48 protein-coding genes (1 of these 48 running past the window's edge) are annotated in these 57,671 nt (G+C 64.7%); 30 read left to right on the top strand and 18 right to left on the bottom strand.

Annotated features, from left to right (window positions below; translation table 11 throughout):
* Window positions 1-1,053: the 5' portion of a hypothetical protein gene (locus tag JW958_13730; GenBank protein ID MBN1827314.1), read on the bottom strand. The gene continues 51 nt to the left of window position 1, outside the view; the window shows 1,053 of its 1,104 coding nt (coding positions 1-1,053); it begins with the start codon at window positions 1,051-1,053; its stop codon lies beyond the left edge, outside the window.
* A 222-nt stretch (window positions 1,054-1,275) separates the two neighbouring features.
* On the opposite strand from JW958_13730, the gene JW958_13725 reads away from it, so the two are divergent.
* From JW958_13725 to JW958_13660, 14 genes are all read left to right on the top strand, one after another.
* Entirely contained in the window at window positions 1,276-2,742 is a 1,467-nt protein-coding gene (locus JW958_13725; protein MBN1827313.1) for a beta-lactamase family protein, read from the top strand.
* A gap of 222 nt (window positions 2,743-2,964) precedes the next feature.
* The gene (locus JW958_13720) at window positions 2,965-4,176 is read left to right on the top strand and encodes an SUMF1/EgtB/PvdO family nonheme iron enzyme (GenBank protein MBN1827312.1); all 1,212 of its coding nucleotides are present in this window, start codon (window positions 2,965-2,967) and stop codon (window positions 4,174-4,176) included.
* A complete protein-coding gene (rarD, locus tag JW958_13715) occupies window positions 4,166-5,107 on the top strand; it encodes an EamA family transporter RarD (GenBank protein MBN1827311.1) in 942 nt (313 codons plus the stop codon). The genes JW958_13720 and rarD overlap by 11 nt, the downstream gene beginning before the upstream one ends.
* 80 nt (window positions 5,108-5,187) lie before the next feature.
* Complete coding sequence (locus tag JW958_13710; GenBank protein ID MBN1827310.1) at window positions 5,188-5,364, top strand: hypothetical protein; 177 nt, start codon at window positions 5,188-5,190, stop codon at window positions 5,362-5,364.
* 30 nt (window positions 5,365-5,394) lie between these two features.
* Window positions 5,395-5,988 (top strand): peptide-methionine (S)-S-oxide reductase, encoded by a 594-nt coding sequence (locus JW958_13705; protein ID MBN1827309.1) that lies wholly within the window; start codon window positions 5,395-5,397, stop codon window positions 5,986-5,988.
* Window positions 5,989-6,078: 90 nt separating this feature from the next.
* The gene (locus JW958_13700; GenBank protein MBN1827308.1) at window positions 6,079-6,834 is read left to right on the top strand and encodes a DUF169 domain-containing protein; all 756 of its coding nucleotides are present in this window, start codon (window positions 6,079-6,081) and stop codon (window positions 6,832-6,834) included.
* Between the two features lie 68 nt (window positions 6,835-6,902).
* On the top strand, window positions 6,903-7,280 hold the full coding sequence (locus JW958_13695; GenBank protein MBN1827307.1) for a hypothetical protein: 378 nt from the start codon (window positions 6,903-6,905) through the stop codon (window positions 7,278-7,280).
* 342 nt (window positions 7,281-7,622) lie between these two features.
* On the top strand, window positions 7,623-8,546 hold the full coding sequence (locus JW958_13690) for a hypothetical protein (GenBank protein ID MBN1827306.1): 924 nt from the start codon (window positions 7,623-7,625) through the stop codon (window positions 8,544-8,546).
* Window positions 8,547-8,693: 147 nt separating this feature from the next.
* On the top strand, window positions 8,694-9,929 hold the full coding sequence (gene pepT, locus JW958_13685; protein ID MBN1827305.1) for a peptidase T: 1,236 nt from the start codon (window positions 8,694-8,696) through the stop codon (window positions 9,927-9,929).
* A gap of 81 nt (window positions 9,930-10,010) precedes the next feature.
* Window positions 10,011-10,904, top strand: a complete 894-nt coding sequence (locus JW958_13680) for a DMT family transporter (GenBank protein ID MBN1827304.1) — start codon at window positions 10,011-10,013, stop codon at window positions 10,902-10,904.
* 86 nt (window positions 10,905-10,990) lie between these two features.
* Window positions 10,991-12,283, top strand: coding sequence for a UDP-N-acetylglucosamine 1-carboxyvinyltransferase (murA, locus tag JW958_13675; protein MBN1827303.1), 1,293 nt, complete (start codon window positions 10,991-10,993; stop codon window positions 12,281-12,283).
* Window positions 12,284-12,343: 60 nt separating this feature from the next.
* Entirely contained in the window at window positions 12,344-12,931 is a 588-nt protein-coding gene (locus JW958_13670) for a class I SAM-dependent methyltransferase (protein ID MBN1827302.1), read from the top strand.
* A gap of 98 nt (window positions 12,932-13,029) precedes the next feature.
* On the top strand, window positions 13,030-13,332 hold the full coding sequence (locus tag JW958_13665; protein MBN1827301.1) for a helix-hairpin-helix domain-containing protein: 303 nt from the start codon (window positions 13,030-13,032) through the stop codon (window positions 13,330-13,332).
* 274 nt (window positions 13,333-13,606) lie between these two features.
* On the top strand, window positions 13,607-14,491 hold the full coding sequence (locus tag JW958_13660; protein MBN1827300.1) for an SUMF1/EgtB/PvdO family nonheme iron enzyme: 885 nt from the start codon (window positions 13,607-13,609) through the stop codon (window positions 14,489-14,491).
* A 124-nt stretch (window positions 14,492-14,615) separates the two neighbouring features.
* Here the strand turns inward: JW958_13660 and JW958_13655 are convergent, their stop codons facing one another.
* The 3 genes from JW958_13655 to JW958_13645 form a co-directional block, all read right to left on the bottom strand.
* Window positions 14,616-16,013 carry a hypothetical protein gene (locus tag JW958_13655; GenBank protein MBN1827299.1) on the bottom strand — a complete coding sequence of 466 codons (1,398 nt, stop codon included), beginning with the start codon at window positions 16,011-16,013 and terminating at the stop codon, window positions 14,616-14,618.
* An 11-nt stretch (window positions 16,014-16,024) separates the two neighbouring features.
* Window positions 16,025-16,600: a hypothetical protein gene (locus JW958_13650; protein ID MBN1827298.1), complete on the bottom strand. Its 576-nt coding sequence runs from the start codon at window positions 16,598-16,600 to the stop codon at window positions 16,025-16,027.
* Between the two features lie 298 nt (window positions 16,601-16,898).
* Complete coding sequence (locus JW958_13645; protein ID MBN1827297.1) at window positions 16,899-18,428, bottom strand: aromatic amino acid lyase; 1,530 nt, start codon at window positions 18,426-18,428, stop codon at window positions 16,899-16,901.
* Window positions 18,429-19,217: 789 nt separating this feature from the next.
* On the opposite strand from JW958_13645, the gene JW958_13640 reads away from it, so the two are divergent.
* From JW958_13640 to JW958_13600, 9 genes are all read left to right on the top strand, one after another.
* Window positions 19,218-19,913: an SDR family oxidoreductase gene (locus tag JW958_13640; protein ID MBN1827296.1), complete on the top strand. Its 696-nt coding sequence runs from the start codon at window positions 19,218-19,220 to the stop codon at window positions 19,911-19,913.
* A gap of 105 nt (window positions 19,914-20,018) precedes the next feature.
* Entirely contained in the window at window positions 20,019-20,195 is a 177-nt protein-coding gene (locus tag JW958_13635) for a hypothetical protein (protein ID MBN1827295.1), read from the top strand.
* Window positions 20,196-20,208: 13 nt separating this feature from the next.
* Window positions 20,209-20,634 (top strand): DUF3788 family protein, encoded by a 426-nt coding sequence (locus JW958_13630; GenBank protein ID MBN1827294.1) that lies wholly within the window; start codon window positions 20,209-20,211, stop codon window positions 20,632-20,634.
* 149 nt (window positions 20,635-20,783) lie between these two features.
* Window positions 20,784-21,656 carry a pentapeptide repeat-containing protein gene (locus JW958_13625; protein ID MBN1827293.1) on the top strand — a complete coding sequence of 291 codons (873 nt, stop codon included), beginning with the start codon at window positions 20,784-20,786 and terminating at the stop codon, window positions 21,654-21,656.
* Window positions 21,657-21,762: 106 nt separating this feature from the next.
* Window positions 21,763-22,365 carry a hypothetical protein gene (locus tag JW958_13620; GenBank protein ID MBN1827292.1) on the top strand — a complete coding sequence of 201 codons (603 nt, stop codon included), beginning with the start codon at window positions 21,763-21,765 and terminating at the stop codon, window positions 22,363-22,365.
* Between the two features lie 138 nt (window positions 22,366-22,503).
* Window positions 22,504-23,766: an ankyrin repeat domain-containing protein gene (locus JW958_13615; GenBank protein MBN1827291.1), complete on the top strand. Its 1,263-nt coding sequence runs from the start codon at window positions 22,504-22,506 to the stop codon at window positions 23,764-23,766.
* 166 nt (window positions 23,767-23,932) lie between these two features.
* Complete coding sequence (locus JW958_13610) at window positions 23,933-24,958, top strand: saccharopine dehydrogenase NADP-binding domain-containing protein (protein ID MBN1827290.1); 1,026 nt, start codon at window positions 23,933-23,935, stop codon at window positions 24,956-24,958.
* Window positions 24,955-26,085 (top strand): alanine racemase, encoded by a 1,131-nt coding sequence (locus tag JW958_13605; protein MBN1827289.1) that lies wholly within the window; start codon window positions 24,955-24,957, stop codon window positions 26,083-26,085. The genes JW958_13610 and JW958_13605 overlap by 4 nt, the downstream gene beginning before the upstream one ends.
* Window positions 26,086-26,273: 188 nt before the next feature.
* Window positions 26,274-27,158: a hypothetical protein gene (locus JW958_13600; protein ID MBN1827288.1), complete on the top strand. Its 885-nt coding sequence runs from the start codon at window positions 26,274-26,276 to the stop codon at window positions 27,156-27,158.
* Between the two features lie 128 nt (window positions 27,159-27,286).
* On the opposite strand, the gene amrS is transcribed toward JW958_13600, so the two are convergent.
* Window positions 27,287-28,318 carry an AmmeMemoRadiSam system radical SAM enzyme gene (gene amrS / locus JW958_13595; GenBank protein MBN1827287.1) on the bottom strand — a complete coding sequence of 344 codons (1,032 nt, stop codon included), beginning with the start codon at window positions 28,316-28,318 and terminating at the stop codon, window positions 27,287-27,289.
* 199 nt (window positions 28,319-28,517) lie between these two features.
* Between amrS and JW958_13590 the strand changes: the two genes are divergently transcribed.
* The 4 genes from JW958_13590 (at window position 28,518) to JW958_13575 (ending at window position 33,828) form a co-directional block, all read left to right on the top strand.
* Window positions 28,518-32,435: a PAS domain S-box protein gene (locus tag JW958_13590; protein ID MBN1827286.1), complete on the top strand. Its 3,918-nt coding sequence runs from the start codon at window positions 28,518-28,520 to the stop codon at window positions 32,433-32,435.
* Entirely contained in the window at window positions 32,413-32,799 is a 387-nt protein-coding gene (locus JW958_13585; protein ID MBN1827285.1) for a response regulator, read from the top strand. Before JW958_13590 ends, JW958_13585 begins: the two co-directional genes overlap by 23 nt.
* A 151-nt stretch (window positions 32,800-32,950) precedes the next feature.
* Window positions 32,951-33,526: a hypothetical protein gene (locus tag JW958_13580; GenBank protein ID MBN1827284.1), complete on the top strand. Its 576-nt coding sequence runs from the start codon at window positions 32,951-32,953 to the stop codon at window positions 33,524-33,526.
* A gap of 68 nt (window positions 33,527-33,594) precedes the next feature.
* Window positions 33,595-33,828, top strand: coding sequence for an Lrp/AsnC ligand binding domain-containing protein (locus JW958_13575; protein MBN1827283.1), 234 nt, complete (start codon window positions 33,595-33,597; stop codon window positions 33,826-33,828).
* Window positions 33,829-33,886: 58 nt separating this feature from the next.
* Here the strand turns inward: JW958_13575 and JW958_13570 are convergent, their stop codons facing one another.
* The 5 genes from JW958_13570 to JW958_13550 form a co-directional block, all read right to left on the bottom strand.
* The gene (locus JW958_13570) at window positions 33,887-34,414 is read right to left on the bottom strand and encodes a hypothetical protein (protein ID MBN1827282.1); all 528 of its coding nucleotides are present in this window, start codon (window positions 34,412-34,414) and stop codon (window positions 33,887-33,889) included.
* A 143-nt stretch (window positions 34,415-34,557) separates the two neighbouring features.
* Entirely contained in the window at window positions 34,558-35,625 is a 1,068-nt protein-coding gene (locus JW958_13565) for a dipeptide epimerase (GenBank protein ID MBN1827281.1), read from the bottom strand.
* 2 nt (window positions 35,626-35,627) lie between these two features.
* Window positions 35,628-37,997: a creatininase family protein gene (locus JW958_13560; GenBank protein MBN1827280.1), complete on the bottom strand. Its 2,370-nt coding sequence runs from the start codon at window positions 37,995-37,997 to the stop codon at window positions 35,628-35,630.
* Window positions 37,994-39,097: a DUF1611 domain-containing protein gene (locus JW958_13555; GenBank protein ID MBN1827279.1), complete on the bottom strand. Its 1,104-nt coding sequence runs from the start codon at window positions 39,095-39,097 to the stop codon at window positions 37,994-37,996. The genes JW958_13560 and JW958_13555 overlap by 4 nt, the downstream gene beginning before the upstream one ends.
* The gene (locus JW958_13550; protein MBN1827278.1) at window positions 39,094-40,161 is read right to left on the bottom strand and encodes a pyridoxal-phosphate dependent enzyme; all 1,068 of its coding nucleotides are present in this window, start codon (window positions 40,159-40,161) and stop codon (window positions 39,094-39,096) included. The genes JW958_13555 and JW958_13550 overlap by 4 nt, the downstream gene beginning before the upstream one ends.
* Window positions 40,162-40,597: 436 nt before the next feature.
* Between JW958_13550 and JW958_13545 the strand changes: the two genes are divergently transcribed.
* On the top strand, window positions 40,598-41,491 hold the full coding sequence (locus JW958_13545) for a DMT family transporter (GenBank protein ID MBN1827277.1): 894 nt from the start codon (window positions 40,598-40,600) through the stop codon (window positions 41,489-41,491).
* A 192-nt stretch (window positions 41,492-41,683) separates the two neighbouring features.
* Complete coding sequence (locus tag JW958_13540) at window positions 41,684-43,579, top strand: hypothetical protein (protein MBN1827276.1); 1,896 nt, start codon at window positions 41,684-41,686, stop codon at window positions 43,577-43,579.
* Here the strand turns inward: JW958_13540 and JW958_13535 are convergent.
* The 5 genes from JW958_13535 to JW958_13515 form a co-directional block, all read right to left on the bottom strand.
* Window positions 43,576-45,183, bottom strand: a complete 1,608-nt coding sequence (locus JW958_13535; protein ID MBN1827275.1) for a glycosyltransferase family 39 protein — start codon at window positions 45,181-45,183, stop codon at window positions 43,576-43,578. The two genes, JW958_13540 and JW958_13535, sit on opposite strands and share 4 nt — an antisense overlap.
* Window positions 45,184-46,404: 1,221 nt before the next feature.
* On the bottom strand, window positions 46,405-48,033 hold the full coding sequence (locus JW958_13530) for a recombinase family protein (GenBank protein MBN1827274.1): 1,629 nt from the start codon (window positions 48,031-48,033) through the stop codon (window positions 46,405-46,407).
* 21 nt (window positions 48,034-48,054) lie between these two features.
* Window positions 48,055-48,975: a hypothetical protein gene (locus tag JW958_13525; protein ID MBN1827273.1), complete on the bottom strand. Its 921-nt coding sequence runs from the start codon at window positions 48,973-48,975 to the stop codon at window positions 48,055-48,057.
* Window positions 48,976-49,005: 30 nt separating this feature from the next.
* The gene (locus JW958_13520) at window positions 49,006-52,098 is read right to left on the bottom strand and encodes an ATP-binding protein (protein ID MBN1827272.1); all 3,093 of its coding nucleotides are present in this window, start codon (window positions 52,096-52,098) and stop codon (window positions 49,006-49,008) included.
* Between the two features lie 9 nt (window positions 52,099-52,107).
* Entirely contained in the window at window positions 52,108-52,830 is a 723-nt protein-coding gene (locus JW958_13515; protein MBN1827271.1) for a hypothetical protein, read from the bottom strand.
* A gap of 236 nt (window positions 52,831-53,066) precedes the next feature.
* Between JW958_13515 and JW958_13510 the strand changes: the two genes are divergently transcribed.
* Window positions 53,067-54,104, top strand: coding sequence for a WG repeat-containing protein (locus tag JW958_13510; GenBank protein ID MBN1827270.1), 1,038 nt, complete (start codon window positions 53,067-53,069; stop codon window positions 54,102-54,104).
* Window positions 54,105-54,152: 48 nt separating this feature from the next.
* Here the strand turns inward: JW958_13510 and JW958_13505 are convergent, their stop codons facing one another.
* The 3 genes from JW958_13505 to JW958_13495 form a co-directional block, all read right to left on the bottom strand.
* The gene (locus JW958_13505) at window positions 54,153-55,742 is read right to left on the bottom strand and encodes an SAM-dependent DNA methyltransferase (GenBank protein ID MBN1827269.1); all 1,590 of its coding nucleotides are present in this window, start codon (window positions 55,740-55,742) and stop codon (window positions 54,153-54,155) included.
* Window positions 55,743-55,746: 4 nt separating this feature from the next.
* Window positions 55,747-56,703, bottom strand: coding sequence for a XamI family restriction endonuclease (locus tag JW958_13500; GenBank protein ID MBN1827268.1), 957 nt, complete (start codon window positions 56,701-56,703; stop codon window positions 55,747-55,749).
* A 503-nt stretch (window positions 56,704-57,206) separates the two neighbouring features.
* On the bottom strand, window positions 57,207-57,671 hold a 465-nt coding region (locus JW958_13495), incomplete at its 5' end, for a hypothetical protein (GenBank protein ID MBN1827267.1).

Here is a 57,671-nt window from a genome sequence, read left to right as displayed (position 1 = left end):
GAGGCCGAGTTTATCGGCGGTGGTTTGGTTCAAAATCGGCGTCCCCACGTTCGCCTCGATCACCGGAAGGCGCTCGATGGGCGTGCCGCGCAGAATCTCCAGGGCGTACTGAGCCGCCTTCTCGCCGTGCTCGAATCCGGAGACCGCCACGCCGACAAGGAGGCCGTCCTCGATGCCGAATTCCGAGAAACCGAAGGTGGGCACCGAGGCGTTTCTGCGGGTCCACTCCATCACCGTTTGCGGATCGAGGCTTGTGGAGTCTCCCTCTTCGTGGATCGTGTGATAGGAGTACACACCGAAAGCGTCCACGGTCCGGTTGAAACGCCGGACCGCCTCCTTCCACTCCGTGAAGGTATCCGCCAAAATCCATTCCACGACATCCACGTCGACCGGAACCGTTCGCATGTACGCGATCGCCCCCGCCGAGGTCGGGTCGTCGCTGCTCAGGATGGCGATCCGGCGGTAGGGCCGGAGGCGGGCGAGAAGATCGAGGGTCCTGCGGAAATGGAGTCGCTCGACAACGCCGGTCACGTTCGGCGCCGGATAGCCGTAGTCGGCGGGTTCCCCGTTGACGCCGCAGAAGACCACGGGGCGGGATCCTCCCACGAGCCGCTCGCCCAAGTAACGCTGCGCGTTGTCATCCACGGTGAGAACCAGATCGGCGCCGTAAGCCTCCGCCTCGGCGAAGGCACGCTCCCCCGCCCGCCGCTTCCACTCCTCGCCGGTGTTTCGCTTGGTGTCCATGTAGAAGACGCGGAGGTCGATGCCGGTTCCTTTCAGAGTCCAGCGAACCCCGCGGGTGATGGCGTCCACCCAGGGGTAGTCGGCGTGGTAGCTGTGCACCAGAAGGATGCGCTTCCCCGAGAGGAGGGCCGCCTCCGCCGCGGCGGCTTCCATCCCCGGAGCGACGTTCCCCTCCTCCTTCGGGGCGTCTCTTCCGCATCCGGCGAGGGAGACCGCCGTGGAAATGAAGAACACCGCGAGAAGGCGCGCGCGGAAATCGGCGCGTTCCCGGTGGTGGGCCGATGAATCTCTCGGATCGATTCGAGCCATGATGTCCTCTCGCCCGGATTGTGCCGCCGAGCCCCCGGCGGGGTTCGACGGCGGAATACCGATTCTCTCCCTCAAAGGATCGGTCAAAAACGTCCGGACCTGAGCGGGGAAGGGGGGGGCGCCGTCGAGACCGTGGATGCGGCGGCCGGTTCCGTGCTATTTTGGGCGGGAATGGGCGGCGCCCGCGCCGCGGGCCCGACCCTTCGCGGAGAGGATCGGGATATGTGTCACCACCGCAAGCTCTTTCCCTTGATCGCCGCGCTCCTTCTCGTCTCCTGCGGCGGCGGGAGGGAGGACCGGATCCGCGCCGTCGAGGAGGGCCTTCTGCCGCCCGTTCTCCGGGAGGGGGACGAGGCGCCTCGATGGACCGTCCGGGATCGGATGAGGCGGTATCGGGTCCCCGGCGTCGCCGTCGTCGTGATCGACGACGGCCGACTCGACTGGGGGAAGGGATACGGCGTGCTCGAGGCGGGGAGCCGGGACTCCGTCGGCGCGGAGACTCTCTTCCCGGTTTCATCGGTCACCATGCCGGTGGTCGCCTCCGCCGCGCTCCGTCTCGCCTACGAGGGGCGGCTCGATCTCGACCGGGACGTGAACGAAACGCTCCGGGCGTGGCGGGTGCCGGAGGTCGCCCATCTCCGCGGGGCGCCGGTCACGGTCCGGCGGATTCTGAGCCACGACGCGAGTTTTACGGTGCGCGGCTTCGAGGGGTTCCGGCCGGACGAGAGGATGCCCACGCTCCTCCAGATCCTGGAGGGGCGAAAGCCGGCGCGTAACGCGCCGGTGGTGGTGGACCGCCCGCCCGGAAGCGGTTTCCGCTGGTCCGCCGGCGGCTACGCGGCCCTCCGGATGATCCTGGAGGAGACGACGGGCGAGCCGCTGGACGCATGGATGGAGAGGATCCTCTTCAAACCTCTCGGCATGAAACATACGATGTTGAACAGTAAGGACGGCGCGGGGCGGGATCTCCCCCTGGCGACCCAACACCTGATCGACGGATTCGCGACGCTCGGCGGAGTCCGCATCTACCCCGAACTCGCCGCCCAAGGGCTCTGGACCACCGCCGAGGATATGGCCCGCTGGATCATCGCCCTCCAGGACGCCTACGCCGGTCGTTCGGACCGCCTCCTCCCCCGGGATGCCGCCGGGGAGATGCTCACTCGGACCGCCGGCGAGTGGGGGCTCGGTCTTCGTCTCGGCGGCGAGGGGGAATCGAGCTGGTTCGCGCACGGCGACGGCGGCTTCGGCTGCGGCGCGAGGATCGCCGGTTTCCTCGAGGGAGGACGGGGGGCGGTGGTGCTCACCAACGGCGAAGGGGGAGGGCGTCTCGCCGACGAGATCGTCAGGAGCGTCGCCGAGGCGTATCGCTGGCCCGCGTTTCGCGCGGAGTGGAAGCGGGAGACGGAACCCGACTCGGCGGTCCTTCCCCGGCTGACCGGGGCGTACCGTGTCGACGATCTCCCCGGCCTCACGCGCCTGGAAATCCTCGCTGAGGAAGGGCGGCCGGCGATCCGCATGCTGGGTCGGACCGTTCCTCTCGCCGCCGAGTCCCCCGATTCCTATTTCTCGGCGGACGCGGAGATCATCTGCCGTTTCGACCTTTCCGCCGGCGGGGGACGGGCGAAGTCGCTCACGCTGGTCTGGCGGGGGACGGCCGCGCACGCGCGTCGCGACGGCGCGGCGCGCTGATCCGCTCCGCCGGTCCGTCCGGGAACGCGCCGGCCCGGTTGGGTGTAAGCAGGGGGACGGGACGGGCGGGCGGGCGGTCGGCGCGCGTTCCATCCCGGCCGACGGTTCCACCGACTTTTCTCGAGTCACGAGCGCGTCCCTTCCGCGGAAACCGGAGCGGACGATCGATCCGAAGCCCTGGGGACGGGCCCACCACGCCCCCGCCGAGAAGGAGAGAGACCCGTGAGCCGATGGAAACGCGCGATCCCGGTCGCGCTCGTCCTCCTCGCCCTGCCCCTTTCCGCCTGCACCCGCCATGTTCACGGCCGCTGGTCCGTGGGGGAGACCCTTCCCCGGGACGAGATGGTCCTCGTTCCCGGCGGCTCTTTCTCGATGGGGAAAGAGGGGGGACTCACCGATGGTCCGGTCCACGAGGTCCGGGTCGATTCGTTTCACATCGACCGGTACGAGGTGACCTGCGCCGACTGGGAGGCTTTCCTGAACGCGACGGGACGCGCGCCGAACGAATTCTGGGGCGACGAGTCGTTCCGCTGCGGGCCGGAGTGGCCGGACCACCCCGTGATCGGCGTTTCCTGGGCCGAGGCGAAGGCGTACGCCGAGTGGTGCGGCAAACGCCTCCCCACCGAGGCGGAGTGGGAGTACGCCGCCCGGGGAGGTTTGGAGGGCGCCCCGTACGCCTGGGGGGAAGAACGGGACACCAGCTTCGCGAATTACTATAAGTCCGAAGGGACCAGGCCGGTCGGAAGCTACGGGCCGAACGGGTACGGCCTCTACGACATGACCGGCAACACCGCCGAATGGGTGCTGGACCGCTACGATCCCCGCTACTACGACCGGAGCCCGGCGCGAAACCCGATGGGACCGGCGAAGGGAGGGGAGCACGTCGTTCGCGGGGGCGGATGGCATTCGGGACCCGGTTGCATCTCCGTCTCCCGCCGTCACCATCTCCCCACCTATTGGATCGATTGCAACGTCGGTTTCCGCTGCGTCCGCGATCCGGAGGGTTGTTCCGAAAAGAAGGACGGCATCGGCGACGTCACCGAATGGGCTCTCGAAAACGCCGCCCGGGAGAGGATCGAAGCGGCGGCGAGGGATTACATCGAGGGGTGGTACGCGGGCGACGTGGAGAGGATGGACCGGGCGCTCCACCCGGACCTGGCGAAGCGGGGGGCGCTGCGCGACCGGGAGAGCGGCGCCGTCACGCTCGTTCCCCTCACGAAAGAGGAACTGCTCGGCGCCGTCGCCGCCCGGCCGGGGAGGAGCGATGATCCGGGGGCGAAGGTGTTACGGGTTGAAATCCTGGATATGCAAAGAAACACGGCCGTCGTGAAAACCGTGTCGGCGGATTTCGTCGATTACCTGCATCTCGCCCGTTTCGGCGACGACTGGCGGATCGTGAACGTGATCTGGGAACGGTACGGCGTTGACCGGTAGGGAGGGGAGAGGCGCCCCTGCGCCGGGCTCCGCGCGCGCGGGCGTGCTCTACGGCGTCGGCGCCTACGTGCTCTGGGGGCTCCTTCCGATCTACTGGAAGGCGATCCACGGCGTCCCCGCCCGGGAGATCCTCTGCCACCGGATGGCCTGGTCGCTCCTCTTCACCACCCTACTTCTCCTTCCGGGCGGACGGTGGCGGCGCGTGCTCCGCGAGGCGCGCCGCCCCGCCACGCTCTTCCTCTTCCTCCTCACCGCGTCGCTGATCACCGTCAACTGGTCCGTGTACATCTGGGCGGTGACCGAGAGCCGGATGGTGGACGCGAGCCTCGGCTACTTCATCAACCCGCTGGTTCACGTCTTCCTCGGCGTTCTCTTCCTTCGCGAGCGGCCGCGGCCCGCCCAGTGGGCGGCCATCGCCGTCGCCGGCGCCGGCGTCGCCTGGCTCGCCTGGCGGTACGGCGGCGTCCCCTGGATCGCCCTGGTCCTCGCCGCCACATTCGGCCTCTACGGCCTCCTCCGGAAGACGGCGCCTCTGGACTCCCTCGAGGGGCTCTCCATCGAGGCGGCGCTCATCTTCATGCCCGCACTCGCCTATCTGCTCTTCCTGGAGCGGACCGGCGCGGGCGCCTTCGGCCACGCCGGGGCGCGGATCGACATACTACTCGCCCTTTCCGGGACCGTCACCGCCCTCCCCCTTCTCTGGTTCGCCCACGCCGCGCGCCGGGTCCGGCTCGTCACCATCGGCGTTCTCCATTACATCGCTCCCACGCTGCAGTTTCTCCTCGGCGTTCTCGTCTACGGCGAACCGTTCGAGCGGGTTCGTTTCATCGGCTTCGCCGCCGTCTGGGTCGCCCTCGCCCTCTACACGGTCGACGCGGTGCGCGCCGCGCGCCGGGCCCGCTCCCCCATCCCTCTTCCCCGCACGCTCTGATCCCGCGGACGGGCGGCTCGCGCGGCGGGGCGGGGCGCATTATCTTCCAAGAAGGAAAGCCCCGGAGAAAGGGGAACGCCATGCGAACCATGCGCGCCGCGGCGGTGCTCGCCACGATGATCGTGCTCGCCGCCGCCGCTCCGAGAGAAGGAACGGCCATGTCGAGAAAGCCAAACGCCGCGCCGAGCCGCCCCGCGCCGCCCATCGACGGGGAGCGCCCGGCGGAGACGCGGGTCGCCGACTTCGCCCTCGGCTGATTCTGGGGACCCGACTCCCGGTTCGGGAGCTTGGAAGGTGTCCTTCGGACCACCGTCGGCTACGCCGGGGGCCGGAAGGAAAACCCCACCTATCATTCTCTCGGCGATCACGCCGAGACGATTCGCGTCGAATACGACCCGGCGCGGGTCGGCTATGAGGATCTTCTTCGCGTATTCTGGGAGGAGCACGACCCGACGGCCCGGCCCTGGTCCGCCCAGTACCGTTCCGCGATCTTCACCCACGGCGCCGAACAGGAGCGCCTCGCGCGGGAGAGCCTCACCCGGAACGAGGAACGTCTCGGCCGGAAGGTTTACACCAAAATCGAAACGGCCGGTTCCTTTTGGCCCGCCGAGGCGTATCATCAGAAATACCTCCTTCGGCAGGCCGGCTTTCTGATGGAGGAGATGCGCGCCGCCTATCCGGGGGAGGAGGAGTTCGCGGCCTCCACGGCCGCGGCGCGGCTGAACGGGTACCTCGGGGGATACGGCGGACCGGAACGGTTCGAGGGGGAGGCGGAGCGTCTCGGCCTCGGCCCGGAGGCGCGGGCGAAGCTGCTCGCCCTGCTCGTTTCGCACCACGGCCGCGGCGCCGCCTGCGCGGCCCCGCCCCCTTCTCCGCGCTGACGCCCCTTCTTTCCGCCTTGACCGGGCTCATCGGCGGGGACCACACTCGGATCCGGACGCCCGGCCCGGGGACGTCCGGAGGATGTGACCATGCCGCCCGATCCTTCCCGTCTGCTCGCCGTCGCCGGAATCGAAACCCCCCTCGTCGGGTTCTACGACGCCCCCGATCCCGCCCCCTTCGAACCCCTCAAGAAACCCCGCAAGGGGGAGTGTCTTTTCGCCGCCTACGAGGACTGGATCGCCGGCCGAACGCTCCATCTCACCGCGGACCGCTTCGGTTGCGGCGGAGCGGGTTACTGGCTCTTCGGGAGGGAGGGACGATCCCGCGACGAATTCGTCCGCTTCCTCGTGGACGGCGAGGGACTGAAGGAGTCGCACGGTCTGATGCAAGCCTGGCTCGACCACCGCGTCCCCTACCGCGCGGAGCACCCGCATCTTCTTTTCGGACCGCTCCGCCCGGAGGCGTGGGACCATCTACGGACGATCACCTTCTTCGTCGACCCCGACCGCCTCTCCTTGCTTCTTCTCGGCGCGCAGTACCATCACCGGCCCGGCGATCCGGAGCCGGCGGCGGTCCCCTTCGGCTCGGGATGCATGGAGATCGGCGTCCTTCTCGGCGATCCGGACGCGGCGCGGGCCGTGGTGGGCGCCACGGACATCGCCATGCGCGCCCATCTGCCGCCGGAGATCCTCGCCTTCACCGTCACCCGTCTGATGTTCGAGCGACTCTGCGCCATCGGCGCCGACAGCTTTTTGTATAAACCGTTCTGGAGGAGTCTGCGCCGCGCCCGCGGGTTTCCCGATCCTACCGGCCCGGACGAAACCGGCGGCCGCCCGGGGTCGTAGTCTCTTTGTGGAGGCGCCTCGGCGGGCGCGACCCTCGGCAAAACGAACATCCACCGGAGGCAGGAACCATGTACGAACGACACCGCACCATCCTGGGCGGGCTGCACATCGCCCTCGGCATCATCCCCGTCTTCGTGGCTTTGATCGCCTATTCCCTTCTTCTTTTCGCGGGGGTGATGAGCGGTGATCCGACCGCCCGCATGATCACCGGCCGCGTCGGCTCGCTGGTCGCCTTTCTGCTGTTGCTCATCGGGCTCCCCGGGTTTCTCTCCGGCATCGGGCTCCTCGCGGGCGCCGGTTGGGCGAAGGTGCTCGCCGTGATCGTCGGCGCGCTGAATCTGGTGAACTTCCCGATCGGGACCGCGATCGGCGCCTACACGATCTGGGTGATCGCCTCGGACAAGGAGGACGAAAAAACCAAGCCGCCGGCCGTGATCTCATCCTGAAGAGGGCGCGAAGAACCTGCCCGTGCGCCCGCGGCGTTCCCGCTCGGCGCGACCGCGGTCGCCGTCGCGGAAAAACTCTTCTCCCCCCGCCGCCCGCCCGCGCGGCTCACGCGGGGTGAGAACGTCACGGCTCCGTTTTCGGCGCGCCGCGAAGAAATAGGCGAACAAAACCACGCCGCCGGACGTCTAATCAGTAGAGCTTGCCCACCAAGCGCCACGCCCCGCTCCCCTTCGGGGATCACCTAGGAGAAGGAAACGGATGCGACGGCTCTTCGCCGAAGGCGGGTCTTCCCGCGTACGCGAAGTACGCGAAGGCGACCGGCGCGAAGGGGGGACGGGGGCGTGAACCGTTTTCCGATCGACGCCAGGCCCGTCGCCCTCCGGGAGGGGGAGACCGTCGGCCCGCTTCTCGAGCTTCTTCGGCGCGCCCTCGCCGTTCCGGACGGTCTCCATCCCGGTGAGGCGGAGAGGCGGCGTTTTCTTTTCGAGCGGGACGCGGACAGGATCCCCGGCGCGCGGCTCTGGACCGACGACGACGGCCACGCTTATGGGCTCGCCTGGGTCTCCACGTTTCTCCGGTCGGCGTGGATCGTCACCGATCCCGCCTATCCCGAGGCGGAGGGGCCCGTCGCTCTATGGACGGCTCGCCGAATTCGCCGCGCCACCGCCTCCGGCACGCGCGCCGGCGTGCTGGTGCCGGCCGGCGTGAGGGACGGGGGGCGGGAGCGCGCCCTGGGCGCGGCCGGTTTCGCGCCGACACGCATGGCCTCGATTCTCCTCTCACTCTCCTGCGAGAACGCCGCCGTCGATCCTTCGGAGCATCCCTCCGGGTACTCGGTCCACTCCCTTCTCGCGCCGGAAGAGCTGCAGGAGAGGGCCGACGCGGAGAGCCGTCTCTTTCCGGATCAACCGGTACGGGCGGAGCGATACTGCGCCATGATGCGCCGCGGCTCCCTCTACCGCCGCGATCTGGATCTGATCGCGATGGGTCCCGACGGGCGAATCGCCGCCTTCGGTCTCTTCCAGCACGACCCGGCCACCCGCATCGCGCGCGCGGGTCCGGTCGGCTGTCTCGCCGGCAACCGCCGTCTCGGCGTCGCCTCCGGCCTCGTCCGCGAGGGAGTTCGCCGCCTCCGGCGACTGGGGTGCCTCTCCGTCCGCGCGGAAGTACCCGCCTCGATCCGCCCCGACGCGTGCGTTCCCTTCTCCTTTTGGCGTTCTCTCGGCTTCCGCCCGGTGGGCCGCCGCCGTTACTGGTCGCTCTGATCGGACGGCGGACCGATCGGTTCCGCCCTGTAAACAATCCGCCGCGCGCGGTATACTCGAAACGGCCCGGCGCTCCCGCGGGCGACGCGGCCCCGGCCCTGCCCACTCGACCGATCGGGGACCCCTTCCCCTGGAAAGGAGACCATCGTGAGCACCGATGAACTGTTGAACCGCTTCCTGCGCTACGTGAAGGTGGATACGACCTCGAACGAGGAGAGTGAAACCTATCCCAGCACCGAGTGTCAGCTCGATCTGGCGCGCATGCTGAAGGAGGAACTGGAGTCGCTCGGTCTCCAGAACGTGAGCCAGAACGAGTTCGGCATCGTGATGGGGACCGTTCCCGCCACGAAGGAAGGGGCGCCGACGATCGCCTGGTTCGCCCACATGGACACATCCCCCGAGGCGAGCGGTACAAACGTGAAACCGGTGGTGCGGAGCAACTACGACGGCGGCGACATCGTTCCCTCCGGCGATCCCTCGCAGGTGATCCGCGCCGCCGATGTGCCCGAGATGGCGGGGATGAAGGGGAAGACGCTGATCACGTCCGACGGGACCACACTCCTCGGCGCCGACGACAAGGCGGGGGTGGCGATCATCATGACCGCCGCCGCCGATCTGATGGAGGACCGCACCATCCCCCACGGCCCGATCCGCGTCGTCTTCACCTGCGACGAAGAGGTGGGACGCGGGACCGACAAGATCGACCTCGCGGAGATCGACGCGAAGGTCGGGTACACCGTGGACGGCTCGGAGCTGGGATCCATCGAGCAGGAGACCTTCTCCGCGGACATGGCGACCGTCACCGTCACCGGCAACAACATCCACCCCGGTCTCGCCAAGGGGAAGATGATCAACGCGATCCGCCTGGCGGGGCAGTTCCTCACCCGTCTCCCCTGGCACCGGCTCGCGCCGGAAACCACCGCGGGGCGCGAGCCCTTCCTGCACCCCTACGTGATCGAGGGGGGCGTGCCGGAGGTGAAGATCAAGGTCCTGCTCCGGAGCTTCGACACAGCCGACCTGGCGGACCAGGCGGAGATCCTGAGACGCGTCGGCGCCACGATCGTCGCCGAACATCCGGGGGCGTCGATCGACGTGTCGGTGAAGAAGCAGTACCGGAACATGCTCGAGGCGCTCCGGAAGGAGCCGCGGGCGGTGGAACTGGCCGTGGAGGCGGCGCGCAAGGCGGGCGTGGAGCCGCGCTACGAGCTGATCCGCGGCGGGACGGACGGGTCCCGCCTCTCCGAGATGGGGCTCCCGACGCCGAACCTGTGGGCGGGGATGTACAACTACCACTCCGAGCGGGAGTTCGCCTGTCTGGAAGAGATGGACGCCTCCCGCAAGACGCTGGTCGAGCTGGCCCGCCTCTGGGGGAACGAGAAGTAGGGCGCGCCGCCGCCCGAAACGCCGCGGGCGGGAGGGCCGTCGCCGGTCCTCCCGCCGTATTCTGAGAGACGAAAGGTATTGATGCGAAGGGAATCGTTGCGGGCCGACGGGCTCCTCCTTCTCGCGGCGATGATCTGGGGCTTCTCTTTCGTCGCCCAGAGGGCCGGCATGGCCCACACGGGGCCCTTCACCTTCAACGCCGTTCGTTTCGCCCTCGGCGCGCTCACGATCCTTCCGTTGATGGGCAGGCGGCGCGGCGCGGCGTCTTCTTCCCCTCCGCGGCGGGCGGCGCTGAAGGCGGGCGTCGCGGCCGGAAGCGCCCTCTTCCTCGCCGTCTCCCTCCAGCAGATCGGCATCGTCACCACCACCGCCGGGAAAGCGGGCTTCATCACCGGGCTCTACGTGGTGATCGTGCCCCTTCTCGGGATCGCCCTCGGACGAAGGGCGGGGATCGGCACCTGGGCGGGAGGGGCGCTCGCCGTCGCCGGCCTCTACCTCCTCAGCGTCCGCTCCGGATTCCGCCTCGCGCCGGGCGACGGTCTCGTCCTCGCCGGCGCTTTCTTCTGGGCGGTTCACGTGTTGATCGTCGATCGCGCCGTCCGGCGGACCGGGGCGCTCCGACTCGCTTTTCTCCAATTTTCGTTTTGCGCCGCGGCGAGCGCCGTCGCCGCCCTCGTCTTCGAAACGGTCGATCCGGCCGGGGTCCGGGCCGCCGCCGTTCCGATTCTCTACGGAGGGGTGATGTCCGTCGGCGTCGCCTTCACGCTGCAGGTCGCGGCGCAGAGGACGGCCCCGCCCGCGCACGCGGCGCTTCTCCTCAGCCTGGAAACGGTTTTCGCCGCTCTCGGCGGGGCTCTTCTCCTTGGTGAGGGGATGGACGGGCGCGGGGCGATCGGCTGCGCGGCGATCCTCGCCGGCATCCTTCTCTCCCGCCTCGCCGGAGAGGGGACGCAGGGAGCGCCCGGCGGCGCGTGATTTTCCCCGTTCCCCCTTGTATACTGGCGCCGGAGAAACGAGTCGGCCGTTCGTCCGCGCCCGGCGGCGGGGAGGAGGTTTGCGTCATGGCGATCTTTCGCGTGGAAGGGGGGATCCCGCTTTCGGGCGAAGTGATTCCTTCGGGGAACAAGAACGAAGCGCTTCCCGTGCTGGCCGCCTCTCTTCTCGCGGGCGGGCCGGTGACCCTCCGGAACGTGCCGCGGATCGGCGACACGGGCACGATGATCGACGCGATTCGGAGCGCAGGCGCATCGATGGACACCCTGACTCCGGACACGGTCACGATCGATCCTTCGGGGATCAAGGACGCCGAGCCGGACCAGGAAACCTGCGCGCGCATACGCGCCTCTTTCCTCCTCGCGGGACCGCTCCTCGCGCGCCGGGGGCACGTCACTCTGCCGCGCCCCGGCGGGGATCGAATCGGCCGGAGGCGGCTCGACACGCACCTTCTCGCGCTGGAAGCGCTCGGCGTCGAGGTGAGCGCCGGCAAGGCCTATCACCTGGCCGCACCGCGGGGACTCCGGGGGACGGAGATCTTTCTCGACGAGGCGTCGGTGATGGCGACGGAGAACGTGGTGATGGCCGCCGCCGCCGCGACGGGGACCTCCGTCATCTACAACGCCGCCTGCGAGCCGCACGTGCAGGGGGTCTGCCGGATGCTCGTCGCGATGGGCGCGCGGATCGACGGGATCGGGAGCAACGTTCTCACCGTCGAAGGGACGCCGGAGCTGGGAGGCTGCGAGCACCGCGTATCGCCGGACCACATCGAGATCGGCAGCTTCATCGGTCTCGCCGCGGTGACCGGCGGCGAGACGACGATACGCGACGTGGTTCCGGAGCATCTCCGCATGATTCGGATGGCCTTCCGCCGCCTCGGCGTGGAGACCCGCCTCTCCGGCGGCGACCTCGTCGTGCCGGGCGGGCAGGACCTGGAGGTGTGCTGCGATCTCGGCGGGGCGATCCCGAGCATCGCCGACGGCCCGTGGCCCGCCTTCCCGGCGGACCTCACATCGATCGCCCTCGTCACCGCGACCCGATCGCGCGGAACGGTGCTGATCCACGAGAAGATGTTCGAGAGCCGGCTCTTCTTCGTCGACAGCCTGATCGCCATGGGGGCGAAGATCGTCCTCTGCGATCCGCACCGCGCGGTGGTGAACGGACCGGCGAACCTCGTCGGCCGCAACCTCTCCAGCCCGGATATCCGCGCCGGTATGGCTCTTCTGATCGCGGCGCTTCAGGCGGAGGGTATCTCGATGATCCACAACATCCAGCAGATCGATCGGGGCTACGAGAAGATCGACGAGCGCCTCCGCCGCCTCGGCGCGCGGATCGAACGGTTGGACGACTGCGCGGCTTAGGGGGGCGATGTCGAAGATGTCCTTCGCTTTTGATTCCACCGGGCAGGGAGCGCATGCGGGATGACGTCGGCGGATTCGGTGTGCTTCCTCGATAAAGAAGAGGTGCGGATCGGGGAGTTCCCGGACGTCGGCCCCGTGCTCGACATCGGCGGAGGGGGTGAGGGGATCGTCGGTCTCCTGGCGGGGGAGAAGACGATCTCGGTGGACCGTTCCCCGCGCGAACTGAAGGAGGCGCCGGAGGGTCCGCGCAAGGTGGCGGCCGACGCGCGGGCGCTCCCCTTCCCCGACCGGGTCTTCCCACTGGCCGTCGCGTTCTTTACGCTTCTCTATCTGCCGGGACGCGAAGACCTGGATCGTCTGTTCGAGGAGGCGGCGCGGACTCTGCGACCGGAGGGGCGTTTCCTGATCTGGGACGCGGAGCTACCGGTGCGTCCGGATGGAGATACGAGCGAGGCGGTCGCCCTTCCCCTCCGGGTGATCGCCGCCGGTCGGGAGATCGAAACGGGGTACGGCGTTCGCTGGCCGCGGGAGACCCGCGCTGCCGAGGAGGTTCTCCGCCTCGCCCGCCGCGCCGGATTCGAGGGCAGAGTGATGGAACGTTCCGGAAGAACATACCGGATCGACCTACGGCTACGGGAGGAGCGATGACTTGACGCGGGGGAAGCGGATCCGCGCCGGCAACCACCCGGGAGAGTCGAAATCGTGTACGGCAAAGAGAAAAGGAAGGGCAACGTGGGGATGAGGCGATGAAACGAAAAATCTCCGAACCGAACGACCTCCGGACGATTCCCGGCGTGGGGCCGAGCATCTCCCGGGATCTCGTCGACCTCGGCTTTCGGTCCGTCGCGAATCTCCACGGAGCCGACCCGGAAGAAATGTACGGTCGTTTGCAGATCCTCCGCGGGGGGCCGATCGACCGCTGCGTCCTCTACGTCTTCCGCTCGGCCGTCTATTTCGCCGTTTCCCGCCGTCCCGACCCCGAACTGCTCAAGTGGTGGAACTGGAAGGATCGCCCCGATCCCCGGAATCCGAAGCGACGAGAACGCTGAGCGCCCACGCCCGCACCCTCCATTCCCGCTTGCAGTTAGGCCGGCCCTGCGATAAAATGAAAAGACACGAACGGTCATCGGCGGGGTGCCTGGTCCGCACGCTATTCCTCCCATGATCGGCGATCTCTCCGGAGAGAGCTGATTCCCGAACACTGCCTTCCCCTTGTCGTTGGTTCTTTCGTTTTCGTATTTCCGATCGGCACGTCCGTAAACGCCCCGAGACATGAGAGGGGGGTATGAGATGGCGAGCACTCTCCGCCGGAAAGGAACAACCGTGAAAAGGCTGCTATTGATTTTCGGCCTCGCGCTCTTCTGCTGTTCGTTCTTGTCCTGTGATCTGTTGCAATCGGATTCCGATGACGACGAATCGGGCGATCCCCAGGGGACGACGACCTTCGAGTGGGTCGATATCCCCGCCGGCGCCTATACCTATGGGGACTCCGCCGCCGCTTCGACGATCGATACCGCCTACAAGATCATGAAGTACGAGGTGACCAACGCGCAGTATGTCGCCTTCCTGGAGGAGGCGATAGCGGCGGGGGAGGCGTTTTTCTTTTTCTTGGGCGACAGCGTCGCCAGCACCGTGCAGGGGACTTACGAAGGGGACGAGATGTACAGCGCCGGGACCGTCCCTCTTTTCGACCTGCACGCGTACTCCCAGCATCCCTATGAACAGAGGATCACCTACTCAGGCGGCGCCTTCGTCATCGTCCCCGGATACGAGAACCACCCGGCCGTGCAGGTGACCTGGTTCGGCGCGTACGCCTTCGCGAAGCACTACGGGCTCGCCCTCCCCACCGAGGAGGAGTGGGAGATGGCGGCGCGGGGGAACACGGGGTACCAGTATCCCTGGGGGAACGACGATCCTTGGGACGAGCACGGCGTGATCAACTGCGGCCTCGTCAACTACGGGGACTGCCGCTACGACACGGCGCCCGTGGGCGGCACCAGCGGCGTCAGTCCCTACGGTGTTTGCGAGATGGCGGGGAACGTCTACGAGTGGTGCCACAGCTGGATCGGCGCGGGGAGCTTCGACCGCGTGGTGCGCGGCGGTTCGTGGAACGTCAGCTCCTGGGAGATCCAGACGTTCGCGCGCGGCCATCGCTCTCCGAAACGGAGCTATTGGGACGGCGGTTTCCGCTGCGTGAAGCGGAGCTGATCCGGTAGAACCGCCCGATGGAAATAGGACGGCCGCCACTCCCACGCCGAGGGGGCGGCCGTCTTCTTTTTCGGGGCCTGCGCGTACCCCCGTTCGATGCCGTTGTTTCGTCGCGCCGTTCGCTCTAGCGGTCCTCCTCCGCGCGGAGTTCCGCGCGAATCGCTTCGATCTCCTCGCGAAGCCCGGCGACCTCCTTCTCCAGCCTCGCCGCGTTCGCCGCTTCGGCGGCGGCGCGCTCGGCGCCGACCTCGGGATCGTTCACCGGTCCACCGGCGGTGAGCGGCTCGCTCACGTTTCCGTAGGCGGTGGGAACGTAAAGGAGCGTGAGCGTTTTATCGTAGAGATCGAAGTCCGATACCTGAATTTCCCCGAGGAAGTAGAAGGTGTGGGTGCCCGCCGTGGAAACCGGGAAGAGACCATGAATCGTCACCGGCTGGTTGTAGGTTCCCCAGGGCATCCCGCCGGGTAACTGCAGGCTGTAGTAAGGATCGGGCATGACGGTGGTTTGGGTGGAGAGGGCGAAGTGGCAGTCGAAGGCGTACGACGATCCGATGTGCCACTGGACGTGGGCGGTGGCGATGGCCAGTACATACCCGGCTGCGGGGCAGACGATGCTTCGCGAAAGGAGAACCGTCGGCGTGGAGCCGATCCACTGATAGGTGCCGGTCCAGGTGCTGCACGCCACGCCGGGCTCGTCGAGGATCTCCGCCGCGGCGACCGCGTCCCCGGGGAGGGTCACCGTGCTGTTTCCCAGACCGTTCAGATTGAAAAGGGCGGAGCCGGCGGAGCCCGAAAACTCGATCAACGGTGAATTCCGGGAGAAGACCGCGTGGGGTCCGTACTCGGTCCCTCCGGCGAGGCCGCCGATCTCGAGTTGGTTCGCCGCACCGTTGTAGTGGAGGAATATCCCGTAGGTGCCGTCGTCGTCCTCGCTGAAGAGAAAGCGGCTGTCCTCGTTGATGGTCGCTTCGGGGCCGATCATCGCCGATCCGATCGAATCGTTCCCGACGACGTGGAGAGGGTAGAGCGGATCGTCGGTGCCGATCCCCACGTTGCCGCTCACGCCGGAGTACATGTTGTCGCCGTAGATCGTCCAGTCGGCGTCGGCACCGGCGCCGCCGGCGACCACCGCCGAATCGGCCACCGCCGCGCGGATCGCCCAGGGAACGGCGGTGATCTTCATCCGCGGCGTCATCTCCGGATCGGACTCGACGGTGATCCCCATCCAGCGGGGCGTGTCCTCGAAGGTGTTCTCCGTGAGGGGAGAGAGGGAGCCGAGGATCACGCTGAAGACGCCCTCCTCCACGGTGACCGTCCGCGATTCGCACCAGACCGAATCCGCGTCGACGCTGTCCTTGTAGATGGCGAAGAAGACGTCGTAGTCGCCGTCCGGGACGATCGCACCGCCCGCGTCGGTCAGAACCCCTTGGTAGTTCATGAGGCCGGGCACGGCGGCGTGGAGAAGGGACGCGAAGAAGAGAAGGCAGAAGAGCGTGAGAAAGAGACGGGCCGGGTATTTCATGGTTCTCTCCTTTATTTCACGAGGACCATTTTACGAACTTGGTTGGTCGCGCCGATCCGAAGGGCGCAGAAGTAGACGCCGGAGCCGACGGGTGCTCCCCGGTCGTCGGTTCCGTCCCACACCGTCTCGTGCGGGCCCGGGCCGAGCGTTTCGCGGATGAGGGTGCGAACCGCCCGCCCGCCGACGCCGTAGACGACGATCTCCACGGGGCCCGCTTCGGCCGTCTCGTAACGGATCGTGGTCGCCGGGTTGAAGGGATTGGGCGCGTTCGGAAGGAGGGCGTTCCGGAAGATCGGGGGAAGCACGTCCTCCAGGACGCCGGTGGCGACGGCGATCTTTCTCCAGAAGCCGGCGTGGAGATCGATATTCGCGCTTCCGCAGAGGCCGATCGGCGTCGATTGGCCGAGTGTGCCGTTGGAGCGGAAATTGGCGCTCGCCCCGGGGGCGCCTCCGGCGCCGATCGTCGACCAGGGGATGTCGAAGGCGCCCTGCGTTTCTTCCGCGCGGGAGAGTTCCCCCTCGCCCGGACCGGCGAAAGCGGCGGCGGCGAGGAAGAGAAGAAGAGGACCGATCAGGAGAATGCGCATGGGGTTCTCCTTTCGTGGAAACGGTGGGGACGAGAGCCCCCTCCCCGAATCCCGTTATTCGTCTGTTTCGGATGAGAAGCGCATGAATACTTCGCTATCATACCATGGATTCACCGATTGATTGAAGTGGTTCCGTTCTTTCCCCTGATTTTTCCGGCCCGATGCGTTCCGGCGTGAATCGAAAGGTGGATTCGAAAAGGCGTGAAAGGGCCCGGAAGACCGTTATCGATCGAAGAGGGGAATGAAATGGGGAGGGCCGGTTTGGGCCCTCCCCGTTCCTGTTTGATTCACGGCTCGATCAGTAGGTCCTGAGTTCGCCCACCTCGTTCTCCACCGCATCGAGAATCCGCCTGGTCTTCACCAAATCCATCATGGCGTTGTGATCGTTGAAGAGGGGGCGGTCCTCGTCGAGGAAGTCGACCTTCTCGCGGATCGCCGCCTTGGCGGCGAGCGTGCCGCGGCCGGGTGCGTACTTCCGGAAGTCGAGGGACTGCGCGGCCGCCATCAGCTCGATGCCGAGGACCCCGTTGGCGACCTCCAGAATCTGGGCGGTCTTGAGCGCCGAGTTCATCCCCATGGAGACGAAATCCTCCTGGTCCGCGGCCGCCGGGATGGACTGGAAGAAGGCGGGTGTGGAGAGGATCTTCTGCTCGACGATCTGCATGTCCGCGGTGTACTGGCTGAGCATCATGCCGGACATCATTCCCGCCCCCTTGGTGAGGAACGCGGGGAGGCCGACGCTGAGCGCCGGGTTGGTCATCCGGTTGAGGCGCCTCTCGCTGATCACGCAGACCATGGTGATCGCCCCGCCGAGGGTGTCGAGGGGAAGGCTGACCGGCGTCCCCTGGAAGTTCGCGCCGGTGAGGACGACATGATCGTCGGGGAGGAAGATGGGGTTGTCGCCGACGCCGTTCGCTTCGATCTCGATCTGGCTGCGGGTCCAGCGGAGGTGATCGCGCGCCCCGCCGTGCACCTGCGGGGTGGAACGCATGCTGTAGGCGTCCTGAACCTTGACCTTTTCCTTGCCGGTGAGGAGGTCGGAGCCGTCGATCACCTTGCGGATGTTCGCCGCCGACGCGACGGCGCCGCGGAAGCCGCGCAGCTCGTGGAGCCGCCCGTCGTAAGGCTTCATGTTCGCCTTGAGCGCGTCGAGGGTCATCGCCGCGGCGATGTCCGCCATCTTGAGGAAGCGCTCGGCGTCGTATACGGAGAGGCAGCCGATCCCGGTCAGCATGTTGGAGCCGTTGATGGAGGCGAGGCCGTCCCGCGCCCGGAGGCCGGGGATCGGAATGCCCGCCTTCTCGAAGGCGGTCTTGGTCGCCATCCGCTCGCCTTTATAAAAGGCCTCTCCCTCGCCCATCATGGAGAGGGCCATCTGACTCATGGGAGAGAGGTCGCCGCAGGCGCCCACCGATCCCTTGGTGCAGACCACCGGCGTCACTCCTTTGTTGAGCATGGCGACGAGGGTTTCGGTGATCACGGGGCGGCAACCGGAGTAGCCGTTGGCGTGGACGTTGGCGCGAAGGAGCATCGCCGCGCGCACCACTTCTTTCGGGAAGGGATCGCCGATGCCGGCGGCGTGGTTGTAGATGAGGTAGCGCTGGAACTGCTCGACCTGATCGTCGGTGAGAACCACTTCGCTGAATTCGCCGATGCCGGTGTTGACGCCGTACATGATCTCGCGCGCTTGGATGCGCTCCTCGATGAATGCGCGGCATTTGACGATGCGTTCGCGCGCCTCGGGGGCGAGTTCGACCGGTTCGTTGTTTCGTGCGACGGAGACGACGTGCTCGATGGTGAGGTCTTTGCCGGTGATGCGGACGGCCATGCCGATCCTCCAGTGCTCAGGCTCGGGGGAAAATACGAGCGACATCCCGAGCGCGTTTCGGGTTGATCGCTCCCACCCACCCCGCAGCAACCGAGAAGAGGATCTCGATCCGCGTGCGTTGATTATCCTCCCGGCCGGCGATTTACGCAAGAGGGGGGAGGGGAGGATGCCGATTGTAACGTAAGGCGTTGCTATTATGTGTGTTGCGCTATCCATATTGAAATCGCTATCGCTACCGCTTTATTCCCTTCCACCCCCGGCTCTCCCTTCGGGGCACGGTCCGGATGCTCTGCATCCTCCCTCTTCTCGCTCGCCGACCCACCTCCATCCGCCCCGATAAATGCTCGACAGATTTTTTATCATCTCGACGGAGGCGGGCTTCGGTGGGTGCCCGGCGAGTCGAGACGGCACCGAGAGGGAGCCCGGCGGGGGAAGGGGAGGGCCGCCTCGGTACCGAATTCTCTTTTCGAGGAGCAGAGCGACGAGAAAAGGTATCCGGTACCCACAGCCTTACTATCGCTATCGGGATTGAAAGCCCCTCGTAACCTGATTCACTTTTCCGGAGCGGAGCGGAGGAAAAGGTATCTGGTTACGAGGATCCGCGAAGGGCTTGCCATCGCTATCGGGATCGGGATCGCTATCGCAATCGAAATCATTTTCTCCCTCTCCCGCTTGCGGGAGAGGGAGAAGGCCAATACCAAGGCGCCGGCGATATTGTCTGCAAACCGGAGGGGCGAAAACGTCTATACTCGTGTTCGTTCGAGGGGGATGAATCAAGCGAGGTGAGGTATGCACGCTCTGTCAGGCAAGTGGGCGCTCGTCACGGGTTCGAGCAGGGGAATCGGGCAACGGATCGCGGTGGGGTTGGCGGGGGAAGGGTGCAACGTGATCCTTCACGCCCGCACGATCGGACATTTGGACGAGACCGTTCACGTGCTGAAAGACCATGACGTCGAACAGGTCACCGTCGAGGGCGATCTCGCGACGGACGCCGGCGTGCTGGCGGTGATCGACGGCGTGCGTGAAAAACCGGGCCGCGTCGACATTCTCTACAACAACGCCGCGGTGCAGAACGAATGGCGGAGCATTTGGGAGATTCCCAAGAAGGTCTGGGAAGAGACGTTCCAGATCAACCTGCACGCGCTCGTGGCGATGTGCAACGCCTTCGTTCCCGGAATGATCGAGCGAAGATTCGGGCGGGTCGTCAACATCACCTCGGGGATCCGGGATGTCCCGCATCTCGCGCCCTACGGTGTTTCCAAGGCGGCGGTCGACAAGTACACGCTGGATCTGGCGGCGGAACTACGTGATACCGGCGTTCTGGTGAACACCTTGGACCCCGGTTGGCTCAAAACGGACATGGGCGGCCCTCACGCCGATCATGAAATCGACACCGTTCTGCCCGGCGCCCTCGTCCCGGCGCTCTTGGACGACGATGGTCCCCGCGGACGCCGGTACTCGGTCCAGGACCGGGAGTGGATTTAGCGGCGCGGCGGCGAGATCGCCGGGGGGTGGACGGGCGCCAGAACCTCTCACCTCACCATGATTCTCTCGGCGCTCACGCTGGGCGGAAACCGCGAAGCCGGGTACGTGCGCCGAACTCTGCTGATCGGCGGAGCGTTGTGCCTCGCGGGAGGTGCCGGCCCGATTTCCGGATGGATGCTTCTGCAGAACGTCGCCGTGCTGGGGTACGCCGTCGCCTTACCAATAGCCGCCGGCCTCCTCGCGCGCCTGTTCATGAGTACGGCGCCGGTATCGACTTCCTGACTCGGAGAGATGTATGCCGAATGACCGACCCGTTCTAAACGACCCGGATCAGTTCCCGACGGAAGAGGTGGTCTTCTCCCATATCGGGAAGAGAAAGGTCGTGTGGGAGGCGCTTTTCGGCGCGCTGCACGAGCGGCATCCGGAGTTCGAGGAGGAATGGAGGTATTACAAGGACGGGAAGAGCTGGCTCATGAAGGTGACGCGGAAGTCGAAGACGATCTTCTGGGTTTCCGTGAGGAAGAACGCGTTTCTCGTCGCATTTTATTTCTCGGACAGGGCCGAGGAGAGAATCCTGAAAAGCGTTCTATCGGAGGAGAGGAAGGAGGAATTCAAGAGCGGGAAGAAGCACAGAAAAATCCGGCCGATCGCGATCCGGATGGAGGAGAAGAAGGACATCGAGGACGTGGAGGAACTGATCGGCATCCGAATGAATGTGTAGAAAGGGAAAGTGGAGGCCGCCGACGATCCTTAAAAATAAGAAAGGAAGCATATAGACCGAAAGCAAAACATGCCGTATAGTGGTGCCGTCGACATCGGTGCGTTTCCCGACGGACGACGTGCGTTATGATTTCGAGTGAGGCGGCGACCATGAACCGTCCGGATTCCCGCTATCGACCTACCCCGTCCATCCTCTTCGCGGTCTTCCTCCTGATCGCCTTTCTCCCGTCCGGTTGCGCGGACAGGCGTTTCCAGGCATGGGACATCCTCAATTCGACGAGAGGAATGCAGGGGAGTGTGGGAAGATCCGAGGCGCTGGAGTATCTGTGTCAACGCGGTTCGTCTCTCAGGAAAATCGACCTTTCCGATGTCTGGCTGGACGAGATCGATCTGAGCGGAGCGAAGATGGAGGAAGTCGATCTGCGGAGGGCGCACATAAAGAACGTGGATTTCACGGGAGCGGAACTCGCCAGCGTGAATCTGGACGATGCGTGGCTCTGGAACGTCACGTTTCGAGAAGCCGACCTGATGAACGCCAGCCTGCGGGGAACGAAGATCGTTCTGGTCGATCTTCGCGGCGCGGATCTACGGTTCGCCGATCTGGAAGAGGCGACCATGATGCTGGTCGACCTGGAGGGGGCCGATCTGCGAAAAGCGTCCCTGCGGCACGTCGGATTTTGTGCTCGTCCGGAGCAATCGTCCTTTCTGTGCGGGGCGAATTTCCGTGGAGCCGACCTACGGGAAGCCGATCTATGCCGCGTGAGGGAGTGGAAGAACATCGTCGACTTCCGAGGAGCGAACCTGGCGGACGCGAGGATTTCCAAGATTGAATTCCGACAGTGGGCCGTCGACACGATGATGGCGGTCGAGGAGCCTTTCGACGGAGTCTGGCACCCGATTCGAGACGAAATCCTTTCCGAGAGAAGCCCCGATTACTATGAAGAGTGGGTCGACCGGGACTGGGACGAGGCGTTCGACGTCATGCTCGGAAACGGTCGTGACCCTATGGATGTCCGTCGTTAAGGAACCGCGCTTCGCGCCCGCTCATTCCATTTGACGAAGCGAAGTCCGTCTTCTAACTTCTCCCCATGTCGCCGCATCATCGGGATCCCAACGAAGGAGCGCGGGGATGATGGAAACCCGGGGCCGCTTTCCGATCGGCCGGATGCTGTTCGAGGTCGTTCTCATATTGCTCGGTGTGTTTCTGGGACTCTTCGTCAACGAGAAGAGGATCGAGCAGAGGGAGAAGGCGCGGGCGGAGGAATCCTTGACGCTGATCCGCGCGGAAATGGAGTTCAACAAGGGGCAGATCGACGCGATCGCCCCTCATCACGCCGTCGTGCGGGATTCCCTGCACGCTCTCCTCACCCGGATGGACGGATCCGAGAAGCCGGTGAGTCTGGGTGTTCTTTGGACGGCGATACCGGGCGGATTCGGGGTGCCCGAGTTGCAGAGACATGCGTGGGATCTGGCGACGCGTTTGGGGACCCTCGAACATCTGGATTACCGAACGCTCTTGCGACTGTCCCTGACATACGAGCTGCAGGAGTTCTACACGAGGAAATACGACCGCCTGGCGGACAATCTCTACCTCGCGTCCAACGCCGACCCGAGCAGTCGAAACGGTCTGGTCCTCGCGCTCTCCCTTCTCGCCGGGGACGTGGTGATTCACGAGGAGGACCTAGCCGAGGCGTACGGTAAGGCGATCGAGCATCTGGACGAGATGCGGTAAAGGCACCCTCGCCCCGGCCCTCTTCCGCTCTCGGTGCAGGACATCTCCCCGCTTCGCCCGGAGGGAATCCGGCATCGAAGCCGTCGCTTCACCGAAAAAGCTCCCTGTGATAATCTGCGGGGGAGAGGGGGCGAAACGGTGACAATCCCGCGGGCGATGCGATGGATCGGTCGGTTCACGTTGGCGGCCGCGCTCTCCCTGCCCGCCGCCGCGCACGCCAAGACCCTCTACGCGGCGATTCTGGACGGCGACGCGCCCGCCGTCGATTCCCTCCTCCGCGCCGGGGCGCCCGCGAACGGCCTCCTCTGGGAGGGCCGGGAGACGCGGGGGTATCCCCTTCCGTGGGCCGTGCAGCTGGGCCGCTACGATCTGGTCCGCATCCTCCTCGATCACGGCGCCGACCCCAACCATCCCCCCGCCCCTTCGCCCCTCCGTCTCGCCATCGACAAGGGGGACGCCAAGATCGCCCGCGCTCTTCTCGCGCGGGGCGCGTCGCGTGACGTCCGCGATCGGGCCGGGTTCACCCCTCTCCACTACGCCGCGCGCGCCGGGCGCGAGGAGATCGTCCACCTCCTCCTCGGTTTCGGCGCGGACCCGCGCGCCGCGGCGGACGACGGGAGCACTCCGCTCGAGACCGCGATCGCCGCCGGCCGGCGCGCCGCCGCGGAACGCCTCCTCAAGGCGGGCGCCCCTCTCGACGCGCGCACACGCCTCGCGGCGATCCGCGCGGGGCTCGCGGACTGGCCCCCTCTTCAAGAAGCGCTCCTTCGGGAGAGAGAGGCGCGGAACAGGCTCGTCTGCGAAAGGGTGGTTCGCTCGCGGAGCTACGCCGAGGTCGCCCGCTTTCTGGAACACGCGCCGGACGTCCCCTGCCGCGCCGCGCTCGAAGCCCTCTTGGACGCCTTCCGTCCGGAGCCGGTCGTCGAGCCGCGCCTCGTCCTCTGGGAGGGAGCGGAGAGAGTCCGTCCGATGGCGATGCCGGGGCGCTCCTCGCTCGCCCACCCTCTGGACGGGGAGGCGGCGCTCGTCGAAGCGCTCGCCCGCGGCGGCGAACCGGTCCGCGTGCGCCACCTCCACGGGCCGATCGACCTGCGCGCCGACGACTTCCTTCTCCTCGACGCCGGGGCGCGCGTTCCCGACACGGACGTCCGCGCCGGTCCCGCGCTTCTCGCTCTCCGCGCCTCCTCGCTGGACGGCTACTTCTCCGTCGATCCGATCGACGAGGAGGGACTCTGGACGCTGAACGGCCTCGCCCTCGTCCCGGTCGGCACGCGCGTGCGGATCGACGGCGAGCGGCCGGTCCACCTCTTCGGCCTCGACGTCGCCGCCGGGGAGATCACCGTGCTGCCTGAGGGGATCCGGCTGGAGACGGGCGCCGTGCTTTACCGGCTCCCGTGGTAGTGGGGGGGAGGATGCGCGCGATCGTTCTGGGAACGGGGATGCAGGGCCGCGCGGCGGTGGCGGATTTTGCCGAGCGGGGAGGCTTCGATCGGGTGATCGCCGCCGACATCGATCCGAAAGGAGCGCGCGCCGCTCTTCGGGGAACGCCGGGCGTGGAGTGCGTGGAGTGGACGCCGGCGATCCCGAGGCTCTCGGCCGTCTCTTCCGCGGCGGGGACGCGGTCTGCGTCGACCTTCTCCCGATTCCCCTTCACGCGGGGGTCGTCCGGGCGGCGGTCCGGGCCGGTGTGCACGTGGTGACGGCGTCTTATCCGGGGGATGAGATGGAGGACGCGGGGGAGGAGGCGCGCCGGAGGGGGCTCGCCCTTCTCCCCGGGCTCGGGATGGACCCGGGGATCGACCTGGTCCTCCTCGGCGAGGCGGCGCGGCGGCTCGACCATCTGACCCGTCTCCTGAGCTACGGCGCCGGCTTCCCCGCGCGGGGCGCCGACGACAATCCCCTTCGCTATAAAGTGACCTGGAACTTCGAGGGGACGGTCCGCTCCTACCACCGCTCGGCCCGGATCATCCGGGAGGGACGGGCGGTCGTCATTCCGGCGGGGATGATCTTCGATCCCTCGAACATTCATACCGTGCATGTCGACGGGCAGGGGGAGCTGGAGGCGTATCCCAACGGGGACGCCGCCGCCTGGCTCGACCATCTCGACGCGGACCTCTCCGGCCTCCGGGAGTTCGGCCGCTACGTCCTCCGCCGGCCGGGGCACGCCGCCGTCTGGAAGATGATGGCGGACCTCGGCCTTCTGGACGACGAACCGGTGGAGGTCGGCGGCGCATCGGTCGACCGGAAGTCGTATCTCGCCGAGGCGCTGGGGCCGCGCCTCCGTTATCGCCCGGGGGAGAGGGACGTGGTGGTGGTCCGCGTCGACGCCGAGGGAACCCGCGCGGGTCGCCCCCTCCGCGTCCGCTTCGAGCTGACCGTCCTCGGCGACGAGCGTTTTACCGCCATGAGCCGCACCGTCGGATTCCCCGCCGCCATCGGCGCGCGCATGATCGCGGACGGCGCCATCCCCGCCCGCGGTCTCCTCTCGCCGGAGCGGGACGTCCCCTTCGCCCCCTTCGCCGCCGCCCTCGCCGATCGGGGGCTGCCGATCCGGGTGGATGAATCGCCCCGCGCCGGAAAGGAAAACCGATGAACGCCGCTGATGGAATCCCCGAGGCGCTCCGCCGCATCGTCCGCCCAACGCTCATCCTCGACCGCGCACGCGCGCTCCGGAACATCGACCGGATGGCCGAGAAGGCGCGCCGCGCCGGCGTCCGCCTCCGCCCCCATTTCAAGACCCACCAATCCCCGGAAATCGGCTCCTGGTTCCGGGAGAGAGGGGTGACGGGGATCACCGTCTCCTCGGTCCGGATGGCGGAGCGCTTCGCCGCCGCCGGCTGGAAGGACATCACCATCGCGTTTCCGGTGAACGTTTTGGAGATGAACGGAATTCGCCGGCTCGCGCGGCGGATCCGCCTCGGCCTTCTCGTCGACGCCGAAGAATCCTTCGACGCCGTCGAGCGCGATCTCGACGTTCCCGTCGGGATCTGGATCAAGGTGGACGTCGGCCCGCGCCGCTCCGGCGTATCCTGGGACCGGCCGGAAAGGATCGCCTCCCTCGCCGGGCGGGTCGGACGCTCCCGCCGCCACGCCCTCGCCGGGATCCTCACCCACGACGGGCGCACCTACGCCGCCCGCTCGCCGGAAGAGATCCTCCGCCTCCACGCCGAATCACTTGTTCGGATGGCGCGGGCGCGGGAATCGGCCTCCGCCGCCGCCGGGGGCGCGCCCCTCCCGATCTCTGTGGGGGACACGCCCTCCTGCGCGCTCGCCGACCGCTTCGATCCGGCGGAGGAGATCCGTCCCGGGAACTTCGTCTTCTACGACGCGATGCAGATGGAGCTGGGGAGCTGCGCGCCGGACGAGATCGCCGTCGCCGTCGCCTGCCCGGTCGTCGGCCGGCGGATTCGGGAGGGGGAACTGGTCCTTTACGGCGGGGCGGTTCACTTCGCAAAGGAGTCCGTCGTCGACCGGGAGGGGCGGACCGTCTACGGTTATCTGGGCGCGTGGGAGGAGGGCGGCTTCGGCGCGGCGGACGCGCGCGCGCCGATCCTTCAGGTGTCGCAGGAGCACTCCGTCGCCCACGTCGGCGGCGGGCGGGCTTCGCGCGCGGCGATCGGCGACCTCGTGCCTGTGATCCCCTCCCACAGCTGCCACGCCTCGGCCCTCCACCGCGGCTATCTCACCCTGGAGGGGACGCGGATCGCGCGGATCGGATGACCCGCGCAGAAGGCGCCCTTCCGACCGCTCCCCAACGCCGCCGCGTTCTCCGCCGCCCACGCCGCCATGGCCGCCGAGCCGATTCTCCTTGCCAAGCCGCTCTTCGATGTGAGAACGAATCAGAGGGGCGCGGCGCCCGAATCCCGAACGAAACGAGCCCGCGCCGTGGGATGAAAAGGAGGGAGAAGATGAACGGGAGAACGATCCGCATCGGTGCGGCACTGGTGTTGCTCGCCGGGCTCGCGTTTCTCGTCGGGTGCGGCGGCGGCGCGAAAGAGGACAAGGGCCAGATCCTGCAGGGAGTCGGTTTCTCCACGCCCGAGTCGATCCTTCACGACGAGCAGGGAGATTTCTATCTCATCGCCAACATCAACGGCGACCCTTCCGCCGAGGACGGAAACGGTTTCATCACGCGCTTCGGCCCGGCGACCATGCAGATGGAGATCCGTTGGATCGACGGCGCCCGTGAGGGGATCGTCCTCGACGCGCCCAAGGGGATGGCGATCCACGGCGACCGCCTCTACGTGGCGGACATCCACACGCTCCGCGTCTTCAACCGGAACACCGGCTTTCCGGTGGAGGACATTCCGATCGAGGGCTCCCTCTTCCTGAACGACGTGGCGGCGGCGCCGAACGGAGTCGTTTACGTCACCGACACCGAGGCGAACGTGATCTGGCGCGTGTCGACGGAGGGGGTGGTGGATACATTCGCCGCGGGCGAGGCGCTCGGCCACCCCAACGGCATCACGGTGAGCGAGGGCGTGGTCTTCGCCGTCGGCGGCAATCGCCTCTACGAAGTGCGGCACGACGGAACGATCCACGACGTGGCGACCCTGCCCGCCGGCGGTCTGGACGGGCTCGTCCCTCTCCCGATCCGCGGCTTTCTCGTCTCCAGCTGGGAGGGATCGGCGGTCTACATGGTGCAACCGGACGGCGGCATCGGCGTGATCGCCGGCGAGCTTCCCGCGCCCGCGGACATCGGCTGGGACAACAAGCGGCTCCGTCTGCTGATCCCCTTCTTCCGGAGCGATCGGGTGGAGGCGAGGCCGGTGGGGCGGCGCGTCGAGTCGTAGCCGGGCCGGCGCGCCTCCGGACCGGGTATCGCGATATACCGGGAATATGTCGTAGCCGGGCCGGCGGCGGTCATCGAACGACGGGGAATCGGCGGAGGCGTCCGCGCCTTCGTCCCGGGCCGCTCGCCTTACTCGAAAACCCCCGGGACCGCCGCGCCGCAGTCCGGGCAGGCGTCTCCGCGAAGGCGGTTCGCCCGCACCGAATGCCAATCCCTCTCGATGAGCGTCGCGCCGCAGCCGGGGCAGGAGGTGATCGATCCCTCTCGATCGAGGATGTTTCCGACATAAACGAAACGAAGTCCCTCGGCGATGGCGATCTCCCGCGCCTCCCGAAGCCCGGCCGGCGCCGTGCGGGGGCGGTCGGTCATCCGGTAGTCGGGGTGGAAGGCGGAGAAGTGAAGGGGGGTGTCGGCGCCCAGGTTTTCGGCGATCCATGCGCACTCCCGGCGGATCTCGCCGGGATCGTCGTTCAGGCCGGGGATGAGGAGCGTGGTGACCTCGAGCCAGACCTCGGTCTCCCGGCGCAGCCAGAGGAGCGTCTCCAACACCGGTTCGATCCAGCCGCCCGTCTGTTCCCGGTAGAACTCGTCGGTGAACGCCTTGAGGTCCACATTCGCGGCGTCGGCGTTCCGGAAGATCGCCGCGCGCGCTTCCGGCTCCACGAATCCGTTGGTGACGAGCACGTTCCGGATTCCCGCCCGCCGCGCCTCGGCGGCGCAGTCGATCACGAACTCCCCGAAAACGATCGGCTCGTTGTAGGTGTAGGCGATCGAAACGCAACCTTCCCGGCGGGCGAGGGCGGTGATCTCCCCGGGGGTCGCCCTCAATCCGGAGTCGGGGCGTTCCGAGCGGCTGATGTCCCAGTTCTGGCAGAAGCGGCAGCCCAGATTGCACCCGAGCGTGCCGAAGGAGAAGACGGCGCTTCCGGGGAGGAAGTGGTAGAGAGGCTTCTTTTCGATGGGATCCACGCCGAACCCGGTGGGACGGCCGTAGGCGTCCGAGAGGAGGCGGCCCTTCTCATTCCGACGAACCGCGCAAAAACCGCGATCCCCCTCGCCGATCCGGCAGCCGCGGGGACAGAGGGCGCAGAGGATCCACTCCCCCTCGGGGCGCCACCAGAGGGCGGCGTGGGACTCATCGTTCCTTGAACGGTTCGTCATCGTCCCCTCTCCCTTTTCCGTCCGCCTACCCAACATAACCCCTTGCAACGGCGTCGGCCAGGAGAAATCCAGGCTGTTTTTTCTCATTAAGGATCATTTCTTCGCGGCCGATATATGGAAGGGGGCAAGAGCGGGGGAGCGGTCCGAACTCGAAAGGTTCGTCTTCCTTCGCGCGACGCTCCGCAACGGGGGGATCCTCTTGACACATGAGAAGGACCGCGGCGGAGCGGTTCCGGCCGAAACGGAGGCGCTTCTTCGGCGCATTCGCGAGCTGGAGGCGGAACTGGGCGAAAGGGACCGCAAGGACGCCCTCGTCGACGCCTGCCTTAGCGCGGCGGGCGCGCGTCTCTTCGTGCAGGATCACGATCTCCGCTACACATGGCTCCGCAATCCGGTGGAGGGCTTCGTCGAGGCGGACGTGATCGGCCTGACCGACGCCGATTTCTTCCCTCCCGAGGACGCGGTCCGCCTCGCCGGCGTCAAGAGAGGGGTGCTGGAGACCGGCCTCCCCGCGCATGAAGAAGTGAAGGTTCGCTTGAGCGGCCGTCCGATGGTCTTCGATGTGGTGGCGTCCCCTCTGCGGGACGAGGCGCGAAAGATCACGGGAATCGCCGGCGCCGGCTGGGACGTCACCGAGTCACGCCGGATGCGCGAAGCCCATTTGGCGAACGAGGAACGCCTCCGCCATCTCACCGACCTCGCCTTCGAAGGGATCGCCATCCACAGGGGGGGCGATCTCCTCTTCGTGAACAAGACGTTCGCCGATCTCTTCGGCCGCGACCGGGCCGATCTGATCGGCGGCAACCTGCTCGATCTCCTGGCGCCCGAGTCCGGCGAAACCGCTCGGGAGAGAATCCAGGCCGCCGACATGACTCCCTACGAGGTCTGGATCGTCCGTCCCGACGGCGAGCGACGCTTCTGCGAGGTTTCGGGACGCGCCGTCGATTACTACGGCGAGATGGCCCGTTTCGTTTCCTTCCGGGATGTGACGACCTGCCGCCGCGCCGAGGCCGATCTCCGGGAGAGCGAGGAGACCCTCCGAACGCTTTTCGATTCCGTTCCCGATTCCGTTTTCCTCAAGGACAAGGACCTCCGTTTCCGCAAAATCAACCGGGCGATGGAACGGGTGTTCGGGCGGAAGGAGGCGGAAATCGCCGGACTGACCACGCATGAGGTATTCCAAAAGAACGGTGGGGGTCCGGCGACCGCGGAGGAGGCGGATACCGTCGAGGATTCGGACCGTCGCGTTCTCGCGGGCGAGACGGTGACGCAGAACATCACGGGCATGGTGGGCGAGGACCTCCACTTTTTCCATATCGTGAAGGCTCCCATTCGAAACGAGGCGGGGGATGTGGCGGGCATCTGCGGCATCTCCCACGACGTCACCGAGGAACGCGAAGCAAATCGGATTTTGCGGGAAACCCAGGAAAGACTCTCCCTCGCGCTCAGGGGGGACCGTATCGGAATTTGGGACTGGCATCTCGATACCGGCGAGATCGTGTACACGACCGTGGTCGCTCCCGGAGGAGACGAGCCGATCCGGGAAATGCGGATGCGAGTCGCCGAGTGGTGGGAGAGGATCCACCCGGAGGACCGGCGGGAAGTCTCCCTGACCGTGCGGGATTACCTGGAAGGACGGAACGAGGTTTATGTAGTGGAGATGCGCTATCGGTACGGGGAAGGAACGTATCGATGGATTCGGAATCAGGGGGAGATCACCGAAAGGGACGAGACGGGCCGGCCGATCCGCATGACCGGCACCCACAGGGACATCACCATCGAGAAGCGGTCGGAGGAAGCGATACTGAAGAGCGAGAGCCGCTATCGCAACCTGGTGGACCACTCGCCCATCCCGATTCTGATCCACGCCGAGGAGAAGGTGGTGTTCGTGAATCCCGCGGCTGCGAAAGCCCTCGGCGCGGATCCGGAGGAGCTGATCGGCTTCTCGATTTGGGACATGGTGGCGCCGTCCAGTTGGGAGGTCGCCCGCAAGCGCGTGGATCAGATCTACCGGGAAGGGGTCGAGGTCCCGTTGCTCCGCGTGCGGTTCCGGCACTTCGACGGAACCGAGTTCGACGCGGACGTGGCGGGCACGGGGATCGAGTTCGAGGGGAAAAGGGCTTCGCAGATCGTCTTCCTCGACGTGAGCGAGCGGATCCGGACGGAGAACGCCCTTCGGGGGAGCGAGGAGAAGTATCGCCTGTTGGTGGAAAACGTCGGCGCCGCAATCATCGTCGTCGACGGAGACGGAAAGATCCTCTTCGTCAACGACGTGGCGGCGGCGAGCTTCGGAATGGAAACGGACGGTCTTATGGGCCGGCGGATGGAGGAACTGTTTCCGCCCGAGGTGGCGCAAGCGCAGATGAGCGACGTGCGCGCCGTGATCGAATCGGGGCGGGAGCTCCGGAAGCGACACCAAAGCCTGATCAACGGTGAATGGCGCTGGTTCGACAGCACCGTCCACCCCTACCGGGACGCACGGGGGCGCGTGACGGCGGCGCTGGTCATCGCCACCGACATCACCGATATGCGGAGGAACGAGGAGGATCGGGTTCGCCTCTCCACCGCCGTGGAGAGTCTCGGCGAGTCGGTGATGATCACCGATCCGGAAGGGACCATTCAGTACATCAATCACGCCTTCGAAATGCTGAGCGGTTATTCCCGTGAGGAGGCGGTGGGCCGCCACTCCCGCATACTGAAGAGCGGCGAGCAGGACGAGGCGTTTTATCGCGACCTCTGGGGGACCATTACCCGGGGCCGAGTCTGGCGGGGGAGGATCGTCAACCGGCGAAAGGACGGCGTCCTCTATCACACCGATGCGACGATCTCGCCCATCCGGGACGGCGAAGGCGGGATCATCAACTACGTGGCGGTCAAGAGGGACGTGACCCGAGAAGTGGAGATCCAAGCACGCATCCGACAGGGTCAGAAGATGGAGGCGATCGGCACCCTCGCCGGGGGAATCGCCCACGATTTCAACAACCTGCTCTACGCGATGCTCGGTTTCACAGAAATGGCGCTGGACGAAACGCCGGGGGAAGGGAAGGTCCGGGTCTGCCTCGAACAGGTCCGCGAGGGGGGACGACGGGCGTCGGATCTTGTCCGCCAGATTCTCGCCTTCAGCCGGAAGGACGACCCGGACTTGAGGCCGCTCCGCATCCAGCCGGTGATCCACGAGGCGCTCAAGCTGCTCCGGGGGTCGACGCCTCCGGGGGTGACGATCCGGGAGAGGATCGACGAGAAATGCATGGCGGTCCGCACCGAATCGACGCGGATCCATCAGGTGGTGATGAACCTCTGCGCCAACTCCTTTCACGCCATGAGCGGGAAGGATGGAACGCTGACGGTGGAGCTGCGGGAGACGGCCGTTGCCGCGGGAGAGGAGGGCGCCGCGGGTCTCGCGCCGGGTCGTTACGCGCGGCTCACGGTCCGGGACACGGGAAGAGGAATGAGCGAGAAAACTCTCCGGCGCGTTTTCGAACCTTACTTTACGACAAAAGAGGTCGGAGAGGGGACCGGTCTCGGGCTCGCGGCGGTGCATGGAATCGTCCACGCCCACGGCGGCGACATCCGCCTGGAGAGCAAGCCGGGCGTGGGTACGACGGCGACCGTGTATCTCCCCGTGGCGGGGGCGGGCGGAGAAAAGAAGCCGCGGGTCGCCGGGAAGATCGATGAGACTCCCTCTCACCGGATCGAGGGGGGGAGGGGGGAGAGGATCCTTTACGTGGACGACGATGAACCGGTGTGCGATCTGGGAAAAATGATGATCGAGGGGCTCGGGTATCGCATCGAGGCTTTCACGTCGGGAAAGGGAGCGCTGGAGCGTTTCCGCGTCGAACCGGGCGCCTTCGACCTGATGATCACCGATTGGGTCATGCCGGAGATGAGCGGACTCGATCTGGCGCGCGAGGTCACGCGGATCCGCCCCGATCTTCCCGTGCTTCTCTGCACGGGTAAGACAGTCGACCTGCGGGAGGGGGAAGGGGCCGCAGCCGGCATTCGTCGGCTCATCAAGAAGCCCGTGGAGAAGAAAGAGCTTGCGGGAGCAATACGCGAAGCACTCGACAGCAACGAGAAAGTGGAGGTAGGAACCGGTGCCGCGAATACTGGTGATTGAAGACGACCATCAGGTGCGAATGATGCTCCGGATGATCCTGGAAGAGGCCGGATACGAAGTGGACGATGCGGAGAATGGCGCGAAGGGGTTCGAACGCATCGCCGAGAGGACGCCCGACCTCGTGGTGACGGACATCATCATGCCCGAGAAGGAGGGGCTCGAGGTGATCGCCACGCTTCGCCGCGACTATCCCCGCGTTCCCATTATTGCGATCTCGGGAGGAGGAAGGCTCGGGCCGGAGGACTACCTCGATCTCGCCGGCCGCCTCGGCGCGGACAGCGTTTTCATTAAGCCGGTCGACCGGGACGATCTCCTCCATGTGGTGAGCGAGCTTCTGGAGAGGGAAAGGGCGGGCGCCCGTTGAGCCCGGCCTCCCTTTCGGCGCCCGCCGCGATCGACCCGCGAGCCGCCGGCGGGCGCCGGATCGGTATTCCTTGACGACCCGCGAGATTCCTCCTTACACTGGGCGCGACGAACCGTTTCAAGAAAAGGTCACCGGTGACAGGAGGTAGATCGTGCGATCCCTTGATCGGGTCCGGATTCCGCTGCTTCTCTTTTGGTTGGCGTGCCTGCTCTCCATGGGATGCGGCGCGACCCTTCCCCCCCTCGACTCCGGCGGAGAAGCGGGGGCCTCTTCGACGACGGAGGCGGAGAACGAGGAAGCGATCCGCGAGGAGTCTCTCTTCCACGAAACCCTGGGCCTGCACAAAAACGCCACCGTCTACACCGGCCTGGACACCTACGACGTGCGCAACGTCCGTTTCAACACAGGCCAGGGCTTCGGCGCCTCAGACGCCCTCGTCGGTTTCGTGAACAACACCCGTTTCGAGATCAAGATCCGGTTCATCGACCGCCTGCGTGTGGTCGATCGGATCGCCCCCGCCGAGGCGCGCGCCGTTCCCCACCGGTTCGACATGATCGAAGACAAGGATCTGGATTACACGTTCCGCACGGAGCTGAAGAAGACGGATAATGAGCGGGTGGAGTTCATCGTCCGGATCAACGCCATCGGTGGAGAGTTACGGGAAGGAGGCTCGTTCGACCTGACCGGCGACGAGCTGCAGTCTCTGCGCCAGATCGTGTTTTACTAGGGGACGGCGGTCCGGGCCGGAACGGGACCGGGCGGGCCCGTGGGAACATCCCGGAAGGAGGGGGACCGATGGCCAGGGCTTATCTGCGGATCAATACCGACATCGGGCGCGAGGTGGAAGTGCGAAATCGCCTCCGTGAGGTTCCGGAGGTTCTCAGCGTCGACATCACCGCCGGCGAGCAGGACATCATCTGTCTCGTCGAGGGGGATTCGGTCGATTCCATCCTCGACCTCGTGGTGAGCAAGGTCCGGGGGATCGAGGGGATCCAGGGAACGACCACCAACCTGATCCTCGACTGGTAAAAAAGAACCGGATCCCCCGACGGGGATCCGGTTCCCGTTTTGCATCATCCGCGCTTCTCTATTCGGATATCACCATCACGGTTCCTTCGTGTTTCTCGCCGTCGTACATGAAGACGAGGCGGTCCTTCTCTCCCTTGCCGGCCATCAGCATGCCGCCTTGCACGCTCTGGTTCAGCGCCTGAATCTCCCAACCCGATTTCTCGAGGTCCGCTTTGTACCGGACCGCCGCCTCGGAGTCGAGTTCCTTGAAGTGGATGTCGCACTTCCATCCCTTTTGGTCGGGGGTCGACATACGGGAGACGCCGACCACCTTACCGTAGGTGAACCGGGGGATCTCGATGGGCAGGTCTTCCGGCCAGGTGGAGGCCTCGCCGGCCTCCACCTCGAAATCCTCCCCCTTCACGGAGACCCGGCCGTCCTTGATGTCCACGTCCGCCTTGCCGTCCCCCGCCTTTTCCAGAATCTTCTCCGCGACCTTCTCCGCCGCCCTTTCGTCCGCGTCCTTGCCTCCGCAGCCCACGGTGAGAGAAAGGGAGACGATGAACAAGGCGCAGATCAGAACGGCGCATTTTAAGGAGTGATGCATTTGGATTTCCTCCTCGGTTGACTTTTTGTGTTTCCGTCGCCGGGTACCGGCGATAGCCGGGAATAGAATACCCCATCGGGGAGAGGGATGCCCGGAAGAAAAGGAGGGACGCGGAGGGCGCTCGCGCGGGGGGAATCGGCTTCTTAGCCGGGCGGGTCGAAGCCGAGGCCGGGGCGGCCGGTCGGGCGTAGAACGCCGTCCTTCAGGATCACCGCGCCGTCGGTCGGGTCGCCCTGAAGGTCGAGATGTCCGTCCAGGTCGCAGTAGGCCACGTTCGGCCGAGAGAGGGCGAAGTGGAGGCCGGCGGCGATTCCCAAGGCGGCCTCGTCCATGCAGCCCACCATCAGCTCCAGGCCGGCGGAGCGGGAGACGCCGTTGATGAGCATCGCCTCGGCGATCCCGCCCACCTTCATCAGCTTGACGTTCACCATGTCCACCAAGTCGCGCCGGGCGAGCCGGAAGGCGTCCCGGAGCGTGTTCAGGCTCTCGTCCGCCATGATCGGCAGGTGGACCTCGCGGGTCACCCGGCCCAGGAGATCCGGCTCCCCCTTCGGTGTCGGCTGTTCGATCAGCTCCAATTTGGCGGAGCGGGTCGCGTCGACGAAACGGACGGTCTGCTCCACCGTGTAACCCTGGTTGGCGTCGAAACGGAGCTCCATTTTGGGACCCACCGCTTCGCGCACCCGGAGAATACGGTCGATGTCCTCATCGAGATCGCTCCCCCCCTTGATCTTGAGGCATCGAAATCCGCGCCCGGCGAGGTCGAGGGCCCGTTCGACCGTTTCGCCCGCGGGGAGGATGCCGATGGTGACGCTGGTCATGAAGGAGCGGCGGAAACCTCCGAGCAGTTTCCAGACGGGGAGCCCCGCCGTCTTTCCCAGGATGTCGTGAAGGGCCATGTCCACCGCGGCGAGGGCGGAAGGGTTCGCGGGAAGGTGGGGGCGGAGACGCTCGATCAGGCGGGCGGTGCGGAGAGGATCGGTTCCGAGGAGTTCTTCCCGAGCCGGACCGTCCAGGAACGCCGCGACCGTGTCGGGAGTCTCCCCGGTGACGGGGAGGTCCGGCGCGGCGCAACCGTAACCGATCGTTCCCCGGTTCGTCTCCAGGCGGAGAAAGACGTTGACCGCCGTTTCCACCCGCTCGTAGGCGATCGTGTAGGGCTCGGCGAGAGGCATCGAAACAGTATGGATCTCAACCTTGGTGATCTTCACGATCAGTAGCGCCTTTCATAGATCTCGTCGAGGGTCATCTCCTTGAGATCCTCCACCAGTTCGACGAGGTTGGCGATCATCACGTCCCACATCTTCCGCCCTTTTTCGGCGCTCGCCACCGTCGGGTCCCCCATGACGCCGCTCGGCGAGATCCGGTGGGTGAAGGCGTACCAGGATACTCCCCGTTTGGACGTGAAGTTCAGGTAGCGGCTGGAGAAACGGGGAACGAGTTTCTCGGCGAGTTCCATGCGGACCAGCTCGGGCCGGTTGGCGAGGCTGGTGCTCGTCTCCACCTCGCCGGCGTGGACGTCGTTGGGCGTTTCGGTCATGGCGTCCAGGTCCACGTCGCTCGTCTCGCCGCTGTCCACGCCGACGAAGATCCGCGCGTCCCGGTTGATCATCTGCGCGGCGAAGTTCAGCGCCGGCGCGTTGCCGCCGTGGCCGTTGATGACGAGAAGCTTGGTGACGCCGTTCGCGGCGACGCTCATGCCGATTTCGTAGACGAGCCGGGAAAGGGTTTCGTTTCCGATGCTCACGGTGCCGCTGAAATCGTTGTGATGATAGCTGACGCCATAGGGGATCAGAGGAAGCACCACCGGTTTGGGATCCCCGCAGCGCCGCGCCACCTCTTTCGCGAGGTAGTCCGCGTCGAAGGCGTCCGTGTCGAGGGGAAGGTGGGGGCCGTGTTGCTCGATGGCGCCGACCGGGAGGAGCGCCAGGTCCATCTCACGGAAACGGTCCCGCGCCTCCGGCCAGGTGAGTTCGCCGAGAAGGATGCGCGCGTCGGCGGCCTCGTCGCCCTTCTCCCCGCGGGAGGCGGGGCGCCTCTCGAAGAAAAAGGGGCGCTGAAGCGCCTCGTCCCGAAGAGGATCGAAGTCGACCCACTCCCGCCCCTTGCGCCGGGCCGCGCCGTCGGCGTGGTCGGCCATGATGCGGTAGAGGGGGCGGCGCATCTCCGCCGGGATTCCCTCCATCGGCGCGCGGACCGGGTCGAAGCGGAGCTTGAGAACCTCGGGGCGCGCCCGCAGCTTCCGCCGCCGCTCTTCGTCGAAGGCGATCGCGCCTTTCCGGTCGAGCATCCAGAAGAGGTGCTCCGCGCCCGCCTCTTCCTGGTGGATCCCGTGGCGGGCGAGGTCTTCACGGCAATGCTCCACCTGCTCCGGCGTGTAGCCGATCCGGCCGGGGTCGGCGTCGAAGGCGAGGAGCATGCCGACGATGCGCCGGCACTTTTCGCACTTCCCGCAGGGGCGCACCCGTTCGCCGTCCTTGTGCGCGGCGTGGCAGGAAACCTGTTGCTCGAAGAGGCGGGGGTAGCGCGCGACGAGAGTCTTTTCGATCAGAAGCTCCGAGAGGTTCCGGACCAGCGAGAACTGGCTCGTCGCCAAACCCTTCCGCGCGTAGTAACGGGAGAGGGCGTTGTCGAAGAAGCGGGACTGGTCGAAGAGGCCGTCGTAGTGCGTGATCCCCTTGTGGCTCGTCCGTTCGGTGGTGTCGTACTCGTCGCCGATCAGGACGCGGCCGGCGCCGCGCCGGCGGGCGACGGGGAGAACGCCGAAAAGGAAGACCGCCACGGTCCAGAGTCGGATCGGGTATTCGTCGGATCGGAGTTCGGCGAAATCGGGCCGCACGAAGGGGAGGTGGCGGAGCATGCGGGCGAAGACGCGGTCCGAGTTCATCCAAACCCGCGCGGTGTGGGGAACATTCTCCCGGAAGTAGCGATGGGCGTTCAGGGCCGTCAGCCAGTGCCGCCCCGATTCGTTCCCGAAGACCGGGTGGACCTCGTAGCCCATCTCGTTCAGCAGCCCGAAAGTGAGCAGGCTGTCCTTGCCGCCGCTGGAGAGAATCACGCAGCGGTTCCGGTCGCAGCCGCCGGTTCCCCAGTCGAACTTTCCCTCCTCGGCTTCGGGAAAGAGGAGGGATGCGCGGAGGTAGTTTTCCCGGCGGACGGCGGGGAGTTCCCGCGCGTCGCCTACGAGGAATGGATTCGGCTCGAGGAATTTTTTGACGTAAATTTCCCGCGCCGTGTTCTCCGCCATGTCCCGAAGGAAGCGGCGGTCCGCCCGGTCGAAGGGGCCGTGGAACACGAGGGAGTCGCAAAAGAGGCCGTAGTTGAGCGCCGTTTGCGCTGCGGCGACGGCGGCGAGATTGCGGTCCGCCGGGGAACGGGGATCGAGGACCCTCTCCTCGAAACGGTAGATGAAATCGAAACGGTCCTCCCCTCTCGGCCCGAAGACCGTGTAGGGGGCGACGATCCGGTCCGGCTCGACGCGGACCGGCCCGACCTCGAGGCGATCGAAAGCGCGGAGAACGGCCAGAGGGTCCTTCCCGCCGGCGTCCGGTCCGCTCTTCTTTCCTTTCGCGCCGTCGCTCATTTTCCCCTCCCTTCGCCCCGCGCGCCGGGGTGGTCCAGGCGGCCGAGAAGGGCCGCGGCCATTCCCCCCGCCCCCTGGAGGAGCACGTCGAAGGCCGGGAGGCCCGTCACCCGGGCGATGGCTTCGCACATCGCCGGCACCGATTCCGGGTCCATGTTTTCATGATTCACGGCGATCGCCGCCACGGGGCGGCCGCCGACGATCTCCACCGCCTCGATCTGGCGGGCGAGCGGTTGGATCGGATAGCCGGGGAAGCCGTCGTATTCGAGGCGCGCGGGCGCGTGTTGCAGCACGATCAGGTGCGGCCGCGCCGCGGCGAGGATCTCGTAACCTCCGGGATAGGCCGGATTCAGCATTCCCCCCTGCCCTTCGATCACGAGAATCTCCGGACGCCGTTCCTTCCAGGCGCTCCAGACGGCGTGCTCGATTTCGCCGGTGAGAAAGTCGTTTATGAGTGAATCGAGCATGATCGAGTAACGCGCCCCCTGGAGCCAGGCGGTCTGCCCGGTGCCGATCATTTCCGTCGACCGGCCCGCCGCCTCGAAGGCTTCCACCAGTTTCCAGGCGGTGGTTCTCTTCCCCACGGCCGAGTCGGTTCCCAAAACGGCGATCCGGAAAGAGTCCACCTCCTCGATCTTTCCCGTGAAGAAGTGGAGACTGTTCCGGTCGGGCGGGCGACGGATGTCGCGGAGTTCCACTCCGTGGCGGGAGGCCGCTTCGCGCATCTCCGGGTCGTCGGAGAGGTAGGTGTGGAGACCGGAGTCGACGTGCAGGCCGAGCGCGATCGCTTGGAGAACCCCCTCCCGGTCGGCGGAGTCGAGGCGGCCGCCGTCCGGCGTGAGACCGATCACCATGCGGACGGGGGGGAGGCCGGCGCCGCGCGCCGCAGCCACCGCTTCGTCCAGGCCGGCGTGGATCGGGATCCCGTTCGGGGCGCCGTCGAGCACCTCGCCGGCGTCGCGCCCGGCCCAGCGAGGGTCCACCACGCCGGTCACCCGGTAGCGCCCCGTGAAGCGAACCAACCCGTGCGCGGTCTTTCCATTGGTGGTTTGGAATGCGTTCCTGCAGTAGACGACGGCGTTCTCTCGGGCGTCTTTCATTTCTTCCCCGTCAGGACCGCCACGTAGCGGTCGTTCGGAAGCGGACTCTTCTTGTGCTGTTCCAAAAGGGCGATCAACCCGGCGGTGGACGCGGGGAGCACGTTCAGCCCCTCCTTGTCGCGGATCATCCGGGCGACGGCGGTCATGTTCTTGTCGCTCGCGTCGGAAGCCCAACCGCCGGTGTTACGGATCGCCTGGAGCGCCAGGTCCCCGTCGATGGAGTGCCAGTTGACGAGAGGCTCGTTCACCCGGGTCTCCTTGATTTGCGCCCGAGAGAGGTCCTCGCATTGGGGGAGGTTGCGGGCGAAGGCGCGCACGATCGGGTTCTTGCCGAAGGTGGAGCCGGCGACGAGGCGGGGGACGCGGGAGGTCTTTCCGCGCCGGGAGAGGCTGAGAAAACCCTTCGAGACGCCGGCGAGTGTGGTCCCGTTCGAGACGGGGATGGCGACCACCGCCGGAGCGTCGCGTAGATCGTCGTAGATTTCGAGGGCGATCGTCCCGTAGGCGCTGAGCTGGAGCGCCGTGTTGGGGCCGCCCGGATTGGCGTCGTAGATCTCGTCGCGCTCCGCCCGCTCCCGGGAGACCTCCACCGCCTGCTCGTAGTCCCCTTCCACACGGAGGATCTCGGCGCCGAGCGCCTCCATCTCGACGATGCGTCCCGTGTGATAGTCCCGGGGGATATAGATGAAGCATCGGATTCCGGCCGCCGAGGCGGCGAGCGCCACCGCGGCGCCGTAGTTCCCGCAGGTCGCCATGGTGACCGCGTCGAAGCCTCGCCGGAGGGCGTCCATCGCCTGCGCGAAGGCGATCCGGTCCTTCTGGGTCCCCGTCGGATTCCCCCCCTCGAACTTCAGATAGATCTGCCGGAGTCCGGTTTCCCGCTCGATGTTGCGGGCGCGCGTGAGGGTGGTGTCCCCCACCTCGGAGTCGACGACGTCCTCGAACGCCTCGAGCCGCTCCTCGACGGGGAGGGAATGGTCCCGCGCGATTTCGGAAGCGGACGCGGTCTCGGTGGACATGGGCGTCTCCTGAGGAGTCGCCCCGTCGAGGGCGGGATCGAGCATCAACCCGGTCCTCGGTTCTCCGCCGCCGCCTCCGTTTCGGTCCGCGGCGTTCCCGGCCGCGCGCGGGGGGTCGGTCCCGGTTCTCGCCGCGCCGTTCTCTCCGCTCGGAGGAGGCTCCGCCTCCTTCCGATCCGCTGTTTCCGCGTTCTTCGAGGGGGGTTCTTTCCCCTTCCCGTTCGCTTCTTTCCGTTCCGTCATTCTGTAGCCGCCTCCCCTCCGGGCGCCGCAGCCGATTGTCGCGGTCGCCGCGCGCGGTCGACGGGGCGTTCCCGCCGGACCGTCGCGGTTCCATCAATATGGAGCGATGGGGGGTCCCGCGCAAAGGGAAAACGGGTGATGCGCCGGCGCGGTCCGGCCGGGGGGCGTTCCGGGGCCGAGGATCGCCCGTATCCCCAAACGGGTCTTTCGGCTATGCTCTCTCCCGAAGGAGTGCCCCATGCAAGGGATCCCCTATATCGGAGAGTTCTTCGCCCTCGCCGCGCCGATCGCCTGGGCGTTCGCGGTCATTCTGTTCCGCAAAACCGGGAGAACGGTGCCGGCGCCGGCTCTCAATCTTTTCAAGAACGTGCTCGCCTCTTTTCTTTTTCTCGGGACGCTGGCCGTTATCGGCGAGCCGCTGTTCCGCGGCGCGCCTCTGAGCCATTTCGCGATCCTCTTCGCCAGCGGCGCCCTCGGCATCGGCATGGCGGACACTTTTTATTTCATGGCCCTGAACCGGATCGGGGCTTCGCTCGTGGCGATCGCCGGCACCAGTTACAGCCCCGCCGTCATTTTCATGAGCTATCTTTTTCTCGGGGAGCGGCTCAGCGGGCCGCAGCTTCTGGGTGTGGCGCTCATCCTCGGGGCGGTTCTCTCCGTGCTCAGGCTGCGGGACCACGCGCATCTGACGCCGCGGGTTTTGGCGGCGGGCGTGACCCTGGAAATCTTGGCGAACGTGACCCAGGCGGTGTCGATCGTGATGATCAAACCCCTCTTGGCGGATTATGGGCTGATCTGGGTGAACTGCTGGCGGATGTTCGGCGGCGTTCTCCTGGCGGCGCTTTTCTTCCCGTTCATGCCGAAGAGGCGCGAAGCCATCGCCTCTTTACGGAACCGGGGCGTGTACCTGGTGATGGTGCCGGCGGTGGTGATCGGCACCTACTTTTCTCTCCTCTTCTGGTTGGCGGGGATGAAATACACGCTCGTGTCGGTCGCTTCCGCTCTCAACCAAACCTCCACGCTTTGGATTTTCGTGCTCGCCGTGCTCATTCTGCGGGAGCCGACCTCGCGGCGTCGCGTCGCGGGCCTCCTGATCGGTCTCGCCGGGGTGGCGCTGGTCACTTTCTGCTAGCGGCGGGGGCGCCGCCGTCCACGTCGTGGGCGGAAACCGTCCATGGCGTGTGCGTTTCCCGGTCCTCTCTCTCGGCCGCGATTCCTCCGATCCCTCTCTTTTCCGCTTGTTTGCGCGATCCCGCGGGCGACCCGCGCCCGGGCACGCCGTTTGCTTCCGATCCTTTCCGGCAGGAGAGGGGGAGCGGAGAGAATGACGGATCGAAAGAAGATGGGTGCGCGGATCTCGCTGTTTCTCTGCGCGGCGGCGATGTGGGTCGAGTCGCCTCCGGTCGGGGCCGGCGAGGGCGCGTTGTATTTGGACGCGGCCGGGATGGAGGAAGGGGTTTTCGCCGGAGACACCGTGTCGGTGGGAGTCGAGGTGAGCGCGCTACGCGCGGCGGGCGTCCCCGAGTCGTGGTTGCGCGCCGAATGGACCGGCGGTGCCGGAGGCGGATTCACGGTCCGTCCCGTTCCGCCGCTCTCGCACGGAGAAAAGGCCAGGATTGACTGGCGAACGACGATCCCCCTGGTCGAGTCCGGAGCGGAGACCCTTCATGTGTGGTTGGTCGCCTCCGGATCGGGGGAGACCCTCGCCCGGGCCGACGCGCCGATCGGCCCCACCGTTCCCGGAGAGCGATTCCGCGTCGAGGCCGGCGGCGAACCCCTTCATGTCTCTTTATGCGGAGAGCTTCTTCTGGTCGAGAGTGAGGCGGGGGTCGAACCGTGGGATCTCGGCGAGCCCGCACCGATGGAGCACGTGGTCGGGGACGGCGGAGAGGCTGTCGCCGGGAACGGCTTCTTCCTCTGCGTTCGCGGGGATCTCATTTTCCGTGTCGACGCGGCGGACGGGGCGCGTCGCCGCCTTTCCGACCCCGCCTTTCGCGCCTTTCGGCCTACCATCGGGCCGGGTGTTCTCCTTTGGGCGAGACACTGTTGCGGGCTCCCCGGTGAAATCGTCGCGGCGGACCGGGAGGGGCGCCCTCTCTTCGGAACGCCTTTGGAATCGCCTTTGGCGGGGGGAATCGCCTGCGACGAACGGATCGCCGTTTGGGTGGAGGAAGGCGTCGCCGGAAGGACGCTGCGCGTCGCCGATCCGTCGACCGGTTCTGTGCGGTCCGTCGGCGCGCCGGGCGATCCATGGCCGACCGCGGCGGTGAGCGACGGTTCCGTGGTGTGCGCCGTGCGGGAAGATACCGGCGCCGGACTCTACCTCATTGATCCGGAGGGCGGCGGCGGGGAAAGAATCGCATCCGGACGGTCCTTTTCCGCCGGGCCCTGGTGTTCCGGCGAGCGAATCGCCTGGGCGGAAAGGGACGGAGAGGGGGAGTCGGTCTTTCTTAGGGAGAAGGCGGGGACGCGGACCCTCCGGATCGCTTCCTCGACGGCCGGCATCGAGGCGGCGGCGCTCTCCGGGAGCGTGTTTGTCTGGGTCGACGGGGAGGACCGGAGCGCGGTCCGCGGGATACGGATCCGTTGGCCCGGAGAACGCTTCATCCCGCCGCGGGACGCGGCGTCGCTCGGATTCCGATTCGTGGGGGCGTGGGCGTCCGTGGAAAAGGTGCGCATCTCCTGGAGTTTCCGGGAGGATCCCGGGAAGGGCGTCTTCACCGTCTGGCGCGCCCGGGAAACGGCGGACTCGACGATCGATTCGACGGCGGTCGGATTCGGGGAATTGGGGGGGACAGGGCCCTATCTCATCGAGGACCGGTCGATCCCCGCTCCGGGCGCACCGGAACGCGTCCGTTATTGGCTCCTCCTCGAAAGAGGGGAGATCGTGGAAACGCTCGGACCTCTCGCCGTTTCCCTCCCCGATAGGCCGGCCGCCGTCGACCTTCTACCGGACGGCCCCAATCCGGCGCGCGGCGCCGTCCGTTTCGTGCTCACCGTTCCACGAGGGGAGAGCGCCGGCGCCCTGTCGGTCCGGGTGTTCGACGCACGCGGTCGTCTTGTCTCCGAATCGGTCATGGAACGCGCGGGTTCGGGACGATTTCCCATCATTTGGGACGGAAAGGACCGGAGCGGTCGCCGCGCTCCGCCGGGTGTCTATTTTCTGCGAATGGAGAGGGAGGGGCGCGTCTTCCCGGCCCGGAAGATCGTTCTTCTCTAGCGGTCGCGGTCCTCGCCGGCGAGCAGTTTCTCCAGTTCCAACCGCGCGGGCCGGAAGGAGGGGTTTTCACGAAGGGCGTTTCGAAAGGCGGCCTCCGCTTCGGTGGTCCGGCCGAGGTCGCGGTAGAAGAAGCCTTGGTTCAGGTAAACCAGATGGAGCATCCCCGAACCGGATCCTTCCGCGATGGCCCGCCGGAACGCGTCTTCCGCGGCGGCGGTGTTTCCCCGGTTGGCGTAGAAGGTGGCGATCTCCGTCTCCTGCTTGACGAATCCCCGGTAGGGGAAGAGGGGGACGTGCGTGAGCGCGAAGAGGATGAGGAGTGAAGGGAGAACCGGGAGGAGGAAGCGCCATTCCTTGCGGCGGATCGCCGCGGCCGTTCGCGCCGCGCCATAACCCGAGAGTGGGACGAGGCCGAGAGCCATGGGGAGGCGGTAGCGTGAAGTGACATAGAGAAGGAGAAGGGAGACGAAATAGGCGAGCGTGTAGGCGTGAAGAAATCCGACGGTTCGCCAGCGACGGAGAGTGAGAACCATGCCGAGAAGACCGAGCGGCGCGAGGATGTGGAAGGAGAGAAGCCACCCGTGGAAGAGGGGGGAGACGCGGGCGAAATACTGCTGGTCGTAATTGTCCGGCACCTCGTATCCGTTCCAGGCGAGTAACGCCTTGCGTAAAACGAGTCGGCTCCAGGCGGCCGGATCGGAGCGGATGAAACGGAGGGCGCCGCTGATCCAGAAGCGGGAAACCTCTGAGGGGTGAAGGGGGCGTCCCATTCGGGACTCGGCGAAGCGACGGGCGTCTTCCTCTTCGTGTTCCGGCACCGTCCGGATGCTCGCCGGCGGGGTGTGAATGCCGGTGGCGGCGGGATTGTTACCGACGAAGACGTTGATCCCCGCGTCCGACTCGGTGAGCACCCAGTCGCCTCCCACCACCCGGTTTCGGACCGTCACGGGCGCGACGGCGATGGCGAGGCCGAGGAGAAAGAGACTGCCGTTCCGGAGCGCCGCGCCGGACAGGGGGCGTCTCTCCCGCGCGAGGATCCAGAGGAGGATCGCCCCGGCGGGGAAGAGGAGGTTTCCGCGGCCGCAGACCGCGACGCCGAGAAGGAATCCTCCCTGCGCGAGGGTGAAACGGTTTTCGTCGGTCGTCCACCTTTGCAGGCGAAGAAAGGCGAGGGCGGTGAAGAAGAAGATCACCACCGACTTCAGGAGCATCAGGTCCTGAAAGAGGAAGGTGGCGTATGCGGCGGCGAGCAGCCCCGCCGCGTAGCCGGCGGCGGAGGAGAAAGCGCGCCGGGCGAGAAGGAAGAGGAGAACGCAGGTGATCGAGCCGAGGATCGCTTGGGCCAGGCGGACGGCCGTCAAATCTCTACCGAAGAGCGCGTACAAACCGCCCAGAAAGTAAGGATAAAGAGGGGATTGGTAGAAGACCCCGTCCCCCCGGAAGTCTCCGGAGGCGATCCTTCCCGCCCATCTGTCGTAAGAGGCGGAGTCGATCATCAGGTTGTCGAAATAGGGATGGGGATGAAGATGGACGAGGAAAAGTACGCGCAAAAAGAGTGCGATCAGAAAGATCAGGAGAATGGACGCGTACAGTCTGCGTTTCATCCGTTTCCACTCGTGATGGAGAACAGGAGGAAGATACCCGGTGCGGTCGGACAAGTCAAACGGTGACGGCGGCGGTGAGAATCTTCGCCGTGAAAGCGCGGATGGATGGTGCGGGGAAAGGGAACTCCGTTTGGTGTTGAAGCGGCCGCCGAGGCCGACCCGCCCGCCGGATCTCGGGAGAGAGGGGAAGGGCGCCGGCGATTGGGGAGGGGGCTCCTCCTTGCGATGCGGCGGGGAACGCGGCGGTAAAACGGGGCCCTCCTTCCGCCGAACGGGACGGCCCGGGTCGGACGATGCTGGCCTGCACGATCTCTAGCGCCCTCCTCGGCGTGGATGCCTATCTGGTCCGCGTCGAGGCGGATCTGGGGGGCGGTCTCCCTTCCTTCCACGTGGTCGGCCTCCCCGACGCGTCGGTGCGGGAGGCGCGGGAGCGCGTCGCCGCGGCCGTTAAAAACAGCGGTTTCCATTTTCCGGCCCGGCGGATCACCATCAACCTCGCCCCCGCGGGGATCCGTAAGGAAGGGGCGCTCTACGATCTTCCCATCGCCCTCGGTCTTTTGGTCTCCTCCGAACAGATCGAGCGCTTCGCTTCGGCCGAGATCCTGGCGGTGGGGGAACTCTCCCTCTGCGGCGATCTTCGTCCCATTCGTGGGGTGCTCCCCATGGCGATTCGCGCGCGTCGCGCCGGGCTCCGCTCTATCCTTCTTCCCAGAGAGAACGCGGAAGAGGCGGCGATCGTGGACGGCCTGGAGGTGCGCCCCGTCGAATCGCTCCGGGGGGCGGTGGACCTCCTTCTCGCCCCGGACGCCTCCGAACCCTTCACCGCCGGGCCGAACGGCGACGATGCGGAAGAGGGAATCGGGCCCGATCTGGAGGAGGTGCGCGGCCAGGAGCAGGCGAAGAGGGCGCTCGAGGTCGCCGCCGCGGGCGGCCACAACCTGATCTTCATCGGTCCTCCGGGGTCGGGGAAGACGATGATCGCGCGGCGCCTCCCGTCGATCCTGCCGGAACTGGACAGGGAGGAGGCGCTCGACGTGACCCGCGTCTACTCCGTGGCCGGTCTCCTGCCGCCCGGCTCGTCGCTTCTCCGGCGGCGCCCCTTCCGGGCGCCCCACCATTCCACTTCCGACGCGGGGCTCATCGGCGGCGGCGCCTACCCGCGTCCCGGCGAGGTCTCCCTCGCCCATCACGGTGTCCTCTTTCTCGACGAGCTTCCCGAGTTCAAAAAGAACGTGCTCGAGCTGCTCCGCCAGCCGCTCGAGGAAGGCTCCGTCCGGATCGCCCGCGCGAGCGCCTCCCTGCGCTTTCCCTCCACTTTCCTTCTCGCGGCGGCGATGAATCCCTGAGGTTGCGTGCCTTTTTACCGGCCATCTCCGAGGGAGACGGAATATAGATGAGGCGGAACTCTATGTCATTTTTGCCGATACGGACTTCTTGCACGATGTTCTCGATGATCTGCTGCTTCTCGTGGAATTCCAGGTGCGGCCAGCGAGTGAACAGGTCTTTGGCTTCGGAGAGGATCTCGTCTCGGGAAAGGAACTGGATCTTGAGGAAATCGACTTCACCTTGGAGTTTGGGGATCTCTGCTTCGATCTGCTTCTGACGCTCTTCGAGCGGCTTGTACTTTCGACCGAAGCCTTCTGGTGAGATGCCGTCTTTGAGGTAGAGCTGGTAGATCCCCTCCATCTCAGTTTCCACCCGTTTGAGTTCGCTCTCAAGGCTCGTGAGGGCCTCCTGCTTCGCCCCTATCGTCTCGTCGGCGGTTTGGAGGTAGGAAGAAACCTCCTCGGGCGAGAAGAAGAACTCGCGGAGCTGCTCGTGGAAGACGGCCTCCAGGTCCTTGGTGGGGATCTTGTTGCGGCATTCCCGGCAGATGTACTTCGGATCCCGGGAATCCGTGGAGACGTACATTTTTCTGCCGCAGTGGCAGAAGACGAGTCCGGTGAACAGATAGCTCGGCTTTCTACCCCGCCGCCTCCCGTTCCTGCTCTGCTCCTCGAGGATCGCGTTGCATTGGTTCCAGAGGTCCTCGGGGATGATCGGTTCGACATCTATGTAGACCCATTCGGATTCTGACTTGAGAACCCACTTCTTCCCCTCACCGAGGGACTTCGTGTAGTTGGCGCGGTGTTTGCCCTTCGCGGTGGGGTCCTTGAGGAGACGATCCACGGTCGTGCCTGAGAACTTGGCTCCCTTCCGGGTTCGGTAGCCCTTCTCGTTGAGGATCCGGGCGACCGTCCTCTTTCGTTTGTGTTCGAGGAAAAGCTCATGGAGAAGGCGTCGGACGGGAGCCTCTTTGGGGTCGAGAACGAGTCTCCGATTCTCCCACTGGTAGCCGAAGGGCGCCGCTCCTCCTGTGGGCTTGCCGAGCTTGGCTCGAATGGGGACAGAGGCGGCCACTCGCTCCGAGATCTCCTCCCGCTCCCACTGGGCCATGGCGGCGATCATCGTATAGAAAAGCCGTCCGGCGGGTGTGGTAGTGTCGATGGCTTCCTGGAGGGAAATCAGATCCGCGTCATTCTCTCGGAAAATGTCTGCGAAGTCGAGGAGCTCTCGTGTGTTCCGGGCGAGGCGGGCGAGCTTCGAGAAGATGAGCCCAGTGATGTGACCCGAGCGAACATGGCGGAGCATCTTTTCCGTCTCGGCGTGGCCCATGACCGATTTGCCCGAGACGGCTTCCAGGTGATAGACCTCCCGAACACGCCAATCCTTCGATTCGGCATAGGCGTGCGCCCGGCGTTCGTGGTGCTCAGGACTCTCGCCCCTAGCCTGGTCTTCGGTGGAGACGCGGATCCAGATGCCGACTTGCTTTGTTACCGTGTCATTCTTCAGTCGCGGCGCATCCCGCATCGGGAGATACCCCCATATTACTCACGTCACCATAAGCGACGTCAGTTCAGATGCTGTTCTCCAGTCCGTTGTTGCGGGACGCCACCGCAGAGAAAAATGTACCTCGAACAGAACAATTGGGAAGGCGTCCGCAAAGAGTTTGAAGCGGAGCACATAGTCTCCCTCATCGGTCACGATAGGTTCCCTTGGCGTATCACGAAGGCTATGGAGAAAGAGCCCCGGTCGATCCGCCCTGATAGCGAACGCGTCGATCAATCCGAAATCCTGCGGGAGGATCGTTCGCTCATATCCGGCCTGCCCCGCCCACTTCAAGTACGCCCGATCTGCACAGACAATCTCGCGCTCTTCACAATCCCGCAGCGAGTCGAGAATACAGACGGTGCGGAGAGCGGCACGGTCATTCCGTCTATTCTCGATTCGAATCTGCCACACCCTCTGTGTGGCAGTTCCGGTATGATCCGTATAGACGCAGGAGACATCCTCATGTCCAGCAACTACCAGATTGCGGGAGAATGCGGGTCCCCACCCTTTTTCTCTTACGAGCCTCCGAACAGCTTCGAGAAGTTCGTCCTGATTGCCGAATTGCTCCGGGTTCCCCAGTACATATCTCAGGTAGCCCTCGAGAAGTGCCCCGCGTTCCTGCAATGCAATCATCTCGTCGCGAAAGCCTAGCTGATGCGCGACGGCCAGTTCCTGGTGAGTAAAAAGCGACATAGGCAAATCGTTCGGACTTGACTGTCGTCGCACGAAGTCGATGAAGAGATAGTAGTCCGATGTACGAAGTTCATTCGTGATTGTCAGGATGTCGCTTAGACTCTGGACCTTGAAGGCCAGATAGGGATTGAGGTGAAATTCCTCGGTCAGGAGTCTACGAACGGCTTCCGCGTGAGTCCGTTCGTCTGGAGGCCTCTGACCACAGCTAATGAAGACCTTCCCTGGCATGGTCTGCACTTCCCTTCGGTATGGCAACGATCAATCCGCAAGCCGCCTCAGCGCCCTTGCGATGACACTCGATACCGCCTTCCGCTTTTCCGCTTTCTCCCCTTCGGCGACGGCCTTATACCGTACTTTCACCCGATACCCGCGAAAGGTCTGCTCGCTTCCCGCCTCTTCCGCGTCGATCGCTTCCAGAACCGAGAATACCTCATCCGGCGTCGCGACGACCACTCGATCGCGGTCTTCCTTCGAAATAGCGGAAGATACCAGGGCCCGCACCTTCGTGAGGGTCTTCTTCTCGGTCGAGATCCAGACAACTTGATCGAATCCGCCCGCAAGGCACTTCTGAATGTTCTCAAGCTCCCTCTCCGGCGGAGAGGATACTCCGATCTCGCAAGCGACCGTATGTTCTCCTCGACGGAGAGCCACGTCTACGTTTCCCAGTCCATCGAGAATCGGCTCCTCCACGGACGCTTGCCAGTCCTTTGACTCGGCCCAACGTCGGATGAGCTCCTGGAGGTACCGGTGCTGTTGCCCTCCCCGACCCGGTAGCACAGGAGCCTCGGGCATTTTCGCGCGCTTGCGGGGCTTCGGTGCAGCTGGAGGAGGCACGTCCGGTGGCGCTGTCCGAGCCGGTGTTGGCACGGGAGGTGCCTTCTCGACCTCCCTCTTTCGGGTGAGGTCGATACCAAGGAGCGATTCCGCTGAATCGCGGATCAGAGTTTCGATCTCCTCCCGGCTTCGTGCATAGACCTTTCGGGAGTGCTCGACCGCGGCCCCTCTTCTGGTTTCAGCTTCGTCAGGATCAACCCGGGGAGGAAGGGGCGTGTCGACATTGAAGTCATACTCGGCCCGTTCCATCCGGACGACGGCCTGCCCGATCCCGAGATTCTGAAGATCCTTCCGATCGAAACTCGAGAATCCCTTCTCAAGCGTCTGCGCGTCCTGATCCCCGACTCGGAAGCAAACCCGGGTATATGGGTTTGAAATGACACTATTGAGAACGTCCTTGTCCCGGCTCGCGAGCTGCTGGAGATCCTGATGCGCGAGGATGAGAGCGAGGCGATACTTCCGCGCTCCCGAGAGAATTTGGGCCATCGTAGGCGTGATGAAGTTGTGGAACTCGTCGATGTAGAAGTAGAACGGTCGGCGTTTCTCCTGGGCCACCTCTTGGCGGCTCATGGCGATCTGCTGGAGTTTCGCGACCACGAGATTCCCGAGAAGCCGGGCGTTTTCTTCGCCAATCGCTCCTTGGGAGAGCCGCGCCAGGAAGATCTTCCCCGAGTTCATGATCTCCCCGAGATCAATACGATCATCCTTTTGGGCCACCATGTTCCGGATGAGCTTCGGCCGGAGGAAGGTGTCAAGACGAGTGAGGATCGGGGTCTGAGGTCGTCCGGAAAGCATCGGGAACTGCTTCTTCCAGAAATAGACCACTTCTGGGTCGTCCACCGTTTCCAGGAAATCGTTCCGGAACTTCACGTCGAGTAGGAACTTTCGGAGATCGACGAGTGTTCCTCCCCGGCTGCTTTCGAGAAACGCGACGATTGCGTTCGCGAACACCGAATTCATCTGATCGCCCCAGCTCTCCGACAGGCTCCGGAAGATCGCGACGAGGTCGGAGGAGAGGAGGGTCTTTTCAAGTTCTGAGTGCGCCGAGAGGATGTTGAACCCGACGGGAAAGTTCTCGTCCGCCGGATCGAGGATGACAACGTCCTTTACTCGGTTCTCCGGGATTCGGCCGAGAACCTCGTCGATGAGGTCACCGTGCGGGTCAAGAATGCCAAGCCCTTGCCCGCTTTCGAGGTCCTGGTTGATGAGATGGAGGAGCAGGGTGGACTTTCCGGTTCCGGAGGCTCCGACCACGTACATGTGCCGGGACCGTTGCTCGGGATTGAGGGAAACCTCGACGGTCTGTCCCGAGTGCGCATTCTTCCCGAGTTGAAGCGTGTTTCCGGTGGCGATAGCCGGGGCCCGTTTGGTCTTCCGTTCCTCGCGCAGAAGCTTGGGGATGCGGACGGTCTCGGAGGGAGGATGTACAAGCGAGACGAGTTCCTCGGAATTTAGAAGCATCCCGCTCCGTCGGCTCCGCCTCAAGAGCAGGTCCTCTAGGTGATCGACGGAATCGTAGCCGTCGTTCGAAAGCGGGATGAACTCATTGCTGGTCGGCTCCGAATACGCGTGGAGAGCGCCGCTCACGGCCCGGACGATTCCCCAAGCCCGATCGAGGCGTGGGCTTGTGGCCGCAAGGCGAATGACGGTTGCGAAGAGTGGCCGGGACGCCTTCTCCCGAGCGATCTTGGGCATCATGGGTGCGTCAATGAAGAAGCTTTTGCCTTCGTCGTCCATAACGGAGCGGATCATACTCTCTGCCCACGGATGCCTGGCGTGTTGGAAAAGCACCTGGAGAACGGCGATCTCGCGTTCCTCTAGATCGGACAGCGCTCCCAGAACGCCGGTTAGTGGATCCGTCTGGAAGTTCCGGAAGCCTCGCAAGGGAAGCATGAATTCCTGGGAGAGTCCGAGGTCCACGATGACCAGATGCCCTTCCTGAACGGCCTCCCATCGATGGATGAGGGATCGGTCCTGGGCCGTGAGGGTAATATCCGGGAAGTGAGCCTGAAGTTGCCCCCGGACCTGAGCGCGGTCCTCATCGCGGCAAGCCATCTGGAGCGCGAGTGTCTGCGCCGTACCGATCGCCTCGAACGCGATCGGGAAAGCCGTTCGTGGGACACTTAGGAGGAATTGTTCTGCAGCATCCTTGGCGACCTTGAGTTCGGGCGGGGCGGAAAGGCGGTATTCGATGATGGGAGATTCGGAGTCGAAGGGATCCGGCTGACTCTCCTCGTCACCCTCCTCGTTCGCTTGATCGGAGCCAGGACCATGCCTGCGAGAGACCAGCGCCGAGAGACCGTCGGCGAGCCAGCTCAGGAGAGTCGCCTTGCGAGCGTCGTCGATTATCGGTCCCTGGAAGGGTAGTTGATGAAAGCGAAACGGCTCAAATGGCGGCTCGATGTCGACCGGATGATCCCAGAGAAGCCACCCACGGCCCCGGTGCTCCCACTCGTAGAACTGAGCCGTCAGGATCTCGCTCGCGCTTGGCGACGGAGTGGACTCGTTTCCTGGCATGGCCCGCTACTACCTCTTCAGAAGCCCCCTATGAATGGGCTTCCGCTCGTCCTCCGAGAGAGCACGGATGCCCTTGGCGGATGTCATCGAGTCAATGACTTCCAGCACGGCCGTCTGGACCATCTTCTCAAACATGAGCATCGTATCGACGCGATAGTACGTCAAGGGGCGGAAGATCCATGCGTAGAACAGGTTCAGAAGCGGGATCGAGAGGATGGCCTCCTCGAATAGTGTGAACCCGACCCGAGCGAGAAGCGCCGAAACCCAGAGCATTCCGAAGAAGACCAGGATAGCGACGAGAAGGTACAGCACGGAGTGGTCAGTCGCGCCCATCAGCATCAAGGGCGACCCGATCACGTTCGCGACCAGAGGAGCGAGAACCGGAAACAGCAGCCGTGTGAGAACGGAGAGGACCGAGAAAAACACTATACCCCAAAGGAGCCCCCACCGACGCTCCTTCATGGTCAACCACCAGGAGAAGAAGAACCCAGTCCCGAATGGCGCGGCGCATATGTCAAAAAGGAGATCCTCCCGCTTCACCCGGAGATACTCGCGCTTCGGGGAGAAGGCCCCGGTCTCTGGATAAACCACCCGCGACGTACTGATGTGCGGGATCTGGCGTCGCTTCAGCGCCTCTTCGAGTGACGCGTAGAACTCCTGCGAGGACGCTTGGAAGTTCTCGACCAAGGTGGACCAATGAGAAAAGGCAAGAGCGGAGAGGATCTTGAGCATAGGGGTTCCCTCCAATCCCGAGGAACACGTAGTAGGCAAATGATCTGCCTGATCATAGACGTGTTCGCTAACGCACTTCAAGCGTGTATTCGCTGAGACTCCTAATAGGTTCAAATTGAATATGTTGCGCGTCGATCCTTGTGACTTGGGTCGGATCGCGATAATCTCGCTGTGACCGCACATCGAAAGGCTCCCGAGCGCGGTGCTCGGGGTAGAAGATGGTCCGGAGGAACCCCATGAGTGAGTACTTTTGCAATAGGGGGAGCCGTCGACCTGAGCGTCCGCGTGTTCCTCCATCCTTCCCGGCTCGTCGAAAGCCCGGCCCTGGGACTCCGTCAGTCCTCCTGCGCGTCCTCCTGTTGGTAACGTTTGCGTTCCTTGGTTCAGGGTGCGGGAAGAAACCGCTCTTCCCGGTCGTCGTGAACGGCAAATGGGGATTCATCGACGCGACCGGGAGGATCGTAATCCAGCCCCAATTCGAAACGGCACGATCTCCGTTTGATGAGGTCGGCGCGGTCAGAAACGGCGGAGTGTGGTTATTCGTCGATCCATCCGGGAAGACAGTGAAACTGCCCCAGTACGACCAGATCGGTGGGTTCGAGAACGGGATAGCCTGGGTTGAGAAGAACGGGAAATGGGGATGCGTTGATCAGTTTGGGAAGGAGGTAATCTCACCCCGATTTGAGTTCATGCAGGGATTCAACGACGGCTATTGTGCCGCGAAGCATGAGGGGAAGTGGGGTTTTATCAACCGGAAGGGTGAGTTTGTGATCGAGCCGCAGTACATCGAGGCGGGGTCGTTTTCCGAGGGTCTTGCGCCAGTTCAGCTCTATTACGAACACTGGATCTATATCGACAAGAACGGCGATCAGGCAATCGCCAAGGTGTTCAAGGAGGCATCTGAGTTTTCGGAGAGGCTTGCGTCAGTTGCGGTCGCTGACGGAATCTTCTGGACCCACGGCTACATTGACAAGACCGGGGAGTTCCGAATCGGTCCAGGATTCAGGACGGCTTGGGATTTTCATAGCGGTTTGGCTCCCATCCAAGACAGTACTGACAGCTGGAGCTTCATCAATCAGTCAGGTGAAGTCATGATCGAACTGGGAGACGTAAGTCCGCACGTCTTCGTATTTGGTTTGGCGCAGATCTTCACGGAAACGGGGTATTCCCAGAGGGGAAGTCGGACAATCTTCACTGGTAGATTCCACTACATAGACACCAAAGGCGACACGGTCTGGTCAATGCCGAAAGCCGAGTCATGGGACTTTCCATAGACTGCCAACTTAGTCTGGCTAGCCATCGGCGTTTAGGAGATGGGCCAGCTAACGGGAACGGTATTCCTCAGGGAATAGCTCTGGTTGACTGGCAGGTTCGACCCCACTGATGATTGTGAGGATCGTATCTGCAGGAACGCGTGCAAGCTCGCGTGGTTCTACCTTATGGAGCCCGCCGCCATAGACACGCCCCGCGCCCACCACGTCCTCAGGTTCGATATCTTGAAGGATGGAGAGAACCTCTACATACAGATCAGGGCGATTCTTGAGGGCGACGCTCAGAGCCCCCTTCGGATACAAGAGGAGATAGACGTTGGCAGCAGTGGCATCTGACCTGTTCAAGAAGAATCGAAATGGGCTTCGGCCGCCAGCATTTCGCCCCATATAGGTACATAGGAAAGGAGCAGGCCGTCGCTGTTCTTGTGAGTACCATGGTGATCTGCGGCTCGCAAGGTACCCCGAGGGAATACCGGAAGCCTTTCCGCCCTCAAGATAATCGGCGAAACGGGGGTACTCACGCTGAATCACCGATTCCGGAATGTTGCAGTCTAATAGTGCGAGTCGTGGACTTACCGCAGGGTACCCATCGGGATCTCTCTCGATTATCTGTTCTGTGACGTATCTCGGACTAGGTAGTATTGGACGAAGGGCCAGACTGGGAATGCCATGAGAGTCAGCTTCTTCACGAGAGAGGATGAAGAAACGGTTTGCCCCGGTGGCGAGGCCCCGCTTGATCGTGAAGAGATCACCTAGCATAGCGGTCGTTGTGGTCTGGATCTTCCTGGCAGATTCTTTCCGGGGATAGACGGACCATTTTGGCGCGTTCAGAAGATCTTCCCTGGACACGTTCTCGCTCTCTACCGGACGACTGAGTGATGGTCCGGAGGAGAAGCGCACCTTTTGTCGGCTCGTCGGTCTAGATTTCTCAAAGACAACGATGGCGGAAGTGACAAGCGCGTCACCGAATTGAACATCATCAGCCTGAAATCGGTGAATGTGAATGAGTCGCACCTTGTCCAGAAGATAGCGCTTCAACGCTTGGCCATAGTTCACATCCATGAACTCCGTAGGTATCAACCACGCAGCAAGCCCACCTTCCTGCATCCATTCGTGCGTCAGGAGCATGAAGTAACAGTAGAGACCGGCAAGTCCGTTGACCGGCAGACCGAGACTTCGGAGAACCTTCCTCTGAAGATGTTCCTTGACCGATCGCGTCAGATGGTGATGCCGGACATAAGGTGGATTCGTCAGAACGAGGTTGAACCGGGAGTCGTCTTCTGGGGGTGAGAGTTGCGTGAAGTCGGCCTTGCGGATTACTAGGTCCGTCTTCCCCCACAGACGACGTGCTGCGTTGACGAAGCGCGGGTCGATTTCGCACCCTTGAGCACGATCAATTTGATCGTGGGGAAACGCCTGAAGAAGTGCCGAATAAAACGACCCTGTACCGATCGCGGGGTCGAGAAAGCGAACGGGATCACGGTCCTTCCAGCGCCTGTGAAGGTATCGAGCTATATCGAGGGCCAGACGTGGAGGAGTTGCAAACTGCCCGAGGAGGTTGCGCTCCTTGGGAGATTTCTGGCTATCGAGGTATGCTTGCTGCTCAAGCCGAGCAGCTTCAATTGACCGGATATCGTTCATTTGCTCAAAGGCCGAGCTTGTCGAGGTCTTCAATCCTATGCTCCCAGATCCAGTCGATGCCCTCGGCCGCCTCATAACCAAGATACCCTGAATCGAAGTACCCGCAAAGGAAAAGAACGAATCGTGTGCGTGCTCCATAGGAGGTCTTGAGTTGTCGCATCTTCGTCGCCTCCTCCTTGCGGCGTTTATTGACGTTAGTGAAGTCACCGGCTGATTTCGCTTCGATGAGAATGGGTACCCGGTCCTTTGATGGATGTTTCGGCTGAACGACGACATCTATGGGAATGTTTATGCTATGAGATTTGTCGCCCACGACAGCGTTGGTTCGAAATGCAAACGTCCCAGGGGCCATCTCCCGTATCGTCTTTCCTGGTGGTGGCCCGCTCTTCCTATAACCTCGCTCCTTGAGGAATCCCTCAATCAAGGAAAGCTGTCTTTGCTCCTGGGCGTTCCGAATGATCGGATCCGAGACCGCTCCGCAGAGACGATCTGCCACTATGGTAGATGCGCGGTAGCGTTCCTCTTTGCCTGGGCGCGAGGCTCCTGATAGCCAAGGAAAGATGTCTCTGTCCAGTAGCTTGGTGATTGTTGCGACTATCCGCCCAAGGTTCTCATCTAGATCGGTAGATGTCATTCGAACCGGAGTCCGCTTCTCCTCTTCCATCTTGAGAACGAGGTTCTTGCTGGCATATGAGAGTCCGATCAACCGATCCCTGGCAATGGGGGGACAGGTAGACATTCGGAGAGTGGAGAGAATGCCAGGATTAGTCTTCAACACGGTCGGGTCAATGTTCCTCAAATCATCAGTTAGCTTCAGAGTCGATTCCACGGCGTGGGTGGTTTTGACGCGCGTGTCGCGATAGGCCTTCGGGGCGAACTTGAGAAACCAGCTATTGAAGAGATCGACGGACGCGGCGATGTCTGCTTTCCAAAGATGTGGCTTGTCGAGGTTGATTGACATTCTTCTCCCTAAGTAGATAAGCGAATCTCGCTGTTAGAGTACCCCGATTCGCGAAGAAAGAGAAGGGCAGACTAGAGTATCCGAGGGGAAGTGTATTTGATTGGCAATAAAGATGTTATGGGACTGAAAGATGAAACGAAGGCTCGATGAGGGGCACCCGACTCGAAGGCAGGGCAGAGCTGATCGGCGGTTGTCTCTCGATGAATCAAGGTACTTGCCCCTGAAATCTTACTCGTGACATGAAGGAAGAGAAAAGAGACAGCCACGCAATGAGTTGCGCGACAGTCTCGGGCGGTGGGGCTCAGAAGGAGAGTGACTCACGGAAGACCGTGGACGGTCTGAGAGTGCCGTCTATCTGGGCACGAGGGTTTCGGGTCTTCTGGATTTCGCCAAGGGCCGTGTAGAGAGACCAGGCCGTTTGAGGTGAGGATAGAGGAGCTCCACGATAAGGGTCCCGGCGCAACTGGGACCCCAGTGTTCGAGTTCGAAGTCAGTCGTGTGCTCTACAATGCCTCGAAGGACTCACCACTCGTGATCGGCTGAGAAGATCTTTCGGTCTGTACATGCGTGCTCTCTGAACGACTCATGTTCTCCGATTGAATCCCCGCGCCTTGCGCCTGGCTCGCTGCCGATATCACCGGGGTCCCGGCAATCCAGCTATTGAAGCAATCGATGTAGTCGGACGACCACACGTAGGTCGTCTCCGTCGCGAGCGTGCCGACACAATTCACGAACTGTTGGAGATTCGAGATCGCCTCCTGATAAGAAGACAAGGACGTCGCGATTGAACTATTGATGGAGAGCTGACTGTCCCACAAGGATGACAGACTGCTCCCGTCGTCGAATCGGACATCTCCTTCGACCGTTAGATCGTCATTCACACTAAGCGGGTTACTATCACCGCTTGAAATACTCCCTCCCACGAACAGGTTGCCGTCTGTTTCAAGGGTCGCGAAGGACATTGTACC

It is taken from the genome of Candidatus Eisenbacteria bacterium (genome assembly GCA_016930695.1).
Taxonomy (GTDB): Bacteria; Orphanbacterota; Orphanbacteria; order Orphanbacterales; family Orphanbacteraceae; genus JAFGGD01.
This window is presented reverse-complemented; position numbering and strand designations above follow the sequence as displayed.

Excerpts from the sequence above, each read along its gene's own strand:
- JW958_13725 (MBN1827313.1), top strand. The coding sequence starts at position 1,276 with ATGTGTCACCACCGCAAGCTCTTTCCCTTGATCGCCGCGCTCCTTCTC.
- JW958_13710 (MBN1827310.1), top strand. The coding sequence starts at position 5,188 with ATGCGAACCATGCGCGCCGCGGCGGTGCTCGCCACGATGATCGTGCTC.
- JW958_13700 (MBN1827308.1), top strand. The coding sequence starts at position 6,079 with ATGCCGCCCGATCCTTCCCGTCTGCTCGCCGTCGCCGGAATCGAAACC.
- JW958_13695 (MBN1827307.1), top strand. The coding sequence starts at position 6,903 with ATGTACGAACGACACCGCACCATCCTGGGCGGGCTGCACATCGCCCTC.
- JW958_13680 (MBN1827304.1), top strand. The coding sequence starts at position 10,011 with ATGCGAAGGGAATCGTTGCGGGCCGACGGGCTCCTCCTTCTCGCGGCG.
- murA (MBN1827303.1), top strand. The coding sequence starts at position 10,991 with ATGGCGATCTTTCGCGTGGAAGGGGGGATCCCGCTTTCGGGCGAAGTG.
- JW958_13670 (MBN1827302.1), top strand. The coding sequence starts at position 12,344 with ATGACGTCGGCGGATTCGGTGTGCTTCCTCGATAAAGAAGAGGTGCGG.
- JW958_13665 (MBN1827301.1), top strand. The coding sequence starts at position 13,030 with ATGAAACGAAAAATCTCCGAACCGAACGACCTCCGGACGATTCCCGGC.
- JW958_13655 (MBN1827299.1), bottom strand. The coding sequence starts at position 16,013 with ATGAAATACCCGGCCCGTCTCTTTCTCACGCTCTTCTGCCTTCTCTTC.
- JW958_13650 (MBN1827298.1), bottom strand. The coding sequence starts at position 16,600 with ATGCGCATTCTCCTGATCGGTCCTCTTCTTCTCTTCCTCGCCGCCGCC.
- JW958_13645 (MBN1827297.1), bottom strand. The coding sequence starts at position 18,428 with ATGGCCGTCCGCATCACCGGCAAAGACCTCACCATCGAGCACGTCGTC.
- JW958_13640 (MBN1827296.1), top strand. The coding sequence starts at position 19,218 with ATGCACGCTCTGTCAGGCAAGTGGGCGCTCGTCACGGGTTCGAGCAGG.
- JW958_13630 (MBN1827294.1), top strand. The coding sequence starts at position 20,209 with ATGCCGAATGACCGACCCGTTCTAAACGACCCGGATCAGTTCCCGACG.
- JW958_13625 (MBN1827293.1), top strand. The coding sequence starts at position 20,784 with ATGAACCGTCCGGATTCCCGCTATCGACCTACCCCGTCCATCCTCTTC.
- JW958_13620 (MBN1827292.1), top strand. The coding sequence starts at position 21,763 with ATGATGGAAACCCGGGGCCGCTTTCCGATCGGCCGGATGCTGTTCGAG.
- JW958_13605 (MBN1827289.1), top strand. The coding sequence starts at position 24,955 with ATGAACGCCGCTGATGGAATCCCCGAGGCGCTCCGCCGCATCGTCCGC.
- JW958_13600 (MBN1827288.1), top strand. The coding sequence starts at position 26,274 with ATGAACGGGAGAACGATCCGCATCGGTGCGGCACTGGTGTTGCTCGCC.
- amrS (MBN1827287.1), bottom strand. The coding sequence starts at position 28,318 with ATGACGAACCGTTCAAGGAACGATGAGTCCCACGCCGCCCTCTGGTGG.
- JW958_13575 (MBN1827283.1), top strand. The coding sequence starts at position 33,595 with ATGGCCAGGGCTTATCTGCGGATCAATACCGACATCGGGCGCGAGGTG.
- JW958_13570 (MBN1827282.1), bottom strand. The coding sequence starts at position 34,414 with ATGCATCACTCCTTAAAATGCGCCGTTCTGATCTGCGCCTTGTTCATC.
- JW958_13560 (MBN1827280.1), bottom strand. The coding sequence starts at position 37,997 with ATGAGCGACGGCGCGAAAGGAAAGAAGAGCGGACCGGACGCCGGCGGG.
- JW958_13555 (MBN1827279.1), bottom strand. The coding sequence starts at position 39,097 with ATGAAAGACGCCCGAGAGAACGCCGTCGTCTACTGCAGGAACGCATTC.
- JW958_13550 (MBN1827278.1), bottom strand. The coding sequence starts at position 40,161 with ATGCTCGATCCCGCCCTCGACGGGGCGACTCCTCAGGAGACGCCCATG.
- JW958_13545 (MBN1827277.1), top strand. The coding sequence starts at position 40,598 with ATGCAAGGGATCCCCTATATCGGAGAGTTCTTCGCCCTCGCCGCGCCG.
- JW958_13540 (MBN1827276.1), top strand. The coding sequence starts at position 41,684 with ATGACGGATCGAAAGAAGATGGGTGCGCGGATCTCGCTGTTTCTCTGC.
- JW958_13535 (MBN1827275.1), bottom strand. The coding sequence starts at position 45,183 with ATGAAACGCAGACTGTACGCGTCCATTCTCCTGATCTTTCTGATCGCA.
- JW958_13530 (MBN1827274.1), bottom strand. The coding sequence starts at position 48,033 with ATGCGGGATGCGCCGCGACTGAAGAATGACACGGTAACAAAGCAAGTC.
- JW958_13525 (MBN1827273.1), bottom strand. The coding sequence starts at position 48,975 with ATGCCAGGGAAGGTCTTCATTAGCTGTGGTCAGAGGCCTCCAGACGAA.
- JW958_13520 (MBN1827272.1), bottom strand. The coding sequence starts at position 52,098 with ATGCCAGGAAACGAGTCCACTCCGTCGCCAAGCGCGAGCGAGATCCTG.
- JW958_13515 (MBN1827271.1), bottom strand. The coding sequence starts at position 52,830 with ATGCTCAAGATCCTCTCCGCTCTTGCCTTTTCTCATTGGTCCACCTTG.
- JW958_13510 (MBN1827270.1), top strand. The coding sequence starts at position 53,067 with ATGAGTGAGTACTTTTGCAATAGGGGGAGCCGTCGACCTGAGCGTCCG.
- JW958_13505 (MBN1827269.1), bottom strand. The coding sequence starts at position 55,742 with ATGAACGATATCCGGTCAATTGAAGCTGCTCGGCTTGAGCAGCAAGCA.
- JW958_13500 (MBN1827268.1), bottom strand. The coding sequence starts at position 56,703 with ATGTCAATCAACCTCGACAAGCCACATCTTTGGAAAGCAGACATCGCC.